50 protein-coding genes, 1 other RNA gene and 1 pseudogene (1 of these 52 cut by a window edge) are annotated in these 57,105 nt (G+C 71.4%); 43 read left to right on the plus strand and 9 right to left on the minus strand.

The genetic code is table 11. The features are described from left to right. The first annotated feature begins 309 nt into the window (after window positions 1-309). Window positions 310-1,134, plus strand: a complete 825-nt coding sequence (locus H299_RS0100195; protein WP_027746763.1) for an LPXTG cell wall anchor domain-containing protein — start codon at window positions 310-312, stop codon at window positions 1,132-1,134. Between the two features lie 129 nt (window positions 1,135-1,263). Here the strand turns inward: H299_RS0100195 and H299_RS0100200 are convergent, their stop codons facing one another. After that, a complete protein-coding gene (locus H299_RS0100200) occupies window positions 1,264-1,461 on the minus strand; it encodes a hypothetical protein (RefSeq protein ID WP_027746764.1) in 198 nt (65 codons plus the stop codon). Window positions 1,462-1,769: 308 nt separating this feature from the next. Here H299_RS0100200 and ftsE point away from each other — a divergent pair, with 308 nt between their 5' ends. The 9 genes from ftsE (at window position 1,770) to H299_RS0100245 (ending at window position 12,943) form a co-directional block, all read left to right on the plus strand. After that, window positions 1,770-2,459: a cell division ATP-binding protein FtsE gene (ftsE, locus tag H299_RS0100205; RefSeq protein ID WP_027746765.1), complete on the plus strand. Its 690-nt coding sequence runs from the start codon at window positions 1,770-1,772 to the stop codon at window positions 2,457-2,459. Between the two features lie 33 nt (window positions 2,460-2,492). Next, window positions 2,493-3,401, plus strand: a complete 909-nt coding sequence (gene ftsX, locus H299_RS0100210) for a permease-like cell division protein FtsX (protein WP_027746766.1) — start codon at window positions 2,493-2,495, stop codon at window positions 3,399-3,401. Between the two features lie 67 nt (window positions 3,402-3,468). After that, window positions 3,469-4,767 carry a S41 family peptidase gene (locus H299_RS0100215; RefSeq protein ID WP_027746767.1) on the plus strand — a complete coding sequence of 433 codons (1,299 nt, stop codon included), beginning with the start codon at window positions 3,469-3,471 and terminating at the stop codon, window positions 4,765-4,767. A 17-nt stretch (window positions 4,768-4,784) separates the two neighbouring features. After that, window positions 4,785-5,264, plus strand: a complete 480-nt coding sequence (gene smpB, locus H299_RS0100220) for an SsrA-binding protein SmpB (RefSeq protein ID WP_027746768.1) — start codon at window positions 4,785-4,787, stop codon at window positions 5,262-5,264. Between the two features lie 116 nt (window positions 5,265-5,380). Beyond that, window positions 5,381-5,752: a transfer-messenger RNA gene (ssrA, locus tag H299_RS37850) on the plus strand. A 349-nt stretch (window positions 5,753-6,101) separates the two neighbouring features. After that, window positions 6,102-6,962: a glycoside hydrolase family 19 protein gene (locus H299_RS0100230; protein ID WP_051262054.1), complete on the plus strand. Its 861-nt coding sequence runs from the start codon at window positions 6,102-6,104 to the stop codon at window positions 6,960-6,962. 511 nt (window positions 6,963-7,473) lie between these two features. Further along, window positions 7,474-8,886, plus strand: a complete 1,413-nt coding sequence (locus H299_RS31340; protein ID WP_078512348.1) for an MFS transporter — start codon at window positions 7,474-7,476, stop codon at window positions 8,884-8,886. A gap of 69 nt (window positions 8,887-8,955) precedes the next feature. Continuing rightward, a complete protein-coding gene (locus H299_RS31345) occupies window positions 8,956-10,158 on the plus strand; it encodes a uroporphyrinogen-III synthase (protein ID WP_037757310.1) in 1,203 nt (400 codons plus the stop codon). 346 nt (window positions 10,159-10,504) lie between these two features. Further along, the gene (locus H299_RS0100245; protein WP_027746770.1) at window positions 10,505-12,943 is read left to right on the plus strand and encodes a UvrD-helicase domain-containing protein; all 2,439 of its coding nucleotides are present in this window, start codon (window positions 10,505-10,507) and stop codon (window positions 12,941-12,943) included. Between the two features lie 257 nt (window positions 12,944-13,200). On the opposite strand, the gene H299_RS0100250 is transcribed toward H299_RS0100245, so the two are convergent. After that, on the minus strand, window positions 13,201-13,407 hold the full coding sequence (locus H299_RS0100250; protein ID WP_027746771.1) for a cold shock domain-containing protein: 207 nt from the start codon (window positions 13,405-13,407) through the stop codon (window positions 13,201-13,203). Between the two features lie 259 nt (window positions 13,408-13,666). Here H299_RS0100250 and H299_RS31350 point away from each other — a divergent pair, with 259 nt between their 5' ends. Together H299_RS31350 and H299_RS0100260 are read left to right on the plus strand one after the other, a co-directional pair. Next, window positions 13,667-15,118 carry an NAD-dependent malic enzyme gene (locus tag H299_RS31350; protein WP_037757171.1) on the plus strand — a complete coding sequence of 484 codons (1,452 nt, stop codon included), beginning with the start codon at window positions 13,667-13,669 and terminating at the stop codon, window positions 15,116-15,118. A gap of 385 nt (window positions 15,119-15,503) precedes the next feature. Further along, entirely contained in the window at window positions 15,504-15,785 is a 282-nt protein-coding gene (locus H299_RS0100260; protein ID WP_027746772.1) for an HU family DNA-binding protein, read from the plus strand. A 125-nt stretch (window positions 15,786-15,910) separates the two neighbouring features. On the opposite strand, the gene murA is transcribed toward H299_RS0100260, so the two are convergent. Further along, on the minus strand, window positions 15,911-17,236 hold the full coding sequence (murA, locus tag H299_RS0100265; RefSeq protein WP_027746773.1) for a UDP-N-acetylglucosamine 1-carboxyvinyltransferase: 1,326 nt from the start codon (window positions 17,234-17,236) through the stop codon (window positions 15,911-15,913). Window positions 17,237-17,435: 199 nt separating this feature from the next. On the opposite strand from murA, the gene H299_RS0100270 reads away from it, so the two are divergent. The 16 genes and pseudogenes from H299_RS0100270 to H299_RS38815 all read left to right on the plus strand — a co-directional run. Beyond that, window positions 17,436-18,011: a YqgE/AlgH family protein gene (locus tag H299_RS0100270; protein ID WP_027746774.1), complete on the plus strand. Its 576-nt coding sequence runs from the start codon at window positions 17,436-17,438 to the stop codon at window positions 18,009-18,011. A 97-nt stretch (window positions 18,012-18,108) separates the two neighbouring features. Next, on the plus strand, window positions 18,109-18,414 hold the full coding sequence (locus H299_RS0100275) for a DUF3039 domain-containing protein (RefSeq protein ID WP_027746775.1): 306 nt from the start codon (window positions 18,109-18,111) through the stop codon (window positions 18,412-18,414). 408 nt (window positions 18,415-18,822) lie between these two features. After that, window positions 18,823-20,121, plus strand: coding sequence for an extracellular solute-binding protein (locus tag H299_RS0100280; protein ID WP_027746776.1), 1,299 nt, complete (start codon window positions 18,823-18,825; stop codon window positions 20,119-20,121). Next, window positions 20,118-21,020: an ABC transporter permease subunit gene (locus H299_RS0100285; protein WP_037757174.1), complete on the plus strand. Its 903-nt coding sequence runs from the start codon at window positions 20,118-20,120 to the stop codon at window positions 21,018-21,020. Before H299_RS0100280 ends, H299_RS0100285 begins: the two co-directional genes overlap by 4 nt. After that, window positions 21,020-21,853: a carbohydrate ABC transporter permease gene (locus tag H299_RS0100290; RefSeq protein WP_037757175.1), complete on the plus strand. Its 834-nt coding sequence runs from the start codon at window positions 21,020-21,022 to the stop codon at window positions 21,851-21,853. Before H299_RS0100285 ends, H299_RS0100290 begins: the two co-directional genes overlap by 1 nt. 94 nt (window positions 21,854-21,947) lie before the next feature. Next, window positions 21,948-23,675 (plus strand): beta-N-acetylhexosaminidase, encoded by a 1,728-nt coding sequence (locus H299_RS0100295; RefSeq protein ID WP_037757177.1) that lies wholly within the window; start codon window positions 21,948-21,950, stop codon window positions 23,673-23,675. Window positions 23,676-23,947: 272 nt separating this feature from the next. Then, complete coding sequence (locus tag H299_RS0100300) at window positions 23,948-24,865, plus strand: FAD binding domain-containing protein (protein ID WP_027746780.1); 918 nt, start codon at window positions 23,948-23,950, stop codon at window positions 24,863-24,865. After that, window positions 24,862-27,033: a 2Fe-2S iron-sulfur cluster-binding protein gene (locus H299_RS0100305; RefSeq protein WP_051261977.1), complete on the plus strand. Its 2,172-nt coding sequence runs from the start codon at window positions 24,862-24,864 to the stop codon at window positions 27,031-27,033. The genes H299_RS0100300 and H299_RS0100305 overlap by 4 nt, the downstream gene beginning before the upstream one ends. 118 nt (window positions 27,034-27,151) lie before the next feature. Further along, window positions 27,152-29,497, plus strand: a complete 2,346-nt coding sequence (locus H299_RS0100310; protein WP_027746782.1) for a molybdopterin cofactor-binding domain-containing protein — start codon at window positions 27,152-27,154, stop codon at window positions 29,495-29,497. 298 nt (window positions 29,498-29,795) lie between these two features. Then, on the plus strand, window positions 29,796-30,326 hold the full coding sequence (locus tag H299_RS31355) for a hypothetical protein (RefSeq protein ID WP_051261978.1): 531 nt from the start codon (window positions 29,796-29,798) through the stop codon (window positions 30,324-30,326). 36 nt (window positions 30,327-30,362) lie between these two features. Further along, window positions 30,363-31,919, plus strand: coding sequence for a hypothetical protein (locus H299_RS0100320; protein WP_027746783.1), 1,557 nt, complete (start codon window positions 30,363-30,365; stop codon window positions 31,917-31,919). Beyond that, the gene (gene mycP / locus H299_RS31360) at window positions 31,916-33,256 is read left to right on the plus strand and encodes a type VII secretion-associated serine protease mycosin (protein WP_486587096.1); all 1,341 of its coding nucleotides are present in this window, start codon (window positions 31,916-31,918) and stop codon (window positions 33,254-33,256) included. Before H299_RS0100320 ends, mycP begins: the two co-directional genes overlap by 4 nt. 18 nt (window positions 33,257-33,274) lie before the next feature. After that, window positions 33,275-33,703, plus strand: coding sequence for a type VII secretion target (locus H299_RS31365; protein WP_158692238.1), 429 nt, complete (start codon window positions 33,275-33,277; stop codon window positions 33,701-33,703). Window positions 33,704-33,715: 12 nt separating this feature from the next. Continuing rightward, window positions 33,716-35,959, plus strand: a complete 2,244-nt coding sequence (locus tag H299_RS39410; protein WP_158692239.1) for a hypothetical protein — start codon at window positions 33,716-33,718, stop codon at window positions 35,957-35,959. A 2-nt stretch (window positions 35,960-35,961) separates the two neighbouring features. After that, window positions 35,962-36,627 carry a hypothetical protein gene (locus H299_RS39415; RefSeq protein ID WP_158692240.1) on the plus strand — a complete coding sequence of 222 codons (666 nt, stop codon included), beginning with the start codon at window positions 35,962-35,964 and terminating at the stop codon, window positions 36,625-36,627. Window positions 36,628-36,689: 62 nt separating this feature from the next. Continuing rightward, window positions 36,690-36,896: pseudogene (locus H299_RS38815) on the plus strand (TIGR02677 family protein); the annotation flags it as partial. Window positions 36,897-37,001: 105 nt separating this feature from the next. Here H299_RS38815 and H299_RS39800 read toward each other — a convergent pair. Together H299_RS39800 and H299_RS37235 are read right to left on the minus strand one after the other, a co-directional pair. Further along, on the minus strand, window positions 37,002-37,772 hold the full coding sequence (locus H299_RS39800) for a hypothetical protein (RefSeq protein WP_051261980.1): 771 nt from the start codon (window positions 37,770-37,772) through the stop codon (window positions 37,002-37,004). 37 nt (window positions 37,773-37,809) lie between these two features. After that, entirely contained in the window at window positions 37,810-39,096 is a 1,287-nt protein-coding gene (locus H299_RS37235) for a hypothetical protein (protein ID WP_051261981.1), read from the minus strand. Window positions 39,097-39,290: 194 nt separating this feature from the next. Between H299_RS37235 and H299_RS31380 the strand changes: the two genes are divergently transcribed. The 9 genes from H299_RS31380 (at window position 39,291) to H299_RS0100385 (ending at window position 48,394) form a co-directional block, all read left to right on the plus strand. Then, the gene (locus tag H299_RS31380) at window positions 39,291-40,853 is read left to right on the plus strand and encodes an MFS transporter (protein ID WP_078512350.1); all 1,563 of its coding nucleotides are present in this window, start codon (window positions 39,291-39,293) and stop codon (window positions 40,851-40,853) included. A 38-nt stretch (window positions 40,854-40,891) separates the two neighbouring features. Next, window positions 40,892-41,095: an Arc family DNA-binding protein gene (locus H299_RS0100350; RefSeq protein ID WP_486587097.1), complete on the plus strand. Its 204-nt coding sequence runs from the start codon at window positions 40,892-40,894 to the stop codon at window positions 41,093-41,095. Between the two features lie 5 nt (window positions 41,096-41,100). Further along, entirely contained in the window at window positions 41,101-41,484 is a 384-nt protein-coding gene (locus tag H299_RS0100355) for a type II toxin-antitoxin system death-on-curing family toxin (protein ID WP_027746785.1), read from the plus strand. An 85-nt stretch (window positions 41,485-41,569) separates the two neighbouring features. Then, on the plus strand, window positions 41,570-42,475 hold the full coding sequence (locus H299_RS0100360) for a LysR family transcriptional regulator (RefSeq protein ID WP_027746786.1): 906 nt from the start codon (window positions 41,570-41,572) through the stop codon (window positions 42,473-42,475). Window positions 42,476-42,629: 154 nt separating this feature from the next. After that, on the plus strand, window positions 42,630-43,223 hold the full coding sequence (locus H299_RS0100365) for a cysteine dioxygenase (protein WP_027746787.1): 594 nt from the start codon (window positions 42,630-42,632) through the stop codon (window positions 43,221-43,223). Next, entirely contained in the window at window positions 43,223-44,377 is a 1,155-nt protein-coding gene (locus tag H299_RS31385; protein ID WP_078512351.1) for a putative sulfate exporter family transporter, read from the plus strand. The genes H299_RS0100365 and H299_RS31385 overlap by 1 nt, the downstream gene beginning before the upstream one ends. A gap of 229 nt (window positions 44,378-44,606) precedes the next feature. Beyond that, a complete protein-coding gene (locus H299_RS0100375) occupies window positions 44,607-46,388 on the plus strand; it encodes a DEAD/DEAH box helicase (RefSeq protein ID WP_027746788.1) in 1,782 nt (593 codons plus the stop codon). 370 nt (window positions 46,389-46,758) lie between these two features. After that, window positions 46,759-47,403 carry a helix-turn-helix domain-containing protein gene (locus H299_RS0100380; RefSeq protein WP_027746789.1) on the plus strand — a complete coding sequence of 215 codons (645 nt, stop codon included), beginning with the start codon at window positions 46,759-46,761 and terminating at the stop codon, window positions 47,401-47,403. 22 nt (window positions 47,404-47,425) lie between these two features. Then, window positions 47,426-48,394, plus strand: a complete 969-nt coding sequence (locus H299_RS0100385; protein ID WP_078512352.1) for a S16 family serine protease — start codon at window positions 47,426-47,428, stop codon at window positions 48,392-48,394. A gap of 36 nt (window positions 48,395-48,430) precedes the next feature. Here the strand turns inward: H299_RS0100385 and H299_RS0100390 are convergent, their stop codons facing one another. After that, a complete protein-coding gene (locus H299_RS0100390) occupies window positions 48,431-49,399 on the minus strand; it encodes a helix-turn-helix domain-containing protein (RefSeq protein WP_027746791.1) in 969 nt (322 codons plus the stop codon). A 71-nt stretch (window positions 49,400-49,470) separates the two neighbouring features. Here H299_RS0100390 and H299_RS0100395 point away from each other — a divergent pair, with 71 nt between their 5' ends. Next, on the plus strand, window positions 49,471-50,109 hold the full coding sequence (locus tag H299_RS0100395; protein ID WP_027746792.1) for an HD domain-containing protein: 639 nt from the start codon (window positions 49,471-49,473) through the stop codon (window positions 50,107-50,109). A gap of 48 nt (window positions 50,110-50,157) precedes the next feature. Here the strand turns inward: H299_RS0100395 and H299_RS0100400 are convergent, their stop codons facing one another. Beyond that, on the minus strand, window positions 50,158-51,525 hold the full coding sequence (locus H299_RS0100400; protein WP_027746793.1) for an FAD-linked oxidase C-terminal domain-containing protein: 1,368 nt from the start codon (window positions 51,523-51,525) through the stop codon (window positions 50,158-50,160). A 97-nt stretch (window positions 51,526-51,622) separates the two neighbouring features. Continuing rightward, window positions 51,623-52,378, minus strand: a complete 756-nt coding sequence (locus tag H299_RS0100405) for a TetR/AcrR family transcriptional regulator C-terminal domain-containing protein (protein ID WP_037757183.1) — start codon at window positions 52,376-52,378, stop codon at window positions 51,623-51,625. Between the two features lie 138 nt (window positions 52,379-52,516). Here H299_RS0100405 and H299_RS0100410 point away from each other — a divergent pair, with 138 nt between their 5' ends. Beyond that, the gene (locus H299_RS0100410) at window positions 52,517-53,497 is read left to right on the plus strand and encodes a daunorubicin resistance protein DrrA family ABC transporter ATP-binding protein (RefSeq protein WP_037757184.1); all 981 of its coding nucleotides are present in this window, start codon (window positions 52,517-52,519) and stop codon (window positions 53,495-53,497) included. A gap of 82 nt (window positions 53,498-53,579) precedes the next feature. Next, the gene (locus H299_RS0100415) at window positions 53,580-54,305 is read left to right on the plus strand and encodes an ABC transporter permease (RefSeq protein WP_051262056.1); all 726 of its coding nucleotides are present in this window, start codon (window positions 53,580-53,582) and stop codon (window positions 54,303-54,305) included. Window positions 54,306-54,412: 107 nt separating this feature from the next. On the opposite strand, the gene hppD is transcribed toward H299_RS0100415, so the two are convergent. Beyond that, the gene (hppD, locus tag H299_RS0100420; protein ID WP_027746797.1) at window positions 54,413-55,558 is read right to left on the minus strand and encodes a 4-hydroxyphenylpyruvate dioxygenase; all 1,146 of its coding nucleotides are present in this window, start codon (window positions 55,556-55,558) and stop codon (window positions 54,413-54,415) included. A gap of 157 nt (window positions 55,559-55,715) precedes the next feature. On the opposite strand from hppD, the gene H299_RS0100425 reads away from it, so the two are divergent. The 3 genes in view from H299_RS0100425 to H299_RS0100435 are tightly spaced (at most 36 nt apart) and all read left to right on the plus strand, a layout consistent with a single transcriptional unit that may run on beyond the window. Beyond that, window positions 55,716-56,216, plus strand: a complete 501-nt coding sequence (locus tag H299_RS0100425; protein WP_027746798.1) for an Lrp/AsnC family transcriptional regulator — start codon at window positions 55,716-55,718, stop codon at window positions 56,214-56,216. A gap of 36 nt (window positions 56,217-56,252) precedes the next feature. Continuing rightward, window positions 56,253-56,900, plus strand: coding sequence for an ABC transporter permease (locus tag H299_RS0100430; RefSeq protein ID WP_027746799.1), 648 nt, complete (start codon window positions 56,253-56,255; stop codon window positions 56,898-56,900). Continuing rightward, window positions 56,893-57,105, plus strand: partial view of a betaine/proline/choline family ABC transporter ATP-binding protein gene (locus H299_RS0100435; protein ID WP_027746800.1) — the beginning only. It continues 1,101 nt past the right edge of the window; only the first 213 of its 1,314 coding nucleotides appear in the window; it begins with the start codon at window positions 56,893-56,895; its stop codon lies off the right edge, out of view. Before H299_RS0100430 ends, H299_RS0100435 begins: the two co-directional genes overlap by 8 nt.

Consider the following 57,105-nt stretch of genomic DNA (forward strand, 5'->3'; position numbering starts at 1 on the left):
ACCCCTGCTGGCAAAGCTGTTTCATGGGCCACGTAGTAGCCTGCGAGAGCACTGGAGAGGCCAGGTTTCCTTCGGTAGCGGGGTGTCGTAAGAGACACACTCCCTTCACCGGGGGCGCTTGGTGCTCGCTTGACGATGGTGTGAAAACTGGGAAAGCTGTTTGCTCGGCAGGCGTGTGACTGGGAGTACGTGCGGGCCGGAGTGAGCGTGGTAGCCGACCTAGCGGCGGCTCGCAGCTCAAAAGCCCGGCGTGTGATGGCCATTCACACAGCTGCCCCACTGACGATAGCTACTGGGGGTAGTTGGCAGATGACCAATTCCAAGACGCGGCTGCGCGTTGCGCGGATCGCGGCCGGCGCGGTGTTCGCGGCGGGCGCTTCGCTCACCGCCGCGGGGGTGGCCCAGGCGGTCAGCCCGAGCGAGTCGGCGGGCGACCAGGTGTCGACGAAGTCCGGCGACTCCGTCGGCCTCACCGAGGGCACCCTGGGTATCAACGAGGGCGCCACTGAGGGTGACTCCATCGGCGTCATCCAGGGCGGCGACGGCGGTGCTGATGACGGTGGCGCGGTCGAGGGTTCGGACGACGGCGGTGCGGTCGAAGGTTCCGACGACGGCGGTGCGGTCGAGGGTTCCGACGACGGGGGCGCGGTCGAGGGTTCGGACGACGGCGGTGCGGTCGAGGGTTCGGACGACGGCGGTGCGGTCGAAGGTTCCGACGACGGCGGTGCCAGTGGCAACGGCGGGAACGGCGGCAACGGCGGGAACGGCAACGCCGGTGGCAACAGCGGCGGCGGCGACAACGGCGGCAGCGGGAACAACGGCGGCAGCGGCAACAGCGGTGGTGGCGGCGAGGAGCCGGCCACCATCGGTGGTGGCAGCGGCGGGGGTGGCGGCGACGACACCCCGACCTGCGAGCTGAGCGAGTCCGAGGTGGACTGCGCCGAGGCCGGTGGCACGAAGCCCGAGCAGGGCGGCACCCAGCCCGTCGGCGATCAGAAGCCGAAGGAGGAGCTGGCCGAGACCGGTTCCGCCGAGACGACCTTCCTGCTCGTCGGCGCGGCGACCATGATCGCGGGCGGCGTCGGCTTCCGGGTCATGCCGCGGATGCTCAACCGCCGCGCAGCCGCCGCCTGAGGCGTGCGCACAGCGCGATAGCAGCTGAGAAGCAACGGCCGAGGGGCCCGGGACACGCGAAGTGTCCCGGGCCCCTCGCCCTGTCTTGCCCTGTCCCGGCCCGTCTCGTCGCGCTGGGTGACGCCGCCGCTACGCTGTCGCGACCCGCTGGGCCAGCACGGCCACCGCTATCAAGGTCAGCAGGAGGGCGACCAGGGCACCGGGCGTGAGCGCGGCGAGCGGCCCGCTCTCCTGGTGCAGTCGCGCCCGGTGCGCACGGCAGACGGAGCAGCGCCCCTCACTCACGGGACCCGCGCAGTTGGCACACACCAGTCGGTCGCATGTCATGCGATCTCCTCCTCAGCCCGCCAACGCCTTCGGTGGGTGAATTCGTTCCCCGCCGGTCATCCGCCGCCGGTCTCCACTTCCACTGTGCCAGGTGCCGATACGGAGTGCAGAGGCGCGGTACGGACCCGGCGGCCGGCGGACCCCGGGAGCCTCTCGCCGGGATTGTACGAAACGCACCGCGCAGAAACCCCCGCACACCGGACGCCGACTGCGCAGCACGCAGCCCGTCGCGTAGGGTCGCCCCACCGAGGGGAGCCGTCGGCGGCTTCCCATCTTGTCCCTACCCAGGCCGACGTGGTGCAAAAACCGTGATCCGATTCGACAACGTCTCCAAGTCCTACCCCAAGCAGAACCGCCCCGCGCTCCGCGATGTCTCGCTGGAGGTCGAGCGCGGCGAGTTCGTCTTCCTGGTGGGTTCTTCCGGTTCCGGCAAGTCCACCTTCCTGCGGCTGCTGCTCCGCGAAGAGCGCGCCACGCATGGCCAGGTGCACGTGCTCGGCAAGGATCTGGCCCGGCTGTCGAACTGGAAGGTGCCGCAGATGCGCCGTCAGTTGGGCACCGTCTTCCAGGACTTCCGGCTCCTGCCGAACAAGACGGTCGCCGAGAACGTCGCGTTCGCGCTCGAGGTGATCGGCAAGTCCCGCGGGCAGACCCGCAAGACCGTCCCCGAGGTGCTCGATCTGGTCGGGCTCGGCGGCAAGGAAGGCCGGATGCCCGGCGAGCTGTCCGGTGGTGAGCAGCAGCGCGTGGCCATCGCCCGTGCGTTCGTGAACCGTCCGATGCTGCTGATCGCCGACGAACCGACGGGCAACCTCGACCCGCAGACGTCCGTCGGCATCATGAAGCTGCTCGACCGGATCAACCGCACCGGAACCACCGTGGTGATGGCCACGCACGACCAGCAGATCGTCGACCAGATGCGCAAGCGCGTCATCGAGCTCGAACAGGGCCGTCTCGTACGCGACCAGTCGCGCGGTGTCTACGGCTATCAGCACTGAGCTCACGCAAGCAGGAACGCAGGAAAGGACGCCATGCGCGCCCAGTTCGTACTGTCGGAGATCGGTGTCGGTCTCCGCCGCAATCTCACGATGACCTTCGCGGTGATCGTCTCGGTCGCCCTCTCGCTGGCCCTGCTGGGCGGCTCGCTGCTCGCCCGCGACCAGGTGAGCACGATGAAGGGGTACTGGTACGACAAGGTCCAGGTGTCGATCTTCCTCTGCAACAAGAACGACGCCAAGACCGAGGCCTGCGCCGGAGGGGCCGTCACCGAGGCGCAGAAGAAGAAGATCAAGTCGGATCTGGACGACCTCGACATCGTCGAGAAGGTGTACCACGAGTCGGCCGACGAGGCGTACAAGCACTACAAGGAGCAGTTCAAGGACTCTCCTTTGGTCGATTCGCTCACCCCGGACCAGATGCAGGAGTCGTACCGGATCAAGCTCTCCGATCCGACGAAGTTCAAGGTGATCAGTTCCGCCTTCTCGGACCGCGAGGGGGTACAGAAGGTCCAGGACCAGAAGGACCTGCTCGAAAACCTCTTCAACCTCCTCAACGGCATGAACATCGCCGCGCTTTGCGTCATGACGCTGATGCTCGTCGTCGCGCTGCTGCTGATCATCAACACCGTCCGCGTCTCCGCGTTCAGCAGACGGCGGGAGACCGGGATCATGCGCCTGGTGGGCGCGTCCGGCTTCTACATCCAGCTGCCGTTCATCCTGGAGGCGGCGATCGCGGGGCTCATCGGGGCGGGCTTCGCCTGCACGCTGCTGCTCGGCGGCAAGTACTTCCTGATCGACAACTGGCTCCAGGACAAGATCCCGCTGATCAACTTCATCGGCTGGGACGCGGTCGCCCAGGTGCTGCCGCTGATCCTCGCGGTCGGCATGCTGATGCCCGCCGTGGCAGCTTTCTTCGCACTCCGCAAGTACCTCAAAGTGTGACGCAGGACGCGGGTGCCGTGCGCGCAACTGCCGTTGCGGCACCCATGTCTGGCCTAGACTCCGCAACATGTCGGGCACGTGGAAATTTGTGCGCCCCCGCCAAGCCTGTCGCGGGGCCGCCCTGACACTGGTCTTCGCCGGCGTGCTGGCGACCGGTGCGGCCACCAATTCCTGGGGCGGCGAGACGCACCGCGACGCGGCCGACCCGGCCGGCCACCGCGCCCCCGTAGGCGGCGGCGACTTTGCGGGCGAGCCGTCCCCGGCGGCGGACGCCCCTCCGGTGGGCGGCGGCGAGCAGGCCGACCCCCGGGCCGTCGGCCCGGACGGCGCGCCCGACGCCGCGGACGAACTGGTGAGCCGCAGCGGAGACCGCTGGTCGGCCGCGTACAGCGCCCGCGAGTACGAGAGCTTCGAGCGGACGCTCAGCGGCGAGTACGTCGGCACCGGCATCTCCGTGCGGCGCGGCAGCGACCCGGCGGGCCGCCGGGTGATCGAGGTCTCCCGGGTCCAGCCCGGCAGCCCGGCCGAGGAGGCAGGCGTCCGTACGGGTGACCGGCTGCTCGCGGTGGACGGCCGGGAAGTGGTGGGCCTGCCGGTCACCGAGGTGGTCGCACTGCTGCGCGGCGCCGCAGCCGCGGAGCCCGGCGAATCCGCGAAGACCGCCGAGTCCACGGAGCCCGCCGAGGACGCCCGCCCCGCGCCCGCCTCACGCCTGGGCAGCACCGTCGAGGTGCAGCTGGAGCGCGCCGGCGGGTACCGTACCGAGACACTGCGCCGCGCGCTGCTGAGGACCTCGGACGTCACCTCCGAGCAGCTCTCCCCCGAGGTGACCCGGATTCGGGTCGCCCGCTTCACGGAGGACTCCGGCGCCCGGGTGCGCCGCGCCGTCCGCGCCGTACCGGACGGCAGCGGCATCCTGCTGGACCTGCGCGGCAACTCCGGCGGCCTGGTCGACGAGGCCGCCGACGCCGCCTCCGCGCTGCTGGACGGCGGCCTGGTGGCCACGTACGACGTGCGCGGCCACCAGCGCGCCCTGTACGCGGACCGGGGCGGCGACACCGAATCACCGGTCGTCGTGCTCGTGGACGGCGGCACGATGAGCGCCGCCGAACTGCTCACCGGGGCGCTCCAGGACCGGGGCCGGGCCGTGGTGGTCGGCTCCCACACCTTCGGCAAGGGGTCCGTCCAGGTACCGCACCGGATGGAGGACGGCTCGGTCGCCGAGCTGACCGTGGGGCGCTACGCGACGCCCGCGGGCCGCTCCGTGCACCGCGAGGGGCTGGCCCCCGACCTGGTCGTACGCTCCGGCGGGGAGGCGGAGTCGCGGGCGCGGCGGGTATTGGGTGGCCTTGCGGCGGGCTCGTAGTGGAACATGGCCTGGTTATGGCTAAAGAGACGGGTCGCAAGTTCATCGCGCAGAACAAGAAGGCGCGGCACGACTACCTCATCCTGGACACGTACGAGTGCGGTCTCGTGCTGACCGGGACGGAAGTCAAGTCGCTACGGCAGGGGAGGGCCTCGCTGGTCGACGGCTTCGCCCAGCTGGACGGTGCCGAGGTGTGGCTGCACAACGTGCACATCTCGGAGTACTCGCAGGGCACCTGGACGAACCACAGCGCCCGGCGCAAGCGGAAGCTGCTGATGCACCGGGCCGAGATCGACAAGCTGATCGGCAAGACGCAGGAGACCGGCTTCACGCTGGTGCCGCTGTCCCTGTACTTCAAGAACGGGCGCGTCAAGGTCGAGCTGGCGCTCGCGAAGGGCAAGAAGGAGTACGACAAGCGGCACACCCTGCGGGAGAAGCAGGACCGCCGGGAGGCGGAGCGGGTGATGTCGGCCGTCAAGCGGAAGGAGCGCTCCTGAGCGCCTGCCCGCCCGGCGGACGCCGAGCCGCCCGGGAATGCGCTGGCACTCCCGGGCGTTGGTCACGTAGGATGGTGCCAGCACCTCCCGAGGTGCGGTGTTTGTCAACTCAACATGGGGATGATCGGTTTCGACAGCGGATGTCGAAGCAGGGGAAGCGAGCCGAGGAACGCGGCAATGATCTCGTTAACCATCTGCCGCAAAAAAATAATCGCCAATCAAAAGCGCGATTCCTTCACCCTCGCTGCCTGAGCAGCGACCTGTGAAGTGCTGGCCCGGGGATGTTCCCGCCCCGGTGTCCGGTATCATTTAGGGGACTCACCGCGTAAGCCCGGTCACGGGGTTTACCGGGACATTTCACAGTGACTGAGCCCGTCGGAAACTTGTCCGTGTGATTTCCGGGGCTGAGAAAATCGTAGCGGACTGCGCTCGGAGAAGCCCTCCTTCCGCTCCGTTGGACGCGGGTTCGATTCCCGCCATCTCCACCATGTATGAAGAGGCCCCTGGTCTGCGTTTCGGCGCGGACCAGGGGCCTCTTTTTTGCGTCTGTATTTGCGCCTGCACAAGGGTCGGGGAGGGGGAGCCGTGTGCTCCGGCCGAGCCTGGCGCTTTGTGTCACCCCGTGCCAGTCCGGCCGGCGCAGCGAATCGGCGGCCTCCGAGGAAAAATATTGGTCTATACCTTGACTGGTTTAGACCAAGCGCGTTGACTGCGGCCTGTCAACATCCCCACCTGTGGCCCACGCCGCATACGAGGAGCGACCAAGTGTTGAGAAACCCCAGGCAGCCAGGAACACTCAGACGACGTATCAAGGCGTTCTTCGCCGTGGCGGGGCTGATGGCCGCGCTGGCAGTGATCCTCCCCGCGTCCTCCGCGAACGCCGCGGCTGTCGCCTGCGAGAGCCCCTGGAGCTCCAGCTCCGTCTACACCAAGGACCAGACCGTTTCCCACGGCGGGCGCAACTGGGCCGCGAAGTGGTGGACGACCGGCGAGACCCCCGGGACCACCGGGCAGTGGGGAGTCTGGGTCGACAAGGGCGCGTGCGGTGACGGCGGTGGCAACCCCGACCCCGATCCCTCGGACTTCGAGGTGAGCGAGGCGCAGTTCAACCAGATGTTCCCGAACAGGAACCCGTTCTACACCTACAAGGGCCTGGTCGACGCGCTGAAGGCGTACCCCGGGTTCACCAACACCGGTGACGCGACGACGCAGAAGCGGGAGGCCGCCGCGTTCCTGGCCAACATCAGCCACGAGACGGCCGGTCTCTTCTACATCGTCGAGCAGAACCAGAACAACTACCCGCACTACTGCGACAAGACGCAGCCCTACGGCTGCCCCGCTGGTCAGGCGGCCTACTACGGGCGCGGTCCGATCCAGCTGAGCTGGAACTTCAACTACAAGGCCGCGGGTGACGCGCTGGGCATCGACCTGCTCAACAACCCGTACCTGGTGGAGCAGGACCCGTCCATCGCGATGCAGACCGCCATCTGGTACTGGAACACCCAGAAGGGCCCGGGCACGATGACCGCGCACGACGCGATGGTCAAGGGCCACGGCTTCGGTCAGACGATCTGGGCCATCAACGGCGCTCTGGAGTGCAACGGCGGCAACCCCGCCCAGGTCGAGAGCCGGATCAACAAGTACAAGCAGTACACCTCGATCCTCGGCGTGACGCCGGGCGACAACCTCAGCTGCTGATACCCGGCTGAGGGCCTGCCGGCGAACCGGCAGGCTCGGAGAGTGCCGGAATCCCGCCGCGGCGGTGGCGGCGGCCAGCGCCGCGGCGGTGACCGGCACCGCGTATCCGAGCGACCCGGCACCCGGGCCTTCCCCCAGGTGCTGGGCCGCCCAGCCGCCGGACGCCGATCCGGCGGCGAGCCCGCGGCGAGCGCTGCTGAGCGGCGTGGTGACCGCGAGGGCCACCTCCCCCCTTGAGCCGCCCGCAGGTCTGGCACCGGATGTCCTGGCCGGGCTGTGCAACTGCGTCCCCGCGTCGTGGTGCCGCCGCGGCCCGGCGGCTACGCTGCTGCGGCAGCGGGGAGGGGCCGGGTGCGGCGCCGACGGGGGGCGTGCTCACGCGGTCGCGCGCCGCCGGGTGAGTCAGCGGTTTCGCGGGTGACACCTGGCGGCACGGCGTGGAGACCTCGGCTCCCCAGCGTCTGCGCGTGCCATACACCGGCCGGCACCGGCCGCTCTCCGGGAGGCGTCCATGTCCGCTGCGACCACCCCCGTACACCGACGCGGCTCCCGCTGGATCGAGCACTGGGACCCGGAGGACGAGGCCTTCTGGGAGGGCGGGGGGCAGCGGATCGCCCGCCGGAACCTGGTGTATTCGGTGCTGGCCGAGCACATCGGCTTCTCGGTCTGGAGCATGTTCTCCGTGCTGGCGCTCTTCATGGGCCCGGAGTACGGGATCGACGCCGCCGGGAAGTTCTTCCTGGTGGCCGTCGCCTCGCTGGTCGGCGCGGTGCTGCGGGTGCCGTACGGCTTCGCGGTGGCCCGCTTCGGCGGGCGGAACTGGACGGTGTTCAGCGCCGCCATGCTGTTCCTGCCCGTCACCGCGCTGCTCGTCGTCTTCGAGCCGGGCACCTCGTACGGGGTGTTCGTGGCCATGGCGGTGCTCACCGGCGTCGGCGGTGCCAACTTCGCCTCGGCCATGACCAACATCAACAGCTTCTACCCGCTGCGCCTCAAGGGCCGGGCCCTGGGGCTGAACGCCGGCGGCGGCAACATCGGCGTCGCCGTGGTGCAGCTCGTCGCGCTGCTGGTCATCGGCGTCGCCGGGGCGGACCGGCCGCGCCTGCTGCTCGTGATCTACCTGCCGCTGATCGTCGTGGCCACGCTGTGCGCCCTGCGCTTCATGGACAACCTGGGCCCGGTGGCCAACGACACGGGTGCGGCGCGGGAGGCCGCGGCGGACCGGCACACCTGGATCATGTCCGTGCTCTACATCGGCACCTTCGGCTCGTTCATCGGCTACAGCTTCGCCTTCGGGCTCGTCCTCCAGGGCCAGTTCGACCGCACGCCGCTCCAGGCCGCCGCGCTGACCTTCATCGGGCCGCTGCTCGGCTCGCTCATCCGGCCGGTCGGCGGCTACCTGGCGGACCGACGGGGCGGGGCGCGGGTGACGCTGTGGACCTTCGCGGCGATGACCGGCGCCTCCGCCGTGGTGATCACCGCGTCCGTACGGGAGTCGCTGGGGCTCTTCGTCACCGGCTTCGTACTGCTGTTCATCCTGACCGGCGTCGGCAACGGGTCGTCGTACAAGATGATCCCGGCCATCCACGAGGCCGGGGCCCGCTCGCGCGGTCTGACCGGCGAGGCCGCCTCCGCGCACGCGCGGCGGCTGTCCGGGGCCGCGATGTCGTTGATCGGCGCGGTGGGCGCGGTCGGCGGGCTGGGTATCAACCTCGCGCTGCGGCAGTCCTTCGTCAGCTCCGGGGGCGGTACGGGCGCGTTCGTCGCGTTCGCCTGCTACTACGTGGTGTGCGCTCTGCTCACCTGGGCGGTATACCTGCGGGTGCGGACACGGCCGCTGGGCAAAGAGGCCCGCGACGCCGGGGAGACGTCCGCGAACCGGGACCGTCACGGGCCGTTGACCGGCTCGGCACCGGGTCGCTGACCGCAGGGGCGGCGGCGCCGGGCCGGCCGGCGGCCCGGGGCGCAGGGAAGCACCGTGGACGAGGAGCGCATGGACGAGGTCACACCGCACGAGGCCGCACCGCAGGACGAGGCCGCACCCCCGCGCGAGGTCAGGCCGCTGGCGGGCTTCACCGTAGGGGTCACCGCCGCGCGCCGCGCCGAGGAACTGGGCGCGCTGCTGGAGCGGCGCGGCGCCGAGGTCATGCACGCGCCCGCCCTGCGCATCGTCCCGCTGGCCGACGACGCCGAGCTGCGGTCGGCCACCACCAGGCTGATCGAGACCGCGCCCGACGTCGTCGTCACCACCACCGCCATCGGCTTCCGCGGCTGGCTGGAGGCGGCGGACGGCTGGGGCGCCGGGGACGCGCTGCGGGAGCGGATGGCGTCCGCCGAACTGCTGGCGCGCGGCCCGAAGGTGCGCGGCGCGGTCCGTGCGGCCGGGCTGCGGGAGAGCTGGTCGCCCGCCTCGGAGTCGATGGCGGAGGTCCTCGCGCGGCTGCTGGAGGAGGGCGTACGAGGGCGGCGGATCGCCGTCCAGCTGCACGGCGATCCGCTGTCCGGCTTCGTCGCGACGCTGCGCGAAGCGGGCGCCGACGTGGTGGGGGTGCCGGTGTACCGCTGGCTGCCCCCCGAGGACATCGCGCCGGTGGACCGGCTGATCGACGCGGTGCTCGCCCGCTCCGTGCACGCGGTCACCTTCACCAGCGCGCCCGCCGCCTCCTCCCTGCTGGCGCGGGCCGCCGAACGCGCCCTGCGGGACGCGCTGGTGGACGCGCTGCGGGAAGACGTGCTGGTGGCCTGCGTGGGCCCGGTGACGGCGGCGCCGCTGGAGGCGTACGGCCTGCCCGCCCGGCAGCCGGAGCGCTTCCGGCTCGGCCCGCTGGTGCAACTGCTGTGCGCGCGGCTGCCGGAGCGCGGGCCGGTGCTGGAGATCTCCGGGCACCAGGTCGCGGTCCGCGGCCACGCGGTGGTCGTGGACGGCGAGCTGCGCGCGGTGCCGCCGGACGGCATGGCGCTGCTGCGGGTCCTGGCCGAGCGGCCCGGCCGGGTGGTCCCGCGCGCGGACCTGCTGCGTGCGCTGGGTGATGCGCCGCCCGGCCCGGGCGGCGGCGAGCACGCGGTGGAGACGGCGCTGGAGACGGCGGCGGCCCGGCTGCGGGCGGCGCTGGGGACGCCGGACCTCATCCTGACGGTGGACGGGCGCGGCTACCGCATCGCCGCCGAGCCGCTCGGGCCGCCCCGTACGCCGTGACGCGCGGGGGCGCGGCACCCCGGTGCGGCGCCTCCGGCCTGCGACACCGGCCTGCGACACAGCGGCTCGCGGCACCGCGCGCGTGGGTGCGCACCGCCCCGTCGGTCGCGTACGGTTGACGGCTGCCCCGCGAGCCTGTCGGGCGGCTTCCGATCGGGGCGGACCCTGACCGGGCCGCCACCGCCCGGCCCGGCTTCCGGGGCACTCAAGGAGAGCTGAGACGGAGCGAGCGACGGGGTCTCCCCAGGCCCGGCGGGGCCGGGGAGCGGTGCGGTGCACCAGGCCGCGTCCGCCGTCCGGCCGAAGCCACCCGACAGGCTCTGAGGACGGAAGAATGGGGACCGCGTTGGGAGCGCAGGACACAGCCGGGCACGCCGTACGGGACGACGGTGGCCGGGACCGCGAGATCCGCGCGGAGCAGGACCATCTCGACCAGGTGTACCGCCGCCTGGAGGAGAAGATCGACGAGGCGGAGTTCCTCATGAAGGACGCGGCGGAGCGCTCCAGGGTCGGCACCCCGGGAGCGCTCGCCGAGCGCGACGCGCAGGTCTTCCGCGCGGGCATCCACCTCAACCGGCTCAACAGCGAGTTCGAGGACTTCCTCTTCGGCCGCGTCGACCTGCTGTCCGGCAAGGACAGCGTGCGCGGCGCCGACGGGGCGTTCCTGTCGGTGGAGCCCGAGGAGTCGGCGGTCCGGGCCGACGGCAGCGCCGACATCGCCGAGACGCTGCACATCGGCCGCCTCGGCGTGCTCGACGCCGACTACTCGCCCCTGGTGATCGACTGGCGGGCGCCCGCCGCCGCGCCCTTCTACCGCGCCACCCCGGTCGAGCCCGGACGGGTCGTACGGCGCCGGGTCATCCGGAGCAAGGGGCGCCGCGTCCTCTCGGTGGAGGACGACCTGCTGCGCCCGGAGGTGCGCGCCTTCCTGGACGGCGCCGAGCTGGCCGTCGTCGGGGACGGCGCGCTGATGGCCGCGCTGGGGCGGGCCCGCGGCCACGCCATGCGCGACATCGTCGCCTCCATCCAGGCGGAACAGGACCTGGTCATCCGGGCGCCCGCCGCCTCCGTCACCGAGGTCGAGGGCGGACCCGGCACCGGCAAGACGGCGGTCGCCCTGCACCGGGCCGCCTACCTGCTCTACCAGGACCGGCGGCGCTACGCGGGCGGCATCCTGATCGTGAGCCCGACGCCGCTGCTGGTGTCCTACACCGAGGGCGTACTGCCGTCGCTGGGTGAGGAGGGGCAGGTCGCCATCCGGGCGCTGGGCTCGCTGGGCGAGGGGGCCGAGCAGGGGCGCGACGCGCGCACGGCGTACGACCCGCCGCCCGTCGCGCGGATCAAGGGGTCGGGGCGCATGGTGCGGGTGCTGCGCAACGCCGCGCGCGGTGCGCTGGACACCCCGCCGGCCCGGACCGGCGGCACCCCGGGCGCGGCGGGCGGTTCCGGCGGCCCCGACGGCTCCGGCGACGGCGCCGCGCCCCGTACGCCCACCCGGCTGCGGGTGGTGGCGTTCGGCGCGCGGATCGAGCTGGGCCCCGAGGAGCTGCGCCGGGCCAGGGCGCAGGTGCTCGGCGGCACCGCCCCGGTGAACCTGATGCGCCCCCGCGCCCGCCGGTTCGTGCTGGACGCGCTGTGGGCCGAGTCCGGCGGGGACCGTCGGCACCCCGGCGATCCGGAGCTGGCCGCCGAGGCTCGGGCGGCCTTCGACGAGGACGTCTCGACGGAGCCGGAGTTCCTCGACTTCCTGGACGCCTGGTGGCCCGAGCTGACCCCGCGCCGGGTGCTCGCCGCGATGGCGGACGAGCGGCGGCTGGAGCGCTGGTCGCGCCGCGTGCTGCGCGGGGCCGAGGTACGGCGGCTGGCGCGCTCGCTGCGCAGGCTGGACGCGGCGGGGCAGGGTCCGCTCTCCGTGCACGACGTCGCCCTGCTGGACGAGTTGCAGGTGCTGCTGGGCACGCCCGCGCGCCCTCGGCAGCCGAGCGAGGCCGACCTGTTGGCCGAGTTGGGCGTACAGGAGCTGACGACCGCCGCGGACCGCAACCCGGGCCGCCGGGAGCGGTCGGAGCGCCTCGCCGAGGAGCGCACGGAGTACGCGCACGTGATCGTGGACGAGGCGCAGGATCTGACGCCGATGCAGTGGCGGATGGTCGGCCGCCGGGGCAGGCACGCGACGTGGACGGTGGTGGGCGATCCGGCGCAGAGCTCCTGGACCGATCCGGAGGAGGCCGCCGCCGCCCGTGACGAGGCGCTCGGCACCCGGCCCCGGCGCCGCTTCGAACTGACCGTCAACTACCGCAACCCGGCCGAGGTCGCCGTGCTCGCCGACCGGGTGCTGGCGCTGGCGGTGCCCGCGGCGGTGCCGCCGAGGGCGGTGCGCTCCACGGGGCTGGAGCCGCGGTTCGCCGTCGCGCAGGGGGACTTGGGCGCGTCCGTGCGGGAGGAGACGCAGCGGCTGCTGGACGAGGTGGACGGCACGGTCGGTGTCGTCGTCGCCATGGAGCGGCGCGCGGAGGCACGGGAATGGCTGGCCGGGCTGGGGGAGCGGGCGGTGGCGCTGGGCAGCCTGGAGGCCAAGGGGCTGGAGTACGACGCGACGCTCGTCGTCTCCCCGGCCCAGATCGCGGGGATCGCCGCGCGCGCGGAGGCCGCCGCCGGGGAGCGCCCGGCCGGGCTGCGGGTGCTGTACGTGGCGCTGACGCGGGCCACGCAGCGGCTGACGATCCTCTCGGGCGAGGGGGATCTGCCGGACGCGGAGGGCGTGCCCGACCTGCTGCGGGAGTGAAGCGGCCCGGAGGGCGGGCCCGGCCCGGGGGCGGCGGCGGAATCGGCCCCGTGAGAGGGGAATCGCCTTGTGGGACTCTTTGTTAGCCTGGTGAGTGGCACCGGCCCGATCCATGCCCCCGGGCCCAACCATAGTCGCTACGAGCGACCACTTGCCGCGAGGCGAGCTGGCGGGTCGGTGCCACCTCCTGCGTTCTCCGTTGCGTTCCCCGTCCGCCGGGGCGGCTGCCGCGTCGCCTGCCGCGTTCTCCGTCCCGGTTACGCGATGACGCGGACGCCCTCTGCCTGCGGGCCCTTGAGCCCCTGGCCGATCTCGAACTCCACCCGCTGGGTGTCCTCGAGGCTGCGGTAGCCGTCGCCGTTGATCGAGCTGTAGTGGACGAAGAGGTCCGGCCCGCCGCCCTCCTGGGCGATGAAGCCGTACCCCTTCTCCGCGTTGAACCACTTGACCGTGCCCTGAGCCATGTCCTTGGTCTCCCGTGAGTGCAGAGGTTTGCGGGCCAGATCCTAGGGCGCCTTGGGATGATTTCTGGTGATTGAGGGCGCATTTCCCTTGATCATCCGTATCCGCGCGGAGGTTCCGTGCGGCCGTGGCACTCTCGTATGGTGGAAGTGAGATTCCGGCAGCGGAGGGTGATTACCGCGCATCCCCAGGTAGGTGGGATTATCTCGGGGTGTGCCGCGCACGGCGCACCGCGCCAAGGGAAAGCAGAGGAAGTCGGTCATGGCAACGGCGCCAAGCGTCTCGTACTCGATGACGGTCCGTCTTGAGGTCCCCGCCGGCGGGTCCGCGGTCAGTCAGCTCACCACGGCCGTGGAGTCCTCGGGCGGTTCGGTCACCGGTCTCGACGTCACCGCGTCCGGTCACGAGCGGCTCCGGATCGACGTCACGATCGCCGCGACCTCCACGGCGCACGCCGACGAGATCGTCGGCAAGCTGCACGGCATCGAGGGCGTCACGCTGGGCAAGGTCTCCGACCGTACGTTCCTGATGCACCTCGGCGGCAAGATCGAGATGTCGTCGAAACACCCCATTCGCAACCGTGACGACCTGTCGATGGTGTACACCCCCGGCGTCGCCCGGGTGTGCATGCAGATCGCCGAGCACCCCGAGGACGCGCGCCGGCTGACCATCAAGCGCAACAGCGTCGCCGTGGTCACCGACGGCTCGGCCGTGCTCGGCCTGGGCAACATCGGCCCGCAGGCCGCGCTGCCGGTGATGGAGGGCAAGGCGGCCCTCTTCAAGCGGTTCGCCGGCATCGACGCCTGGCCGCTGTGCCTGGACACCCAGGACACCGACATGATCGTGGAGACGGTCAAGGCCATCGCCCCCGGCTTCGCCGGGATCAACCTCGAGGACATCTCCGCACCCCGCTGCTTCGAGATCGAGGCGCGGCTGCGCGAGGCGCTGGACATCCCCGTCTTCCACGACGACCAGCACGGCACCGCCATCGTCGTGCTCGCCTCGCTGCACAACGCGCTGCGCGTGGTCGAGAAGCGGATCGAGGACGTACGGGTCGTCATGTCCGGGGCCGGCGCCGCCGGGACGGCGATCCTGCGGCTGCTGCTGGCGGCCGGCGTGAAGCACGCCGTCGTCGCGGACATCCACGGGGTGGTGCACGCGGGCCGCACCGACCTGGTGAACGCCGAGGCCGACTCCCCGCTGCGCTGGATCGCGGCGAACACCAACCCCGAGGGGGTCACCGGCACCCTCAAAGAGGCCGTCGCCGGTGCCGACGTCTTCATCGGCGTCTCCGCGCCCAACGTGCTCGGCGCGTCCGACGTGGCGACGATGGCGCCGGGCGCCATCGTGTTCGCGCTCGCCAACCCCGACCCGGAGGTGGACCCGGCCGAGGCGCGCCGTACGGCGGCCGTCGTCGCCACCGGGCGCTCCGACTTCCCCAACCAGATCAACAACGTGCTGGTCTTCCCGGGTGTCTTCCGCGGCCTGCTGGACGCGCAGTCGCGCACGGTGGACGACGAGATGATGCTGGCGGCGGCGCGGGCGCTGGCCGACGTGGTGCACGAGGACGAGCTGAACGCGAACTACATCATCCCCAGCGTCTTCAACGAGAAGGTCTCCGGCGCCGTCGCCGGAGCGGTGCGCAACGCCGCCAGGCCGCCGCGTGGCGCCGACGAGAGCGGGCCGGGTGAGCCGTCCGAGCTGACGGACTGAAGCCCGCCGCAGCCCGCCGCGACGCGCCCGGAGCGGGCCGCGTGGAGCCGTCCTCCTGGTGAGAGGTCGGTCACCACGAGCCTCCGCCTGCCCGGGACCGGCGCGTCGCGGGATGCGGCACCCGTACGGCCCCCTTAGTGTTGCGGGAGCCGCACGGACAGAGCCTACGGAGCGTCAGCCGCGAACCAATGGCACTTTTCGGGTGACTCCGCCGGGTGCCGGTTTGCGCGCCGGATTGGATTTCCCGCCGCAGGTGGGGGCAGGATGCGTCACTGGGCGCGGGGGTCTGAACGGAGACCCGGGTCCGGGGAGTGTCCGAGGCCCCTGGCAGCATCGGCTTCGAACTCACGCCTCATCGGCAAGAAGAACACGGGAGTAACAGACTATGAACCGCAGTGAGCTGGTGGCCGCTCTGTCCGAGCGTGCCGAGGTGACCCGTAAGGACGCCGACGCCGTTCTGGCCGCGCTCGCCGAGACAGTCGGCGAGATTGTCTCCAAGGGGGACGAGAAGGTCACCATCCCCGGCTTTCTCACCTTCGAGCGCACCCACCGTGCCGCTCGTACGGCGCGCAACCCGCAGACCGGCGACCCGATCGAGATCCCGGCCGGGTACAGCGTGAAGGTCTCGGCGGGCTCCAAGCTGAAGGAAGCCGCCAAGGGCAAGTGATCCGCTGACTTCTGGCGGACTGTAAGGCAGTGAGAGGGGCGGCCACCCGGCACGGGTGGCCGCCCCTCTCGGCGTGCGCGCGGAGCCCGGCGTACGCCGCCTGCGCCGCGCCTGCGGGCTACGGGCTACGGGCGCTCGATCTTGGCGCCCAGCTGGACCAGCTTCTCCATGAAGTTCTCGTAGCCGCGGTTGATCAGGTCGATGCCGTGCACCCGCGAGGTGCCCTGCGCGGCCAGCGCGGCGATCAGGTACGAGAACCCGCCGCGCAGGTCCGGGATCACCAGATCGGCGCCCTGGAGCTTGGTGGGGCCCGAAACGACCGCCGAGTGGAGGAAGTTGCGCTGCCCGAAACGGCACGGGGTGCCGCCAAGGCATTCGCGGTAGACCTGGATGTGCGCGCCCATCTGGTTGAGCGCGGAGGTGAAGCCGAGCCGCGACTCGTAGACCGTCTCGTGCACGATGGACAGGCCGGACGCCTGCGTCAGCGCCACCACCAGCGGCTGCTGCCAGTCGGTCTGGAAGCCGGGGTGCACGTCGGTCTCCAGCGCGATGGCGTTCAGCGGGCCGCCGGGGTGCCAGAAGCGGATGCCCTCGTCGCCGATCTCGAACGCGCCGCCGACCCGCCGGAAGGTGTTCAGGAAGGTCATCATCTCGCGCTGTCGGGCGCCGTGGACGTAGACGCTGCCCCCGGTCGCCAGCGCCGCGCTCGCCCACGAGGCCGCCTCCAGGCGGTCCGGGAGGGCACGGTGGGTGTAGCCGCCGAGGCGGTCCACGCCGGTGATGCGGATGGTGCGGTCCGTGTCCACCGAGATGATCGCGCCCATCTTCTGGAGCACGCAGATCAGGTCCTCGATCTCCGGTTCGACGGCCGCGTTGGAGAGTTCGGTCACACCCTCCGCCAGCACGGCGGTCAGCAGCACCTGCTCGGTGGAGCCGACCGAGGGGTACGGCAGCTGGATCTTGCAGCCGCGCAGCCGCTGCGGCGCCTCCAGGTACTGGCCGTCGGCGCGCTTCTCGATCGTCGCGCCGAAGCGGCGCAGGACGTCGAAGTGGAAGTCGACGGGCCGGCCGCCGATGTCGCAGCCGCCCAGCCCGGGGATGAAGGCGTGCCCCAGGCGGTGCAGCAGCGGGCCGCAGAAGAGGATGGGGATGCGCGAGGAGCCCGCGTGCGCGTCGATGTCGGCGACGTTCGCGCTCTCCACGTGCGAGGGGTCGAGCACCAGCTCACCGGGCTCGTCCCCGGCGCGTACGGTCACGCCGTGCAGTTGCAGCAGGCCGCGTACGACCCGGACGTCGCGGATGTCGGGCACATTGCGCAGCCGACTCGGCTCACTGCCGAGCAGCGCGGTCACCATGGCCTTGGGCACGAGGTTCTTCGCGCCACGGACCCGGATCTCGCCCTCGAGTGGGGTACCACCGTGGACTAGCAGGACATCATCGGTGCCGGTCATGGATCTCCGCGTTCCTGGAGACGGGCTGGGGACGTCAGCAAGCGTAATGGCCATGGGCCGGGTTTCTGTACGGGTGCGTCCGCGCCAGGTCCGCCCGGGACCCGCCGCGCGGTCCCGGGTGCCCGCGCCGCACGCCTTCGGGCCGCACGGTTGAGGCGTTGACCTCCCGCGAACGGCCCGGGTGCGGGATCATTGCCGCATGACCGAGGTGTCCTCGCTCACCGGGCGGCTGCTGGTCGCCTCCCCGGTGCTGTCCGACCCGAACTTCGACCGCGCCGTCGTCCTCGTCCTCGACCACGACGAGGAGGGCTCGCTGGGCGTCGTGCTCAACCGCCCGACGCCCGTCGGGGTGGGCGACATCCTGGAGCCGTGGGCCGAGCTGGCGGGCGAGCCGGGCGTCGTCTTCCAGGGCGGCCCGGTCTCGCTGGACGCGGCGCTGGGCGTGGCCGTCGTGCCGTCCGCCCGGGACCGCACCGGCAGCGGACCGCTGGGCTGGCGCCGGGTGCACGGCGCGATCGGCCTGGTGGACCTGGAGGAGCCGCCCGAGCTGCTCGCCGGGGAGCTGGGGTCGCTGCGCATCTTCGCGGGGTACGCGGGCTGGGGCGCCGGGCAGCTGGACGCCGAGCTGGCCGAGGGTGCGTGGTACGTGGTGGATTCGGAGCCGGGGGACGTCTCCTCGCCCGATCCGGAGCGGCTGTGGCGGGCGGTGCTGCGCCGGCAGCGCAGCGAGCTGGCCATGGTGGCGACCTATCCGGACGATCCCTCGCTGAACTGAGCTGAGCTGAACCGAGCTGAGCTGAGCTGAACCGAGCTGTCGCGCGCTCGCCGGGAGTCCTCCTGCTGTCGCGGGGGAGCCCGTAAGCTTGGGACACATGAGCACACTCGAGCCCGAGCGCGGGGCGGGCACCGGCACGCTCGTCGAGCCGACCCCGCAGACATCGCACGGCGACGGCGACCACGAGCGCTTCGCCCACTATGTCCAGAAGGACAAGATCATGGCGAGCGCGCTCGACGGTACGCCCGTCGTCGCGCTCTGCGGCAAGGTCTGGGTACCGGGGCGCGACCCCAAGAAGTATCCGGTCTGCCCCATGTGCAAGGAGATCTTCGAAACCATGGGTGCCGGCGGCGACAAGGGGGGCAAGGGAGGCAAGGACGGCAAGGGCGCCGGCAAGAAGTAGCCACCCGCCCCGTCCCGTTCCTACCCTCTTCGCCCGCCCGCCGCCCGCGGGGCCGTGACCCGGCCCCTTCCTGGTTCTGCCCCGGCACCGCCGCCGCCCGTGTCCCGTACGCGGGCGGTGCGGCACCGCACAGCGCGCCCCGGCCCGCCTCTTTCGATCAGAGGCGGGCCGGGGCGCGCTGCGTCGCGTGCCGTCACGGTCGGTGATCACGGCGCTGTGCGCTGCGGGGCGGTGACTTCCGCGCGACCTCGACGCGGCGGGGGCATTGCACGGAACGCTTTGGCGGGTCACGGATTGGTCGAGACCTCTTGTGGGGCGGGTGCGCGCGCCCATAACCTCCTGCGAAGTTGTGCAGTACGAAACAGGCGTTGCGAATGTTGCAACACTATCCCGCTGGGGGTTCCGCTCATGAGAGTTTCCGCCCGGGTGGCCGCGTCGATAGCGGCTCTCACGCTGGCCGGCCTGACGGCGACGGCGTGCGCGCCGTCCTCGTCCGACGGTGGCGACAAGAAGGACGACAAGAGCGGCACCCTGCGGGTGTGGCTTTTCCAGGAGGTCAACAACAAGCCGAAGCAGGAGATCGTCAACGACGTCGTCGCCGACTTCGAGAAGGCCAACGACGGCGCCAAGGTGGACATCCAGTACATCCCCGTGGACAGCCGCGCCGAGAAGATCAAGGGCGCGCTGAACGACCCGGACTCCGCCCCCGACGTGATCGAGTTCGGCAACACGGACACCGCCGGGTACGTCGCGGACGGCGGCCTCCTGGACGTCTCCAAGGAGTTCGCGGCCTGGGACGAGGCCAAGGACCAGGACCCGACCGCCACGGAGTCCGTCACCGTCGACGACAAGGTCTACGGGGCGCCTCTCTTCGTGGGTGTACGCGCGCTGTACTACCGCACCGATGTATTCAAGGACCTGGACCTCACGGTACCCAAGACGCTCGCCGAGGTCTCGTCCACGGCCAAGAAGATCAAGAAGGAACGGCCCGAGATGTACGGGCTGATGGTCGGCGGCGCCTACACCTACGGCGCGATGCCCTTCATCTGGGCACACGGCGGCGACATCGCCGAGAAGAAGGGCGACTCCTACACTTCGACGATCGACAGCCCGGAGGCCAAGAAGGGCATCAAGGCCTACACCGACCTGTTCGGCAAGGAGAACTGCCCGCCCGCCAACTGCGCCCAGATGACCGGCAACGACAACGTCGAGGCCTTCACCAGCGGCAAGGCCGGGATGGTCCTGGGCGGCGACTTCAACCGCCAGGCCATGGAGGACGGCAAGGTCAAGGGCAAGTACAAGGTCGTGCCGCTGCCGGGCGTCAAGGCGGGCGAGAACGCACCCGGCTTCGCGGGCGGCAACAACGTCGGTGTCATGAAGAGCACTTCGCACCGCACCCTGGCCGTCGACCTGATGAAGCGCCTGGCCGGCAAGGAGACGCAGGAGCGCCTCTTCAAGGCCATGGGCTTCCTGCCGACCTTCGCCGACACCCGCAAGAAGATCGCCGCCGAGGAGCCGTGGGTCGCGCCGTTCGTGCAGACGCTGGAGGACGGCGCCAAGTTCGTGCCGGCCAGCCCCGCGTGGGGCGAGATCGACGCCGGCATGGTCCTGCCGACCATGTTCCAGCAGATCGTCAGCGGCAAGCAGGACGTCGACGCCGCGGCCGGTGACGCGGCGAAGAAGATGGATGAGGCATTCGCCAAGTGAAGGTCACCGCACCCGTCTCGCGGCGCGGGGGCAGGTGGACGCCCTGGCTCTACCTCGCCCCCGCGCTGCTGGTACTCGCCGCCCTGCTGGCCTACCCGATCTACCAGCTGGGCCTGATCTCACTCCTCGAATACACCCAGGCCCAGGTCAGCGGCGGGGAGACGGCCACCTTCCAGGGGCTCGCGAACTACACCGAGCTGTTCGGCGACAAGCAGTTCTGGGACGTGCTGCTGGCCACGGTCGTCTTCGCCGCCCTGTGCGTGACCGGCACCCTGACGGTGGGGTGCAGCCTCGCCGTCCTGCTCACGCGCATCCGGGCGCTGCCGCGGCTGGTCCTGATGCTGGCCGCGCTCGGCGCCTGGGCCACGCCCGCGATCACCGGCTCCACCGTCTGGATGTTCCTCTTCGACGCCGACTTCGGCCCGGTCAACAAACTGCTCGGGCTGGGTGACCACTCCTGGACCTACGGGCGCTACAGCGCGTTCTTCCTGGTGTTCCTGGAAATCGTCTGGTGCTCGTTCCCGTTCGTGATGGTGACGATGTACGCCGGTATCCGGGCCATCCCCAGCGAGGTGCTGGAGGCGGCCTCGCTGGACGGCGCCTCGGCGCTGCGCATCTGGCGCAGCATCATGGCGCCGATGCTGCGGCCCATTCTCATCGTGGTGACGATCCAGTCCATCATCTGGGACTTCAAGATCTTCACCCAGATCTATGTCATGACGGACGGCGGCGGTATCGCCGGACAGAATCTCGTACTGAATGTCTACGCGTATCAGAAGGCGTTCTCCTCCTCGCAGTACAGCCTCGGTGCGGCAATCGGTGTCGTCATGCTGGTGATCCTGCTGGGCGTCACGCTCGTTTATCTGCGACTGCTGCGCCGGAAGGGTGAGGAACTGTGATGATGCGGGTCAAGAAACCCTGGCGGCTCGCCGCGGAGTCGGTGGCGGTGCTCATCGCCGTCGTCGTCGCCTTCCCCATCTACTGGATGATGCTGTCCGCCTTCAAACCGGCTGGTGAGGTGCAGTCGGACGAGCCGCGGCCGTGGACGCTGAGCCCCTCGCTGGACTCCTTCCGGCGCGTCTTCGAGCAGCAGGACTTCGGGCGGTACTTCCTCAACAGCCTGCTGGTCGCGGGCGCCGTCGTCATCGCCTCGGCGCTCATCGCGTTCCTCGCGGCGACCGCCGTGACGCGGTTCCGCTTCAAATTCCGCACCACGCTGCTCATCATGTTCCTGACCGCGCAGATGGTGCCGATCGAGGCGCTGACGATCCCGATGTTCTTCCTCATGCGGGATTTCAACGCGCTCAACACCCTGGCCTCGCTGATCATTCCGCATATCGCCTTCTCACTGCCGTTCGCCATCTGGATGCTGCGCGGATTCGTGAAAGCGGTACCCGAGGCCCTGGAGGAACAGGCGTTCATCGACGGGGCCAGCCGTACCAGATTCCTGTGGCAGATCCTCTTCCCGCTGGTGTTCCCCGGCCTGGTGGCGACGAGCGTCTTCTCGTTCATCACCACCTGGAACGACTTCCTGTTCGCCAAGTCGTTCATCATCAGCGCCACCGAGAACTCCACGCTCCCGATGGCCCTGCTGGTCTTCTTCGACACCGAGACCCCCGACTGGGGCGGCGTCATGGCGGCGTCGACGATCATGACCATCCCGGTCCTGATCTTCTTCATCGCCGTGCAGCGGCACCTTGTCTCCGGACTCGGCGGAGCGATGAAGGACTGAGAGCCCGCGGGACCGAGAACCGCGGGACCGAGAACCCGCGGGGCAACCCGTCAGCCCACGTTCGGAAACCCACACCCTGAGCAGGAGCGACGACATGTCGGACGACCTGATTCCCGCCCCCCGCACCCGCACCGCAGGCGACGGGGCCCCCTTCACCCTCACCTCCGCCACCGTGCTGGACGCCGGCCCCGGCACGGAGGGCGTCGCGCGGTGGCTGCGCAGCGAGCTGGGCGCGGCGACCGGCCTGCCGCTGGCACCGGCCGCCCCCGCCGCGACCCCTTCCCCGGCCGCGCCCGCAGCCGCGCCCGAGGCCGTCCGGCTGGACATCGACGCGGAGGTGACCGCCGAACTCGGCCCGGAGGGCTACCGGTTGGACGTCGCCCGCGACGGCGTCCGCATCTCCGGCGGCGCGGCCGAGGGCGTCTTCTGGGGCGCCCAGACGCTGCGCCAGCTGCTCGGCCCCGGCGCCTACCGGCGCTCCCGCACGGACGCCGACCGCCAGTGGCAGATCGCGCCCCAGCGCATCGAGGACGCGCCCCGCTTCGGCTGGCGCGGGCTGATGCTGGACGTGTCGCGGCACTTCCTGCCCAAGGACAGCGTGCTGCGCTACCTCGACCTGCTGGCCGCGCACAAGCTGAACGTCCTCCACTTCCACCTCACCGACGACCAGGGCTGGCGCATCGAGATCGAGCGCTACCCGGAGCTGACCAACACCGGCGCCTGGCGCCCGCGTACGAAACTGGGCCACCGCGCCTCCGAACTGTGGGACGACCGCCCGCACGGCGGCTTCTACACCCAGGAGGACATCCGGGAGATCGTCGCGTACGCCGCCGAGCGGCACATCACCGTCGTGCCCGAGATCGAGGTCCCCGGCCACTCCCAGGCGGCCATCGCCGCGTACCCGGAGCTGGGCAACACCGACGTGGCCGACACCTCCGCGCTCGGCGTCTGGGACACCTGGGGCGTCAACCCCAACGTGCTGGCTCCCACCGACGACACCCTCGAGTTCTACGAGAACGTGCTCGAGGAGGTGCTGGAACTCTTCCCCTCCACCTTCGTGCACCTGGGCGGCGACGAGTGCCCCAAGGACCAGTGGCGCGAGTCGGAGGCCGCGCAGGCGCGGATGCGCAAGGAGGGGCTCGAGGACGAGGACCAGCTCCAGTCGTGGTTCCTGCGGCACTTCGCGTACTGGCTGGCCGCCCGCGGGCGCCGCCTCATCGGCTGGGACGAGATCCTCGAGGGCGGCAGCGCCGAGGTACCCGGCGGCGCCACCGGTGCGGCCGAAGCGGTCACGGACACCGGGCTGCCCCAGGGCGCCGCCATCTCCTCGTGGCGCGGCTACGCGGGCGGAATCGCCGCCGCGAAGGCCGGACACGACGTCGTGATGTGTCCCGAGCAGCAGGTCTACCTCGACCACCGGCAGCACGGCGGCGCCGACGAGCCGGTGCCCATCGGCTTCGTCCGCACCCTCAGCGACGTCTACCACTTCGAGCCCGTACCGCCGCAGTTGGCGGGCACGGAGGAGGCCGCGCGGGTGCTGGGCACCCAGGCGAACATGTGGTCCGAGGTCACCGAGAACCGGCAGCGGGTCGACTACCAGGTCTTCCCGCGCCTCGTCGCGCTCGCCGAGGTCGCCTGGTCGCGCCTGCCCGCCCCGCAGGAGCGCGACTTCGCCGGCTTCGAGGAGCGGATGCGCCGTACGCACTTCGCCCGGCTGGACGCGATGGGCGTCGACTACCGCCCGTCGTCCGGCCCGCGTCCGTGGCAGCGTCGCCCCGGTGTTGTCGGACGTCCGATCGAGGGGCTGCCCCCGATCGTGTGAGCCGGGGCTGCGGAGGAAGCGCCACGCCGGTCCGGACTGGGAGCGTGGGGGACCACAACGGAAACTCGTACAAGGTTCCTCAAGCGCGGCAATCGTCACTCAGCGGTGACAGTTCCCGATTCCGGACCGGCACCCCGATCAACGGATGAATCATCCCTTCGCGGACCCTCGGGTCGACAGCCGGGGGAGATGTGCCAGAGTTGCCACGTCCGGGTTGTGAGCACGTACCGTACGGCAGTGCGGCCGGGACAACCGGGGAAGGGGCAGCTGGATTGAGCACGCACGCACCGCACGCGACACAGGCGGCGCAGTCCGCTGCGCAGCCGGTCACGCTGCCGGCCACGCTCGACGAGGCCGTGGCGGCCCTGACCGCCATGCCCGCCGCGGTGCCGGTGGCGGGCGGCACCGATCTGATGGCAAGTGTGAACGCCGGGCAGTTGCGCCCCACCGCCCTGGTCAGCCTGGGCCGCATCAGCGAGATCCGCGGCTGGGAGTACCTGGACGGGCACGCCCTGCTCGGCGCCGGCCTCACCCTCGCGCGCATGGGGCGGCCCGACTTCGCCGCGCTCATCCCCGCGCTCGCCGCCGCCGCCCGCGGCGCCGGACCGCCGCAGATCCGGAACGCCGGGACGCTCGGCGGCAACATCGTCAGCGCGGCGCCGACCGGCGACACGCTCCCGGTGCTCGCGGCGCTGGAGGCGACCCTGATCGTCGCGGGCGCCGACGGCGCCCGGCGCGAGATGCCGGTGAGCCACCTGCTGACCGGCATGGAGATGCTGCGCGCGGGCGAGATCGTGGGCTACGTGCGGGTGCCGCTGCTGCACGCGCCGCAGACCTTCCTGAAGGCCACCGGCCGCACCGGACCGGGCCGTGCGCTCGCCTCCGCCGCCGTCGTGCTGGACCCGGCGCGGCGCAACGTGCGGTGCGCGATCGGCGCGGTGGCGCCGATGCCGCTGCGCCCGCTCGAAGCGGAGCGCTGGGTCGCCTCGCTCATCGACTGGGACGGCCGACGCACGCTGGCGCCCGAGGCGTTGACCGCTTTCGGGGAGTATGTCGCCATGGCGTGCATTCCGGACCCGCCGCCTCCGGAGGAGGGCGGGGAGGCTCCCGCACTTCCCCCCGCGGCGCTGCATCTGCGGCGTACCGTGGCCGCATTGTCCCGTCGCGGACTCGGGAGGGCACTCGCATGAGCAACGAACAGAACGTCCCTCACGGCTCGCGCGTCCCGCACGTCCCGAGCGATCCGCACGCGCCGCCACTCCCGCACGATCCGGCGGGCCCGGCTCCGGTGCCGGGCCAGGGGCAGGGCCAGCAGCCGTACGCCACCCCGGAGGGCTGGGGCGGCGAGTACGACGCGGACGCCACCGCCTTCGTCCAGATGCCGAGCGAACTGCTCGCCGGCGGCCCGGCCGCGCCGTTCACCGGCGAGAGCCCGCTCGCGGCCCCGGGCACCGGGCAGGGCGGCTACACGCCGCCGCCGATGGAACCGGGCGGCCCGCTCGGTCCGGGCGCGCCGGGCGCCGACCTGGCAGGCGGGGGCGGGCCGATGACGCCCGCCGCCACCACCGACCCCTCGGCGACGGGCCAGTGGACCCTGCCCTTCGCCGTACCGACCACGGACCCGGGAGGCTTCGGGGCACCTGGCGCGCCCGGCGCGCCGGAGCCCTCCGCCGGGCAGCCGCCGAACCAGGCCGCCGCCATGGGCCAGGGAGCCGCCGCCGCGCTGGCCGGCTCGCACGAGGCCCGCGTCCGCCGTCCGCTCGGCACGGGCGCCGGTACGCCCGCCGGGGCGGAGGCACCCGCCGACGCGTACACGCCGTACGACCCGCACGGCGCGCCCACGCCCCCGGCGGAGGCGCTCGCCGACGCGCTGGCGCGGCGGCAGGTGCCGTTCACCAACGGCCAGGGCACGGGCGCCGGGCCGGGCACCGGCGCCGACCAGGGCGTGCCGGGTGCGGGCGGCCCCTGGCAGGAGCCGGTCCCCGGCGGGCCGGCCCAGCCGCACCCGCACGACCCGCACGATCCGTACCACGGGCAGGGCCCGCACCCGTCGCCCGGCGGCGGCCCGGCTCCGGCGCACCCCGTCACCTCGGGCGGCACCTGGGGCGAACCGCCGTCGGAGGTCCCGGTCACCCACCCGGGCGCCGACCTTCAGGCCACCGACCTTCAGGCCACCGACCTCCAGGCCACCGAACTCCGGTCCACCGACCCGGGCCTGCCTGCCGACGGCCCCGTCGCGTACGGCCGCACCGCGCCCGCGCCGGACGCCCTCGCGCCGGACGCCCCCGCGCCCGACGGCCTCCCGCCCGGGGCCGCCGCACCCGCGGACACCGCGGCCCCGCTGCCCCCGCACGACCCGCATGCGGTGGCAGCCGACCCCGGCGCGCGCTGGGACAGTTCGCTCGGCGGCCGCACCAGGCCCGACGACTCCGGCGAGTACGACGTGTCCGTACCGGCCCTGGACGGCCCGGACCCGGCGGCGTACGCCCCGTCCGTATCCGAGGACCACGGCTACTCCGAGGACCACGGCTACGACGAAGGGGCGGACCAGGGACCGGCCAAGGAGCCCGCCGACGCCCCCGCGGACCTCGCGGACCCGGCGCCCGCCGACCCCGCGCACCCCGGCGTGCCCGAACTGGCCGACGTCCCGGCCCCAGGACCCGAGTTCGCCCTCGACGCGTCGGCGGCCCCGTCCGCGCCGACCTCCAGCGAACACCCGCACACCTCCTACGTCCTGCACGTCAACGGCGCCGACCGCCCCGTGACCGACGCCTGGATCGGCGAGTCGCTCCTGTACGTCCTGCGGGAGCGCCTCGGCCTGGCGGGCGCCAAGGACGGCTGCTCGCAGGGCGAGTGCGGCGCCTGCTCCGTCCAGGTCGACGGGCGCCTCGTCGCCTCCTGCCTGGTGCCCGCGGCGACGGCGGCGGGCAGCGACGTCCGTACGGTCGAGGGCCTCGCCGTCGGCGGCTCCCCCTCGGACGTGCAGCGCGCGCTCACCGAGTGCGGCGCGGTCCAGTGCGGCTTCTGCGTACCCGGTATGGCGATGGCCGTGCACGACCTGCTGGCCGGGAACCACGCGCCGACCGAGTTGCAGACCCGGCAGGCTCTGTGCGGCAACCTCTGCCGCTGCTCCGGCTATCGCGGTGTGCTCGACGCCGTCCGCACCGTCGCGCAGGAGCGTGCCGCGAAGGCGGCGGCCGAGCAGGCCGAGCAGACGGAAGGGCCCGCGCAGTCCGAGCACGGCGGCGGCCCGGGCGGTGCGCCCGAGCCCGGAGCCGCGGCGGCCCCGGCCCGCATCCCGCACCAGGCCCCGCCGGGCGCCGGCGGTGCACAGCCCTCCGGGGGCGGCGGCGTATGAACTGCCCCCCGCGCGCCGCGCGTACCCAGCCCCCGTCGTGCCCGCGGTACGCGCCGTGCCCGCCGCACCGCGCGCGCGTCGCCGGAGCCCCCCTCGAACAGCGCGGAAAGGCAGCGGCATGACCGGTACCGCCGACGGACCCGGCGCCGTCACCACAGGCACCCCGGCCGCGGGCGTGTCCACCGCCGGCCCGCCGGCCGAGGCGGAGCCCGCGGCGTACGGGCTCGGCGCCTCCCTCACGCCCGTCGACGCGCCCGCGAAGGCCGAGGGCGCCTTCGCGTACGCCGCCGACCTGTGGGCGGAGGGCCTGCTGTGGGCCGCGATCCTCCGCTCGCCGCACCCGCACGCCCGTATCGCCTCGATCGACACCGCCCAGGCGTCCGCGATGCCCGGCGTCCGGGCGGTCATCACCCACGAGGACGTGCCCGGCGACGCCGCGCACGGCAGACACGTCGCCGACCGGCCCGCCTTCGCCCGCGACCTCGTGCGCTACCACGGCGAGCCCATCGCCGCCGTGGCCGCCGACCACCCGGACACCGCGCGGCTCGCGGCGGCGGCCATCGCCGTCGAGTTCGAGATCTTGGAGCCCCTCACCGATCCCGAGGAGTCCTTCGAGGCCGAACCGCTGCACCCCGACGGCAACCTGATCCGCCACATCCCGCTGCGCTACGGCGACCCGGAGGTCACCGGCGAGGTCGTCGTCGAGGGCCTCTACCGCATCGGCCGCCAGGACCCGGCGCCGATCGGCGCGGAGGCCGGGCTCGCGGTGCCCCGCCAGGACGGCGGCGTCGAGATCTACACCGCCTCCACCGACCCGCACAACGACCGCGACCTGGCCGCCGCCTGCTTCGGACTGCCGCCCGAGCAGGTCAAGGTGGTCGTCACCGGCGTGCCCGGCGCCCTCGGCGACCGTGAGGACACCGGCATGCAGGTGCCGCTGGGCCTGCTCGCGATGAAGACCGGCTGCCCGGTCAAACTCGCCGCGACCCGCGAGGAGTCCTTCCTCGGCCACGCTCACCGGCACCCCACCCTGCTGCGCTACCGCCACCACGCGGACCGTGCCGGACGGCTGCTCAAGGTCGAGGCTCAGATCCTGCTCGACGCGGGCGCCTACGCCGACACCTCCTCCGACGCCCTCGCCGCCGCCGTCTCCTTCGCGGCCGGCCCCTACGTCGTGCCGCACGCGGTCATCGACGGCTGGGCCGTCCGTACGAACAACCCGCCCTCGGGCCACGTCCGGGGCGAGGGCGCCATGCAGGTGTGCGCCGCGTACGAGGGCCAGATGGACAAGCTCGCCGCCGAACTCGGCCTGGAACCAGCTGAGTTGCGGCTGCGCAACGCGATGTCCACCGGCGACCTGCTGCCCACCGGCCAGACGGTGACCTGTCCGGCCCCGGTGGCCGAGCTGCTGCGCGCCGTGCGCGAGGCGCCGCTGCCCGCGCTCCCCAAGGAGAGCCCGGAGGCCGACTGGCTGCTGCCCGGCGGACCGGACGGCGCGGGGGACCCGGGAGCCGTACGGCGCGGCGTCGGCTACGCGCTGGGCATGGTGCACATGCTCGGCACCGAGGGCGCCGACGAGGTGTCGACGGCCACCGTCAAGGTCAACGGCCCCGTCGCCACCGTGCTGTGCGCCGCCGTCGAGACCGGCCAGGGCTTCGCCACCCTCGCCCGGCAGATCGTGCAGGAGACCCTCGGCATCGAGGAGGTGCACGTCGCCTCGGTCGACACCGACCAGCCCCCGGCGGGCGCGGGCGCGCGGGGGCGGCACACCTGGGTCTCGGGCGGTGCGGTGGAGCGGGCGGCGAAGATGGTCCGTACGCAGCTGCTCCAGCCGCTGGCCGCGAAGTTCGGCATGTCCACGGAGCTGCTGACGATCGCGGACGGGAAGATCACCTCGTACGACGGCGTGCTCTCCACGACCGTCGCCGAGACGCTGGAGGGCAAGGAGCTGTGGGCCACCGCCCAGTGCCGCCCGCACCCCACCGAGCCGCTGGACGCCACGGGCCAGGGTGACGCCTTCGTCGGGCTGGCCTTCGCCGCCGTACGGGCCGTCGTCGACGTGGACATCGAGCTGGGCTCGATCCGCGTCGTGGAGATGGCCGTCGCCCAGGACGTGGGCCGGGTGCTCAACCCGCGCCAGCTGAAGGCCCGTATCGAGGCCGGAGTGACCCAGGGCGTCGGGGCCGCGCTGAGCGAACACCTCCGCGTCGCCAAGGGCGTCGTCCGCCGGCCGGACCTCACCGGCTACGCGCTGCCGACGGCGCTGGACGCCCCGGACATCCGGATCGTCAAACTGATCGAGGAGCGGGACGTCGTCGCGCCGTTCGGCGCGAAGGCCGCCTCCTCGATTCCCGTGGTCGTCTCCCCGGCGGCCGTCGCCTCGGCCGTCCGCAACGCCACCGGCCGCCCGGTGATCCGCCTGCCCATCCGGCCGCAGGCGGCGGTGGGTCAGCCGCAGCAGTAGGGCTGCGGGCGGCGAGGGGGCAAGGCGCGCCCGCGCTGCGACGCGGTGTGCGCGGCTCCATGCCGTCGTGGGGTCGGGGCACCCGATCGAGGCCGCCCCGGCCCCGTCATCTGAGTATCCGTACTCATGCCCTGCGTGACCATTCAGCTACAGAATGCATCCGGGTGGCGACGTGCTGCCTTGAGTGGCGGATCGTGCGCTCAAAACTCCGGACTGTAGTGCGAACTCTGAGCGTTGTTACTATCGTGATGCCAGGGGGCACGGAGAGTAGCGGAATGCTGAATCAGGGCGGGGAATCATGGCAGGTCAGCGCACGGGGGACGACGAATCGTTACGGCTCGCCGGAGCCGCGCCGCTGGGACCGGGGCTGCCACCCCCGTCCCCCGGCGAACTGCTCGCCGGGCTGGAGTCGATGCGCGGCTTCAAGCAACGGGTGGACGGACTCCTTGACGAACTCGGCGGCTCCGACGCGAAGCCGGACCGCATAGCGGAGGACCGCATCACCCAGGCCGGCCTGGGCACCGGCTTCACCGAGGCCACCGGCCTGCACCACTCGTACACGCTCATCCACGAGCAGCTCACCGAACTGTCCCGCATCCTCTCGGGCCAGATCTCTGCCCTGAGCGCCGCGATCACCGGCGTCCGCTCGGGCTACGAGTACGTGGACCTCGACACCCGCGACCAGATGTGGGCGATCCAGGCGGAGTCGGAGCGTCACTACGAGCCGAAGCACGACCCGTACGCGAAGGAGAACGACGCGGGCGGGGGCGGCAAGGACAAGAGCGAGCACAAGAGTGAGGACGAGGGCGACTCGAAGGTGGGCCTGTGAGGCGCCGGGCACCCCGGACGGAGGGTTTGCGAACCGATGAGTAAGTCGCATGACGAGGGCGGACAGTCCTGGTTCGACGTGGAGCGGCTGGTCCAGAGCCTGTTCGTGGCCACGGATTTCGAGTCCAAGTCCCATCCCGAGATGGAGCGGATGATCGAGGCCGCTGACCCGGGGCAGACGGAGCAGCTGGGCGAGAAGCTGATCCGGGCTGCGACGACGATCGACAAGATCGGGGAGGACATCAAGCGGTCGCGGGTGGCCTGGGAGGGTGACGCGGCGGATTCGTTCGAATCCTGGAGCAGCCGTATGTCGAGTGCGACGCTGCGGCTGGGGGCGATGAGCAAGGGCGCGGGCGAGGCGATGAAGAACGCCGCACAGACCCTGCGCGAGGTGAAGCGGGACATGCCGAAACACTCGTCGTCGGCGAAGTCGACCTTGAGCACTTTCGAGATGCTCAACCCTGGTGGACTGGACCGGCTGGACTTATCCCCGCCGGGCAAGTCCGAGGGCGGCGACCTGGCGGGGCCCTCCCGCGAGGAGGCGGTCAAGGCGCAGGCGAAGCTGACGGAGGACCACGGCGAGGCGGTCCGCCAGATGCGGAAGCTGGCTACGTCGTACACGCTGACGGCCTCGGCCATCCACCAGCCGGAGAAGGCCACGTTCCCCCCGATGCCGGGCGACCTCATGCCGCCGAGGCGGGAGGCGCTCAGAGGTCGACAGCCTTCGCAACCATCAGAACGTGGGGGCGTGCCACACGGGTCTGCTGCGGCTCAGGCCGCCGCCTCCGGCACCGCGGGGCCAGGCAGCCAACTCTCGGCTCCGCTCTCTTCTCCGCCCGCTTCGCTGGTCGCGACTGATCTGTCGGGTGGAGTGGCTATGCCTGACGCCTCACCTGCCGCTCCTGTGACCACGCCTGCGTTGCCGGGTCAGGGAAGTCAGGGAGGCCCGCAGGCCAGTGTCGCCATGGTTCCTACTGCCGTGTCTCCGGACACCTTGCAGCGAACGGGCAGGGGGCCTGCAGAGCCGCTCTCCGACACCAAGGGGCCTGGTTCTCAGCCGTCGGCCCCGCTGCCTGTGGCCGGGCCGCCTCCCGTGGGCCGTCCGATTTCGCTGCCGATCGGCCCGGGTGTGCCAAGGGCCAGCGCACGTCTTCCCGGTGATCACGGGAACGGCATCTACGGAGGGCAGCCGGTGCCCCCGGCAGGGCAGCCGGGGCGAGGCATTCCCCGTGGCTCCGTCGTCGGTGCCGAGCCCGTGCAGGGGCAGCAGAGCAGACCCCCGATGGGGTATCGACCAGGCGGTGCCCTCGGCGGCATGGGGCCGGTCGGTGGTACGCGGGCGCCGTACGCGGCGCCCATGGGCCGCCCGTTCACGGCGGGCGGCAGCGGCTTGCCTACGGGCACGGGCACCGCGCGCGCTGGAAACGGCGCATCCCGAGGGGCTCCGCATGCCGGGCGAGGGCTTGCGGGCGGCACCGGCGGTCGGCGGCCCTCTGCGGGGGAACGCCGCCAGCCGCGTCCCAACTACCTGGTGGAGGACGACGACACGTGGGCCAGCGGCAGGCAGCGCACGGTGCCACCCGTCGTGGAATGAACAGCCGACAGAGTTCGAGGAAGCAGATGCGAGGCAAGAGTCCTGTCCGTCACCACCTGAAGAACGTCATGCTCGTGGCAGTAAGCGGAATGCTTGTCGGTGTCATGGCGACGCCCGCTCAAGCAGAGGACGTCCGTTCCCAGCAGTGGCACTTGGACGCCATGCACGCCGAGGAGATGTGGCAGGTCAGCAAAGGTGAAGGCATCACCGTCGCCGTCATCGACTCTGGTGTGGACAGCTCTGTGACAGACCTCCAAGGTCAAGTACTCAAAGGGAAAGACTTCACCGACCGGCCGGGTGACGCACACGACGACTACAGCGGACACGGCACGGGGATGGCTGCGTTGATCGCCGCAACGGGGAAGGCCGGGCCCGGCAAGGGCTCGTACGGCCTCGCTCCCGGAGCCAAAATCCTCCCGCTGCGCGTGGAGGGCAGTGCCCGCAGTAATAACCAGGCAGAGGCTGAAGAGTCTTTCGGCAAGAGGATGGGGCCTGCGATTCGCTATGCGGCTGACTCGGAAGCCAAGATCATCAATATCTCAAATGGGTCAATGAACGAGGCGCCCGAGATTAAATCGGCGGTAAAGTACGCCCTGGCAAAGGGGAAGCTTATTTTCGCAGCAGTGGGAAACGACGGTGAACTCGATAATCCCGTCATGTATCCCGCTGGGACACCCGGAGTGGTGGGAGTCGCGGCACTCGATAAGCAGGCCAGTGCGACGGCCGAGTCCGAACGCGGTCGGCAAGTTGACTTGGCCGCGCCTGGTGACGACATGGTGGCTGCCTGCGACAACAACACCCAACTGTGTAAGAGCCATGGCACCAGCGACGCCGCCGCACTCGCCTCGGCCTCTGCCGCTCTCATCTGGGCTGAACATCCGGACTGGACGGCGAACCAGGTCATCCGCGTTCTGGTGAACACCGCCGGTGGGCCCAAGAGCGGCAAGGAGCGTACCGACTCTGTCGGCTACGGGGGCATCCGCCCCCGTATCGCCCTCAAGGACCCCGGCGACCCGGGCGACCCGAAGACCAACCCCCTCCCGGGCCCGTACTCCGAAAAGAACACCTCGGCATCCCCTGAACCCCCGAAGAAACCCGCAGACGTCCCGAAGCAGGATGCAACAGCTGCCGCCCCCAGCGAGGCTGGCGCCTCCACCACCGAGTGGATCATCTACGGTCTGGCCACCACCGGCGTCATCGCCGCAGCGGCCAGCTTCCTGCTCCTGCGCAGCCGACGACGCGCTGCCCAGCCTGGACTGAACGGAGCGACGGGTTTGTACACCCAGCACTCCACCCCTGCTCGGCCGGCCACGCCGCCGAGCTGGCATCACGAATAACTGCGAATGGAGAGGGATATGTCCTTCGACGATGAGTGGGGCCGGTTGGTTGCTGATGCCGAGGCACGCCACTCCACCAGCATGCAGCTGAATCAGACCCCTGATGGCGAGTATCACCCAGGCAGGCAGGGCCAGACATTGCATGTCACTGGCGCTGTCCTGCGTGAACGGGCGGGGAAGATTGACATCGTGATGGGGGACTTCGCGGATGCCGATGACAAGGTGATGAAGGAAACCGAAGAAGTCCCCGGAAGCATGAAGGGTTTCGCGTCAGACGAGGCGATCATCAACTTCCAGAAGCGTTGGCGTGGGCAGATGAGGCACATGGACGGCATGTTCCGGCGTGCATCCAAGGCGCTGATGACGGCTGCAACGGACTTCAAGTCCGAGGACAAGCGGCACGCGGACGCCTTGTCGGGGTCAGGACCTGAAGCAGGAAAAGACTGAGGTGACGAGCGAGTGCAGCTGAGTTATCACACCGTAAAGAACGTCAACCTCACACCTCTCGATGAAGCGGTGAGCAAGTGGGGCAGGCTTCCGGATCAGTTCATGCAAATAGGGTTGAATTTTCGAACCACAGTGACCACTGGTTTAAGAAACTCCGACTGGGAAGGTGAGGCTTGTGACGCCGCACTGAAGAAACTGGGGGGAATTGAGCGGGAAATTGATGCGGCTGCTGCCGAAGCGGGTGCAGTCCGAAACATTCTCGATGATGCGTTGGCGCATTTTCGCTCTGCGAAAGAGGCCCTGGAGGCTATCGAGAAAGAGGTAAATGCGACCGACTACTACAGACTCAACAACGCGAATGGCAAAGTCTACATCAACCCGGAGCATGAAGATGTCAATGCACTGGTGAAGGCGACGGTTGAAGCCCGGGCCGCGTATGAGCGACGCACTGAGCAGGCGATCGAATTAGCCACAACAGCTGATCAGAATCTCAGGATCGCTCTCCTTGCTGACTACAATGGTGATGCCAAAGGGTTTAACTCCGGTACCTACTCCAGCCTGGAAGACGCCCGTGCGGGCGCGGACAGGGATGCCAAGGCTGCTATTGAAATTGCTGCACTCGGCCCGGATATGTCTTATTCGAAACTCAAGGAGCTCAATACCTATCTGGCGCGCCACGGCGAGGATCCGTACTTCGGGCAGAAATTCGCCAGGGGAATGGGAGCCCAAGGCACGCTTGAGTTCTGGGCCATGATGGCTGACGCCGACAGGGGTCAGGGTTCGACCGACCCCGCACCCAGCCGAACCGAAGCGCGCCTGAAGCAGTTGGCTAAATTGCAGGACAACCTGGGCACCACGCTGGCGTCTGCCACCCGCTACGACTCGCCTGCCATGGACCGCTGGGAGGCAAAGGTTATCGAGCTTGGCCCCACCAAGGTCGGTGGACCCTACGCTTTCCAGATCATGAGCAACCTGATGCGAGAGGGAAAGTACGACACAGACTTCCTCAAGAAGTACGGTGCTGCCCTGCGAGATGCAGAAAAGGACTCCGGTGACCCGGAGGGTAGGTGGATTCATGGTACGGGCGACTATGAACTCAACTTCGGCAACGGTGATCTGACCGACCGCATGGGAGCGGGAAACGACAAGGGTCTGGACCCCATGACCGGCTTCATGGAAGCACTTGGTCACAATCCTGAGGCTTCCACCGACTTCTTCAAGTCCAAGGAGAATTTCGAATACTTCATGAGTGAGCGTGACTGGCCCGCGGACGGAGTTGGCAATGGAACTCCGGACACCCTGGCGGGTCATAAATCACTGATGAACGCGCTCAGTTCCGCCACCACCGGCCACCCCCCGGACGAACCCCCGACGACCACGCAGCCCGCGCACAGCGAAGCCCAGGCTAAAATCATGGAACGCATTGTGGTGGGCGTGTCAGACCCCGGAGATGACATTGAGTTGAAGAACGGCATGCACGGCCGTCTTGCGAAGATGACAGCCGAGTTCATGCCAGACATCCACCAGTCGCTGGCGGGCGGTGATGACGGAGGCGATTCAGTATCGCGACTCTTTCCAGCACAGGGCGCCGTTATGAATCTCGAGGAAAGAGACACGACGCGATTCCTGTACGAACTCTCACAGAATCCACAGGGTTATGCGGCGCTCAACTACGGTCAACATCAGTACACCAACGACATGATCACCTATCATTTTGCTAATCCTGATGCAGTGCAAGACTCGGCGCGCGAGAATTTGGAGAAAGTGGTCAGAAAGGGGGCGGAGATCGAAGCAATCATTGGTCAAGGACGCATGAATTCAGATCTTCAGGCCTCAGCCGAGGGAGATGAGGCTTTCAACAAAGAACTGGTTGCCACTGGTGAATGGGCCAAGACGATAGCCAGTGTCAGTGTAGGGACCGCTGTCGGTACGGCTACCTCGCCCCTTGGAGGAGCCCTGGCTGCCGCGGCTACGGATGATCTCAGTGGTCAGGTGATCGACAAGATAATTGGGCATAATTCCAGGGACAGCTCAGAAGTCGCCTACTACGATGCCGCAGAGGGAATCGAAGGTCACAAGGACTCTACTCTTGTCACGTCGCTGGCAGCGGCTATGGGAGCCGACAAAATAAGCTCCAGTGGGTTGACCGCGGATCAAATCGAGGGGGCTGTCGAAAGTGCTGTAAGAGCAGGCAACGGACAAGGCTTGGATCTTTTGGAGGAATATGTAAACATTCAGAATGAAGGTGGCTCTTAGTCATGGGATTTTCTTTTATGGAATCTAAGAAAACTCTGCTGCTTGCGGCCTCTGTTGTCAGCTTCATATTGGGTGCAGGAGTGATATTCGCTATCGGTGGCCCGAAGGGGTCAGCTGATGTGCGTGATGATCTCACGGTCGGAAACGTTTGCAGCCCGGGCCTGTTCGGGGATGATCTCGGCCCGTTGAGGCGGTCCTTGCCCTCGGCCGAGACGTTCTCTTCCCGATGGATGGAGAAATCTGAAGATGACGGCAGGTCCACCTCGCTGGCCTGCCGTATGTCTGCTGGCGAAAACGGATTAATCGTCATGGAAGCCAGAAGTTCGCAAGGTTCCATCGAGTCGTGGATGTCACAGCTGGAGCGCAAGGGGAAGCCATCCGGCCGGGATGGCGTATCGAAATTTTCCTACGGTGAGAGGGGAGTGGCATGGAAGGATAGTGCGGCGATTTACGTAGAATGCAACAAGGGGCGGTGGAAGGATGACGGGAATAATCATATTTCTGTGTTGGTGTCTTCTTTTTGGATTGATAAACCCGATAATTATGACAGGCGCCGGGATCTTGCCGCACTCGCCATTCGGATGACGCATGAAGCGCGACAGGTCATGGATTGCGCAGGTCTCTCGCTGAATCCATCGGAGGAGCTTCCGAGCATGTCGGACGCATGACCAGATTTGACCTTGGGGAAACGTGGTTCTGTCGCTGGTGAGGCGGGCGGTGGCCCCCGGCCGTGGCGAGGGCTGCGACCAGCAGGAGACCACGGTCAGCGCACCTTCCCGCGGGGCTGCCGCCGAGCGTCGGCCCACCGAGGCGGACGAGCTCATACGCGCGCTGGAACGGCTGGTCGGCTGGGGGAATCTGCCGGGCCGACCCGGACACGGGGCGGATCACGGCAGTCGAGAACTTCTACCGGCGCTGCTACGTCTACCAGCTCACCCATACCGGCGAGGCGGCGGAGGAGGCGTTCTCCGCCTATGACGAGGCGTTGGCGCGGCGCATTGCAGGCCGTCGGCCCTGGAGGAGCCCTCAGGCGGGGAGGACGTCAACTTCTGCCGCTCTTGTGGATCAGGGTGGCCAGGGTGAAGCGGCAGTGGAAGGTCTGCATCGCGCCCTCGACCACCAGCAGGAAGCCGTCGGTGTGTTCGTACAGCACGCGGTTGCGGGGGGAGGCCGGGTGCATGGGGGAGTAGCGGCGGGCGTGGTCGAGCAGGGCGGCCATCGCGTCCTCGCGGGTGCCCTCCATGTGGGCGAGCACGTGGGGCTTCCAGACGCGACGTTCTCCGCTGAAGCCTTCGTTCTCCTCGACGAGCAGCCCCCACTCGCGGTACGCACCCCCCTGGGGAGTCCGGGGCGCGGTGGCGGGCTGCGCCTCGGGTGCCGGTGCGGGCGCGGGGGAGTCGTCGCGGCGGAGCCAGGAAGGTACGGCGGGGACGTCTGCGTCCCAGGCGTCCGGGTCGGCCGGGGCGGCAGCGCCGGGAGGGGCGGCAGGGGGACCCGCGTGGTGCTCCGGAGGGTCCGTCGGGCGATCGGGTGAGGGCGCGCTGCTGTCGTGGACCAGGGCGGAGAGGGTGAAGCGGCAGTGGAAGTCCTCGGTCGCGCCTTCCAGCAGCATCAGGAACCCGTGGTCCTCCTGGAACAGTCTGCGGCGGCGCACCGACTTGGGGTGTTCGGGTGTGAACCGCAGGGCCTGGTCGCGCAGTACGGCCATGGCCTGCTCGCGGGTGCCCTCGACCTGGCCGAGGACCCGGGAGGTCCAGAACCGCTCGCGGTAGCCGTGGTTCTCCTCCACCAACAGGGCCCACGTGGTGTTCATCTGCTTCCCCCTCGGGAGGTCTGGGTCCGGGCCTGGGTCAGGACGCGGGCGGTGGGAGGGTCCAGGTGTGGCCGGAGCCGCCGACGCGGGCGGTGATCTCCAGGCTGCCGCCGAGCGCCTCGAAGTAGGCGGCGAGGGTGAAGATGTCGCTGTTCCCCGGATTCCTGCGCTCGATCAGGGCCACCTCCTCCTCCTGAAGCTGGAGCTGGCGGGCGACCTGGTGCTGGGTGAGCCCGGACCGGCGCCGCAGCGCGGGCAGGTCCCAGCCGTGGTTGGCCTGGGCCAGCCGGGCGGCCTCGACGCGGATCACCGAAGCGTTGCCCGGGAAGAACTCGGCGAGCAGCGCCTCCGTGCCGTAGACCCGGCGCTGGGGCCGGGCCGCCTCCGCGTCCGGGCCGGAGAGGTGGCCGCGGGCCCGGGGGAGCGCCCGCCAGTACCAGGCGCCCCAGTCCTCCTCGCCCGCTCCGGCGGCGAGCAGCGCGAGGGTGTCGTCCGCCTCGACGGTGAAGAGAATCCGCCCCGAACCGTGCCCCCGCAGCCGCAGCTCGCGGAACGGGCCCTCCTCCTGCCGTTCGCAGGCGGGCGGTGACGGCGGTGACGGCGGTGACGGATGCGGTGGCGGCGGCGCCCAGGCCAGCAGGGTGCGCGCCTCGCCCTCCAGTTCGGCGACGTAGCGGTCCAGTTCCGCCTCCTCCCACTGCGCCTCGCCGAGTGCCGCCTCGGCCGCGGCCGTGCCGGCTCCCGGCGTCTCCGGGAGGCCCAGCTCGGCCAGCGCGTCGTTGACGCCGCGGAGGCCGTCCGCGATGTTACGGGTGGCCCCGCTGACCACCGTCCGCGACGACAGCTCGTCCAGCCGGGCCGTCACCCGCTGGATGACCCGCCGCAGGTCTTCCTCCTGCTCCCGCGTACGGGACAGGCGCACGCCCACCCGCACCGACTGCTGCTCGGCGGCGCGCGCCTCCTCCCGCTCCCGGAACGCGATGTCCGACCGGTCCTTCGCGAGCGCCTGGCCTATCCGCGACTCGCGCTGCCGCTTCGCCTCCCCCAGGCGCTCGATCTCCTCCTCCAGTAGGCGGCAGGCCACGATCACGTCGGAGTGCGCCCGGCGCATCTGCTGGAGCAGTTCGAGTTGGCGCTGGTGCGCGTGGGCGCCGGCCTCCGCCGAGGCGGACAGCGCGAGGGCGGGCGGCAGCGCCGCGACCAGCGGCGGGCCCATGGACGGGCCCCGCTCGAGCAGTGCGACGACGGCTCCGCCCGCGTGCCGGGCGAGCGGCGACTCGGCGTGGATCAACGCCCGCAGCCAGTCCCGCACTTCACCGGTCATCCACACCTGACGAGCCATACTGCTCAACCCCCCGTTGCTCAGCCTTCTCTCGTTCAACTGTGCCATGGCCTGCTGACAGCGCTCCGTCGATCCCCCTCATGAACCCCTCACGAACGCGGACTAGGCCCAACGGCCCAGGTCGGCCGGTCCCAGGGACAGGTGCAGCGGTGGGTTCCGGGCCGTACCTTGGCCGGATGGCGGTGACAGGTGAGGCAGGCGGCGGGGCGCAAGGCGCGTCGCCCGGTGGGGTGGGTGACGTGGCGGAAGCTGCCGCGACAGCGGCGGCGGGGAAGACGGCGGCAGCGCCGCAGCCGGCGGGCGGCCGGGGCGCGGGCGGCGACGGCCCGCCGCCGGCCGGCGGTGTGCTCGGTCCGGCGCACCGGGCGCTCACCCTGGGCATCGTCTCGGTGGTGCTGCTCATCGCCTTCGAGGCCACCGCCGTCGGCACCGCGATGCCCGTCGCGGCGGACGAGCTGGACGGCGTGTCCCTCTACGCCTTCGTCTTCTCCGCGTACTTCACCACCAGCCTCCTGGGCATCACCGTCTCCGGCCAGTGGTCCGACCGCCGGGGCCCGCTGCCGCCGCTGGCCACCGGCATCGGCGCCTTCGCCGTCGGGTTGGCGCTCTCCGGCACGGCGGTCTCCATGTGGGTCTTCATCCTGGGCCGTGCGGTGCAGGGCATAGGCGGTGGCCTGGTGATCGTGGCGCTCTACGTCACGGTCAGTCGCGCCTATCCCGAACGGCTGCGGCCCACCGTGATGGCCGCCTTCGCCACGTCCTGGGTGGTGCCCGCCGTCGTCGGCCCGCTGATCGCGGGCACCGTCACCGAGGCGCTGGGCTGGCGCTGGGTCTTCCTCGGCATCCCGGCGCTGGTGGCGCTGCCGCTGGTGGCGATGCTGCCGCCGCTGCGCCGGCGCGCGTCCGGTCCGCCGGAGGGGGCGGACGCGGGGCAGCCCCCCGACCGGCGGCGGCTGCGGCTGGCGCTCGCGGTGGCCGTGGGCGCGGGACTGCTGCAGTACGCGGGGCAGGATCTGCGCCCCCTCTCGGCGATTCCGGCGGTCGCGGGCGCGGCGCTGCTGGTGCCCGCCGCGCTGCGGCTGCTGCCGCGCGGCACCTACCGCGCGGCGCGCGGGCTGCCCGCCGTGGTGCTGCTGCGGGGGGTGGCGGCCGGGTCGTTCATCGTCGCGGAGAGCTTCGTGCCGCTGATGCTGGTCACCCAGCGCGGGCTGTCGGTGACGATGGCCGGGCTCACCCTCGCGGCGGGCGGGGCGACGTGGGCGCTGGGCTCCTTCACCCAGTCCCGGCCGCGGGTACGGCCGCACCGGCTGGGCTTCGTGCGGCTGGGCATGGTGCTGGTGACGATCTCGATCGCGTACGTGCCGGTGGTGCTGGTGGAGAGCGTGCCGGTGTGGACGCTGGCCGTGCTGATGGCGCTGGGCTGCTACGGGATGGGGCTCGTGCTCTCGTCCACCAGTGTGCTGCTGCTCGAACTCTCCGCGCCCGAGGAGGCCGGTGCGAACTCGGCGGCCCTCCAGACCTCGGACGGGCTCTCCAACATCGTGCTGCTCGCGGTCACGGGTGCGGCGTTCGCGGCGCTGGGCGGGGGCTCGGTGAGCGTGGGGCACGGCGCGGGCGACGCGGCGGAGGCGGTGGGCGGCAGCGCGCAGCCGGGGGCTTTCGTGGCGGTCTACGCGATATCGGCGGCCGTCGCGGCGGTGGGCTTGCTGGTGGCGGGGCGGCTGCGGACGCGGGATTAATGGTATCGCTATGGGGTCATGAATGGTACCGTTGTGGTATGGCTATGAATTTGAGACTGCCGGATGAGATCCAGGAGTCGCTGAAGCAGCGGGCGGAGAGCGAAGGGCGCAGCATGCACGCGGTGGCTGTGAGGGCGATAGAGCGCTATCTGGCCGATGAGGCGGACCGGGAGACGGTCCGCAAGCTCGGCGCCAAGTACGCGGTGAAGCACGCCGATCTGCTGCGGAAGCTGGGGGAGTAGCGCACGTGAAGTACCTGACGGTCCAGGAGGCCCTGGACCTGGCCGAGTTCGCCTGTGCGGGTCAGGAGGTCGCGCTTCGTGATCTCGGTCTGCTGGGTTCGGCACTGCACCGGCCGCAGTCGCAGATGTTCGGGGTGGAGGCGTATCCGGACCTCTGGGAGAAGGCGGCGGCCCTGCTGCAATCCCTCACTGCCAACCATCCGTTCGTGGACGGGAACAAGCGCACGGCGTGGATGTGCACGGTGGTGTTCCTCGACGTCAACGGCGCGGAGATGGTCGACGTCGACCAGGATCAGGCGTACGGCGTGGTGATCGACATCGCGGCGGGCAAGGAGGAGGACGTGCCCCGGATTGCGGGCGTGCTGCGGAAGCTGCACGCCGAGAGCTGAGACGCAGGCAGGGTCGGGACGGGCGATCCCCAAACTCCCCTCAGGGGATTGCCTCCGGCCCTCAAAATCTGCTTATGGTGCCCCCATGTTCGACTCGCGGCACATCAGGACGTTCGACGAGGTCGTGCGGTCCGGTTCGTACTCGGCGGCGGCCCGGGCGCTCGGGTACACGCAGCCCGCGATCACCCAGCAGATGAAGGCCCTGGAGCGGGCCGTGGGTACGCCGCTGTTCATCCGGGCCGGGCGGCGGATGCGGCTGACCGAGGCGGGCGAGGCGCTCTCCCGGCACGCCGGGGTGATCCTGGCGAGCATCGAGGCCGCCCAGCAGCAGATGTCGGCGATCACCGGCCTGCGCTCGGGGCGGGTGCGGGTCTGCGCGTTCCCCAGCGCCGGGGCCACGCTGGTGCCGGAGGCGCTGGCGCGGCTGGCCGTCGAGCACCCGGGGATACGGGTGGAGTTGCAGGAGAGCGAGCCGCCTGACTCGCTGGAGCGGCTCGTGCGGGGCGAGTGCGACATCAGCCTCGCCTTCACCTATCCCGGCCTGCGCGAGCAGGTGCCGCCGGAGCTGGTGGAGATCCCGCTCATGGAGGACCAGCTGACCGTGCTGCTGCCCGTGGGGCACGCGATGGCCCGGCGGCGGGCCGTCAAGCTGGACGAGCTGGCCCGCGAGCGGTGGATCGCCGGGTGCCTGCGCTGCCGGAGCAACTTCCTGCACGAGTGCGCCGAGCTGGGCTTCGCCCCGGACGTCGTCTTCACCACGGACGACAACCTCGTCATCCAGAGCCTGGTCGCCGAGGGGCTGGGGATCGCGATGGTCCCCGGGCTGGTGCTGTCCTTCCTGGCGCACGAGCGGGTGACCGGGCGCCCGCTGGACCCGGCGTCGCGCAGGCAGGTCTCCGCGTACGTGCTGCGGGAGCACCTGGAGATCCCGGCCACCGCGCGGGTGACGGACAGCCTCAAGGTGGTCGCCGCGAACCGGGTCGGCTGCTGAGCGGGGCCCGGTCCGCAGTGGGGGCAGTCGGGGCGGTGAGGGCAGTCAGGGCGGTGAGGGGCGTCAGGGCCGAGGCTCAGGTATAAGCACTGCTTGGGAAAAGGCGAAGAAACCGTCGTTGGACGTGATGGAATGATCACGTCACGCTGCGAACATGGCTGCTTCCACCGACACCCGCACCCCCGGCACCGCGCCCGCCGGTGCCCGTCCCGCCACCGAGCGCCTCGGTGCCCTGGTCGCCGAGGTGCGCGAGGTCGTGGGGCGCGGCCTGGCGCCCGACGTGACCGCGTATCTGGTCGGTGAGAAGCTCGCCCCCCACCTGGGCGCGGCCGACCTGCTCGCGGCCGAGCACCACGAGGCCGACGCGGCGGCCTACCGCCAGCACCTGCTGCACGCCGAGCCGGGCGGCGGCTTCTCCCTCGTCGCGCTCGTCTGGCTGCCGGGGCAGCGGACGCCCGTACACGACCATGTCTCCTGGTGCGTCACGGGCGTCCACCAGGGCGAGGAGCACGAGCGCCGCTACCGGCTGATACCGGCGGCGGCCGACGGCGCGCCCGCGCGGCTCGTCGCGACCGAGGACGTGGTCAACCCGCAGGGCTCCGTCTGCGGCTTCGCACCGCCCGGCGACATCCACCGGGTGTGGAACGGCTGCCAGGAGAAGGCCGTCTCCCTCCACCTCTACGGCGCCGACATCTCCCGGCTGGGCACCAGCGTCCGGCGGGTGTACGACCTGCCCGCAGACAGCTGATGTCGCTGCTCTCGGACCGTACGGCCGCCGCGCGCCCGGCCGCACCGGCCCGTACGTCCCGAGCGCTCCCCTCCGTCCGCGCGCCCCGCCCCGCCCCGGGCGCTCCCCGCCCGCGCCGCCCGAGCGCCCTGCCCGGACTCGCGCTCGCGCTGGCCGGGGTCGCGGTGGCCGTGGCGGTGCATCTGCTGCTGCCCGCGGTGCCGATGCTGACGGCGGCCGTGGTGCTGGGCATCGTGGCCGCGCACGTGCCCGGGGTGTGCGGGTGGGTACGCGGCCCGGCGCGCCCCGGGCTGTCGCTGGCCGGGAAGCGGCTGATGCGCGTCGGGGTCGTGCTGCTCGGGCTGGAGCTGAGCATGGGGGACGTGCTGGCTGTCGGCTGGGCCACCGTGGCGATGGTGTGCGTGGTGGTGGCCGCGACCTTCGGCGGCACCCTGTGGCTCGGGCGCCGGATGGGCCTCGACGGCGACCAGCCGCTGCTGATCGCCACCGGCTACTCGATCTGTGGCGCCTCCGCGATCGGCGCGGTCAGCGAGGTGCGGGAGAGCGACGAGCGCGATGTGGCCACCTCCGTCGCGCTGGTGACGCTGTGCGGGACGCTCGCCATCGCCGTACTGCCGCTGCTGCACCACCCGCTGGGCCTGACCGACGCCGAGTTCGGGCGCTGGGTGGGGGCGGGGGTGCACGACGTGGGACAGGTGGTGGCGACGGCGGGCACCGCGGGCGGCGGGGCGCTGGGTGAGGCGGTGCTGGTCAAGCTGATGCGGGTGCTGCTGCTCGCTCCGCTGGTCGCCGCAGTCGTCCTGTCCGTACGGCGTCGGGCCGCCGCGCACGCCGCCGCGGCCTCCGCCTCCACCGCGGCCTCCGCCTCCACCGCGGCCCCCGCGGCCGCGCAGCGCCCCCCGCTCGTCCCGCTGTTCGTGGCGGGCTTCGTCGCCTTCGTCGGCCTGCGGACCACCGGGCTGCTGCCGTCCGCCGCCCTGGAGACCGCCGGCGAGGCGCGCGAACTGCTGCTGGCCGCCGCGCTCTTCGGCCTGGGCAGCGCGGTCCATCTGCCGACCCTGGCCCGTACGGGCAAGAAGGTCGCCGCGCTGGGCCTGTGCTCGTGGATCGTGGTCGCCGGAGTGTCGTACGCCGGGGTGCTCGCCACCGCCTGAGCCGCCCCCGGCCACCACTGGGCGCCCCCCGGTGTGAGCTGTCTCGCACCCGCCGCCCGTCCTCCGGCTCCGCCGGAGCGGCACGGCCCGGCGCGGGTAGGCTGACGCGGTTGCCCCGTACGGACCGACGGCCGCCGCCCGGCGGTGCCCGAATGCCGCACGGAGCAGCCGTACGAAGCAGCGCCCGTGCGCGCTGCGCCAGCGCGAACCCGCGACCGCGACGGAGACCGTGACTACCACCACCCATCTCTCCCCGGCCTTTCCCGGCCGTGCTCCCTGGGGCACGGCGAGCAAGCTGCGTGCCTGGCAGCAGGGCGCCATGGAGGAGTATCTCCAGCACCAGCCCCGGGACTTCCTCGCCGTCGCGACACCCGGCGCGGGCAAGACCACCTTCGCGCTGACCCTGGCCTCCTGGCTGCTGCACCACCACGTCGTCCAGCAGGTGACGGTGGTCGCGCCGACCGAGCACCTGAAGTCGCAGTGGGCGGAGGCCGCGGCCCGCGTCGGCATCCGGCTCGACCCCGAGTACAGCGCGGGGCCGGTCGGCCGGGACTACCACGGCGTGGCGGTGACATACGCGGGGGTGGGCGTGCGGCCCATGCTGCACCGCAACCGCTGCGAGCAGCGCAAGACGCTCGTGATCCTGGACGAGATCCACCACGCCGGGGACAGCCGCTCCTGGGGCGAGGCGTGCCTGGAGGCGTTCGAGCCCGCGACCCGGCGGCTGTCGCTGACCGGCACCCCCTTCCGGTCCGACACGAACCCGATCCCGTTCGTGGCGTACGCGGAGGGGAACGACGGAGTGCGGCGCTCGGTCGCCGACTACACCTACGGCTACGGCACCGCGCTGAGCGACGGCGTCGTGCGGCCCGTCATCTTCCTCTCCTACAGCGGCAACATGCGCTGGCGCACCAAGGCGGGCGACGAGATCGAGGCCCGGCTCGGCGAGCCGATGACCAAGGACGCCGTCTCCCAGGCGTGGCGGACCGCCCTGGACGCGCGCGGCGAGTGGATGCCCGCGGTGCTGCGCGCCGCCGACCGGCGGCTGGCCGAGGTCCGCAAGGCCGTCCCGGACGCGGGCGGGCTGGTGATCGCCAGCGACCAGGACGCGGCGCGTGCGTACGCGAAGCTGCTGCGCGAGATCACCGGGCACGGCCCCACCGTCGTGCTCTCCGACGACGGCGGCGCCTCGCAGCGCATCGAGGACTTCCGGCACTCCGAGGACCGGTGGATGGTCGCGGTGCGGATGGTCTCGGAGGGCGTGGACGTGCCTCGGCTCTCCGTCGGCGTCTACGCGACCACGATCTCCACGCCGCTCTTCTTCGCGCAGGCCGTGGGCCGTTTCGTACGGTCGCGGCGGCGCGGCGAGACGGCGTCCGTCTTCCTGCCGACCATCCCCACGCTGCTCACCTTCGCGCACGAGATGGAGGTGGAGCGGGACCACGTCCTGGACAAGCCGAAGAAGGACGACCCCGAGGACCCGTACGCCGAGGAGGACCGGCTGCTGGCCGAGGCCGAGCGCGAGCAGGACGAGAACACCGGCGACGGCGAGGACCAACTGCCCTTCGAGGCCCTGGAGTCCGACGCGGTCTTCGACCGGGTCATGTACGACGGCGCCGAGTTCGGCATGCAGGCGCACCCGGGCAGCGAGGAGGAGCAGGACTACCTCGGCATCCCCGGACTGCTGGAGCCCGACCAGGTGCAGATGCTGCTCCAGAAGCGGCAGGCCCGGCAGATCTCGCACAGCCGCAAGAAGCCGGACGAGGAGGCGGACCTGCTGGAGCTGCCCGCGGACCGGCGGCCGGTGGTGAGCCACAAGGAGCTGATGGAGCTGCGCAAGGAGCTGCACGGCCTCGTCGGCGCGTACGTCCACCAGAGCGGCAAGCCGCACGGGGTGATCCACACGGAGCTGCGCCGCAGCTGCGGCGGCCCGCCCGCGGCCGAGGCGACGGCCGGGCAGCTGCGGCAGCGCATCGGCAAGGTGCGGGAGTGGGCCACCCGGATGCGGTGATCCCGCCGGGGTGGTACGCCGGGGTGACCCGCCGCGCGGGGAAGGGGCGCGTGGCTGGTTCACACGGGTCGCGGGGGCGCGTGCGAGGGGGTGAACGTCCGACTTTCGGGCTCTCATTTGCGGCAAATCGGTCCAGCATTGACCGGATTCTGGACGGACTCTTCCGGTGAGCGGTATCGATCGCTAAGTTTCCGCACACGCACACGCCCCGTGGCAGCGCCGCCTCGGAGCGCAGCCGGTGACGTATGGACGTACTGCCAGTGCCACTTCGGCCGGCGGCTCTCTGCGTGGAGGAGCGACGCTGCCCAAGGACGGCAGCGCCGCATATCCCGCGCCGGGGCCGCCGCCACTCACCCGAGGAGGGGGCGTCGTGACCGCGGAGACTTCTCAGACGCTCGACCGGGGACTTCGGGTCCTCAAACTGCTCGCCGACACCGACCACGGCCTCACGGTCACCGAGCTGTCCAACCGGCTCGGCGTCAACCGTACGGTCGTCTACCGGCTGCTCGCCACGCTGGAACAGCACTCGCTGGTACGCCGGGACCTCGGCGGCCGTGCCCGGGTCGGTCTCGGCGTGCTGCGCCTGGGCCGCCAGGTGCACCCGCTGGTACGGGAGGCGGCACTGCCCGCGCTGCGCGCCCTCGCCGAGGAGGTCGGTGCCACCGCGCATCTCACCCTCGCGGACGGGGCCGACGCGCTGGCCGTCGCCGTCGTCGAACCGAGCTGGACGGACTACCACGTGGCCTATCGCACCGGGTTCCGCCATCCCCTGGACCGCGGCGCGGCGGGCCGGGCGATCCTCTCGGGCCGCGACCCGGAGCACGAGCTGGGGCCCGGCTACGTGCTCACTCACAGCGAGCTGGAGGCCGGGGCCAGCGGCGCGGCGGCGCCGATGCTGGGGGTGCTCGGCGTGGAGGGCAGCGTCGGGGTCGTGATGCTGGCCGACTCGGTGCCGCCGAAGGTCGGCGACCGCGTCGTCTGCGCGGCGAAGGAGGTCGCCGACGCACTGCGGTGAGCCGGTGAATTAGATTCTTCCCATGCCGCCCAAGCCGCCCAAGTCATCCCGGCAGTCCGCACCCGATAAGCGGTCGCAGCCGTCCCGGCCGGACTCGGCCTCGCCGGCTTCCGCGCCTCAGCCCGCGCGGAAGCCGGCGGACGCGCCGAAGTCGGAGCCTGCGCCGAGGCCGGAGCCCGCGCCGTCCCTCTCCGCCCGCCTCTCGCTGCGCAGCCGCCCCCGCGTGCTCGCCGTCTGCGCGCTGCCCGTCGTTGCGCTGTTCGCGGTGGCCGCGCTGGTCCCGCTGCCGTTCTCGGTCGCGCAGCCCGGTCTCACCGCGGACGTGCTCGGCGAGCACGAGGGCGAGCAGGTGATCACCATCTCCGGCGAGGAGCCGCGTAAGACCGAGGGCGAGCTGCTGATGACCACCATCGCGGCGACCCAGCCCGACGAGTCGGTACGGCTGCCCCAGCTGGTCCGGGACTGGTTCTCGACGGACCGGGCGGTGATGCCGCGCGATTCGGTCTATCCGGTCGGCGACACCCCCGAGGAGGTCTCCGAGCACAACGCGGCGGAGATGCGGAAGTCGCAGAACGTCGCCGTCCAGGCCGCGCTGCGCGAGCTGAAGCTCTCCCCGGACGAGGTGCGGGTGGACCTGAAGCTGGCTGATGTGGGCGGGCCCAGCGCCGGTCTCCTCTTCACGCTCGGCATCATCGACAAGCTCGACGGCGACGGACGCGGCGGCGACCTCACCGGCGGCCGTACGGTCGCCGGGACGGGCACCATCACGGCGGGCGGCGAGGTGGGGCCGGTCGGCGGCGTGGCCCTCAAGACGCAGTCGGCCCGGCGGGACGGGGCGTCCGTCTTCCTCGTCCCCAAGGACGAGTGCGCGGACGCGCAGAGCGAACTGCCCGAGGGGCTGCGGCTCGTGCCGGTGACGACGCTGGACGGGGCGCTGGACGCGCTGAAGGCGCTCAAGGACGGCGACGGCGGCAAGGTCCCGTCGTGCTGAGCGGCGCCCCGTCCCGCTGAGCGCGTCCGCACCCGCTCACGGTGTCGCCGCGGCGTCCGGGCAGCGGGCCCGGAAGGTGGCCCGGTAGCCCGCGGGCGAGGTGCCGACGTGGCGGTGGAAGGCCGCCCGGAAGGCGGCGGGGCTGCCCAGGCCGCTGAGGCGGGCGACCCGTTCGACGGGTGCGGCGGTGCTCTCCAGCAGTTCGCGCGCCCAGTCCACGCGGGCGGCGGTCAGCCAGGCCATCGGTGAGCTGTCCGTCTCCTGCTGGAAGCGCCGGTTGAAGGTCCGGCGGGACATGTGCGCGCGGTGCGCCAGCTCGTCCACGGTCTGGGGGCGGGCGAGGTTGTCGAGCATCCAGGTGCGGACGGCCGCGAGGTCCGTACCGCGGGCGGACGGGCGGAAGCGGTCGATGAACTGCGCCTGCCCGCCGGAGCGCTGGGGCGGGGCGACGAGCAGCCGTGCGCGGGCGTTGGCGGCCGCGGTGCCGTGGTCCCGCCGGACGAGGTGCAGGCACAGGTCGACGCCCGCGGTCACGCCGGCGGAGGTGAGGATGTCGCCGTCGTCGACGTAGAGCTGGTTCGGCCGGACGTCGATCCGGGGGTACCGGCGTTGCAGCAGGGCGGCCTGCTGCCAGTGGGTCGTCGCGGGGCGGCCGTCGAGCAGCCCGGTGGCCGCGAGGGCGAACGCCCCCGTGCAGATCGACACCAGCCGCGCCCCGCGCGCGTGTGCCGCGCGCAGCGCACGCAGGGTGCTCCCGGGGAGCGGGGCGTCGGGGGGCCGGTAGCCGGGGACGACGACGGTCCCGGCCCTGCGCAGCGCCTCCAGCCCGGCGGGCGCGGCCACGGTGAACCCGTCGCTGCGGACCGGACCGGCCGACGGGTCGGCGCAGACGGTGACTTGGTAGAGCGGGTCGATCCCGAGGGTCTGCACCGGTATGCCGAGGTCGAGCGGCAGGACGCCGGGAAGCGCCAACACCGCGACCGGGTGGCCCTGTTGGGTCGTCATGGCCCGATCCTAGCGAGGTGGGGCACACGGGCCACTGTCGAGGGTACGCGCCCGCTTCGTAGCGTGCGGACATGGACTTCTCACTCGACTTGCCCACGGGCCCCCTGGCCGAGGCCATCCTGTCCACCGTGCGTACCAGCGAGACCCCCGCGCTGGCCAACCACAGCGTGCGCAGCTTCTTCTTCGCCCAGCTCCTCGCCGCCGACGAGGGCGCTCTCGCGGACGCCGACTACGACCGGGAGCTGCTCTTCGCCGCGACGCTCCTGCACGATCTGGGCACCGGCGACCTCGCCAAGGGCGCGGCCCGCTTCGAGGTGGAGGGCGCCGACCTGGCGGCGGAGTTGCTGCGCGAGCACGGCGTGCCCGAGGCGGACGCCGACCGCGTGTGGGAGGCGATCGCCCTGCACACCTCGGCCGGCATCGCCGAGCGCCGCGGGCTGCTGGCCTACCTGACCCGCGGCGGCGTGGCCATCGACTTCGGGTACGGCGCGGAGGTCGTCTCCGCGTGGGAGCAGCGGATTCACGCCGCCTATCCCCGGCTCTCCATGGTGCGTTCGCTGGTGGACGCCATCGTGGAGCGGGCCGCCCGGTCGGACGCGGCGGGCTCCCGCTACACGGTCGGCGGCGAACTGCTGCGGGAGCGCCAGGCGGAGGGCATCAGCAGCTTCGAACTCATCGCTGCCGCTGCCGCCCACCCCTGGGCCGAGTGACGGCCTGCCCGCCGCCACCGGCCCCGGTGCGGCGGGCGCGCCGCGGTCTCAGAACAGCTTGCCGGGGTTGAGCAGGCCGAGCGGGTCGAAGACCTGCTTGATCCCGCGCTGCATCTCCAGCCCCACCGGCCCCAGTTCGCGGGCGAGCCACTCCTTCTTCAGCACGCCGACGCCGTGTTCGCCGGTGATCGTGCCGCCCAGCTCCAGGCCGAGGGCCATGATGGCGTCGAAGGACTCGCGGGCGCGGCGGGCCTCGTCCTCGTCCTTCGGGTCGAAGCAGACGACGGGGTGGGTGTTGCCGTCGCCCGCGTGCGCGCAGACGCCGATGGTCAGCCCGTACTTCTCGCCGACGGCCGCGGCGCCGTCGAGCATCGCGGCCAGCTGCCTGCGGGGCACGCAGACGTCGTCGATGAGCATCGTGCCGGTCACCTTCTCCAGCGCGACCAGCGCCATCCGCCGCGCCTGGAGCAGCAGTTCGGCCTCGGCGGCGTCCTCGGCGGGCACCACCTCGGTGGCCCCGGCCGCGGTGCACAGCTCGCCGACGGCGGCCAGGTCGGAGCCGGGGTCGGGGGTGTCGAACGCGGCGAGCACCAGCGCCGCGGTGGACTCCGGCAGGCCCATGCGGGTCAGCTTGTTGACCGCGCGCAGGGCGGTGCGGTCCATGATCTCCAGCAGCGACGGGGTGTGCCCGTGCTCCATGATGCGGCAGACCGCGTCACCGGCCGCCGCCATCGAGGGGAACTCTGCGGCGAGCACGAGCTGCGCGGGCGGCCGGGGGCGCAGCGCGAGCGTCGCCCGTACGACGATGCCCAGGCTGCCCTCGGAGCCGACCAGCAGCCGGGTCAGGTCGTAGCCCGCGACGCCCTTGGCGGTGCGGCGGCCGGTGGACATCAGCCGCCCGTCGGCCAGGACGACGTCCAGGCCGAGCACGTACTCGGCGGTGACGCCGTACTTCACGCAGCACAGACCGCCCGAGGCGGTGCCGATGTTGCCGCCGATGGTGCACTCCTCCCAACTGGAGGGGTCCGGCGGGTAGAAGAGGCCGTGCTCGCCCGCCGCGCGGGAGAGGCGGGCGTTGACCACGCCCGGCTCGACCACCGCGATCCGCTCCACCGGGTCGATCTCCAGAATCCGGTCCATCCGCAGCAGCGACAGCACGATGCAGCCGTCGCTCGCGTTCGCCCCGCCGGACAGGCCCGTACGGGCGCCCTGCGGCACGACGGGCACCCGCAGCGCGGTGGCGGTGCGCATAACGTGCTGGACCTCCTCGACGGTGCGCGGCAGCACCACCGCCGCCGAGCTGCCGGCCGGGCAGAAGCCGGCCATGTCGTGGGCGTACGACGCCGTGATGTCGGGGTCGGTGATGACCGCGTCGGCGGGCAGCACCTCCCGCAGCTGATCGAGGAGCGCGCTCATGGCAGCAGCGTCGCACCGACCCGTGGGCAGGGCAACAGAGCCCACGGCCCGGCCCCTCCCGACCGGCTCAGTCCGGGTCAGTCTTGTTCAGTCCTGTTCAGTCCGGCTCCCGGGACGCGATCAGGACGGCGACGCCGTCGAGCACCCGCTCCAGCCCGAAGCGGAAGTCGTCGTCCGCGCCCCCCGGTTCGGCCAGGGCGGCGGAGCGCAGGAGGGAGGTGATCTCCGGGAAGCGGTCGGCGTCGGTGAGCGTGGCCAGCAGCCGGCCGTAGGCCGCCATGGCGGTCGCGCTGTCGGCGCCGGCGGCGCGGAGGGCCGCGTCGATGTCCGCGGTCAGGCGGGCCTCCTGCCGGACGAAGCCGCCGACCAGGTTGATCACGCCGAGCTTCTCGTACGGGGCCAGGGCGGTGGCCCGCATGCAGGCCATCCCCCGCTCCATCCAGGCGACGGAGTGCGGGGTCGCGGGCGGCGCGGTGATCGGGACCCGCAGGGCCCACAGGTGGCGGTGGAGCACGTCGCGCTGCGCCGTCGCCCAGAAGGCGAGCGCGGGCCGCCAGCCGTCCTCGGGCGGCGGGCCCGGCGGCGGGGTGCCGGCGGCGCTGTCGACCATGAGGACCAGCAGGTCGTCCTTGGAGCCGACGTAGCGGTACAGCGACATGGTGGAGACGCCCAGTTCGGCGGCGATGCGGCTCATCGAGACGCCCGCCAGCCCCTCTGCGGCGGCCACGGAGATCGCCGCGTCGACGATACGGCCGGTGCTGAGCCCGGGGCGGGGTCCCCGGCCGGGGCGCGGGTCGAGGCCCCACGCCCGGGCGAGGCCGGGCGGCAGCCCGGTGTCCGAGTGGTCGTCCATGCCACTGCCCTTCCGCGTTACGGCGATTGACCTCGCGATCAGATTTGTGTATAGCTTACACAGTAAAGTGTATGCGATACGCAGTAGCGCGTATGGGCTACGCAGTAGTCGCGGAACGGCGAGTGAGAGGCGGAGGCGATGGGCGCACGGGACGGACGAAGTACGGCCCCGGTGGCCGGGTGCGCGATCGACGTACGAGGGCTGCGCAAGTCCTTCGGCGCGGTGAACGTGCTCGGCGGCATCGATCTGCGGGTGGCCGAGGGCGAGGTCTTCGCACTGCTCGGCCCGAACGGCGCGGGCAAGACCACGGCCGTACGCATCCTGGCCACCCTGGACCGGGCCGACGCGGGCCGCGCCTGGGTGGCGGGCCACGACGTGCTGGCCGAACGGGCCCTGGTGCGCCGCCGGATCAGCCTCACCGGCCAGTACGCCTCGCTGGACGAGGAGCAGACGGGCGAGGAGAACCTCCGCATGCTCGGGCGGCTGACCGGCCTCACCCGCGCCGGCGCGCGGGAGCGGGCGGCGGACCTGCTGGAGCGGTTCGCGCTGGCCGGCGCGGGCGGGCGCCGCGTGCGCACGTACTCGGGCGGCATGCGGCGGCGGCTGGACATCGCGGCCGGGCTGGTGGGCCGCCCCGAGGTGCTCTTCCTGGACGAGCCGACCACCGGGCTCGACCCGCGCAGCAGGCAGGTCATGTGGGAGGTGGTCGAGGCGCTGGCCGGGTCGGGGGTGACGGTGTTCCTGACCACCCAGTACCTGGAGGAGGCCGACCGGCTCGCGGACCGGGTCGCCGTCCTGGACTCCGGGCGCCTCATCGCCGAGGGCACGCCCGCCGAGCTGAAGAGCGGCTTCGCGGACCACCGGCTGGATCTCACGCTCGCCGACGAGCCGTCCCTGCGGCGGGTCCGCGGCCTGCTGGGCGCCCGGGTGGTGCGCGACGAACCGGAGCGGCTGGCCCTCGGCGTCGCCACCGACGGGAGCGCGGCCCACGTACGGGCCCTGCTGGACGAGATCGACCCGGACCGCAGTGCCGTGGCCCGCTTCGCGCTGCACGGGGCCACGCTCGACGAGGTGTTCCTGACGCTGACCGGCCGCACGAAGGAGGCTCCCGGTGACTGAGACCGTGCTCGCCCGCGGCACCGCCGCCCGCAAGAGCCGCCGCGACGCCCCGGCGGCCCGCACCGCCCGCGACGCGCTGACCATGACGGGCCGGTGCGTACGGCTGAGCACCCGCAAGGTGGACGCCGTCATCACCTCGCTGGTGCTCCCGGTGCTGCTGATGCTCGTCTTCGTCTACTTCTTCGGCGGCGCCATCGACACCGGCGGCGAATACGTCACCTACGTGGTCCCCGGCGTGCTCGTCCTGTGCGCCGGGTTCGGCGCCTCCACGACGGCCGTCAGCGTCAGCGAGGACATGAAGGACGGCATCGTCGACCGGCTGCGCTCCCTGGACGTCGGCGGCACGGCCCTGCTGACCGGCCACGTGCTGGCCAGCGCCGTGCGCAACAGCTTCGCCACGGCCGTGGTCTTCGGCGTCGCGTTCGCCATCGGCTTCCGGCCGGGCGCGGGGGCGGGCGGCTGGCTGGCCGCCGTGGCGGTGCTCCTCGCGTACATCCTGGCGCTGTCCTGGCTCTCCGCCGCGATCGGCCTGCTGGTGCGCTCACCGGAGGCGGCGGGCGGGTTCACCTTCTTCGTGATGTTCCTGCCGTACCCGAGCAGCGCGTTCGTGCGGATCGACACCATGCCCGGCTGGCTGCACGGCTTCGCCGAGAACCAGCCGGTCACCCCGGTCATCGAGGCACTGCGGGGGCTGCTGCTGGCGCAGCCGACCGGGGGCGCCCCGTGGCAGGCGCTGGCCTGGTGCGGCGGCATGCTCGCCGTGGCGGTGCTCGCGGCGCGCGTCCTCTTCCGGTGGCGTACGCGCTGACGTGCTGACGCGCCGCCGCCCGCCCCGGTGCGCGGGGCGGGCGGCGGCGTGGGCACGGGCACGGGCACGGGGCGGCGGCCGGGGAGGGGGCCGTCGGCCCGCCGCCGTCAGAGGTTGCCGCGCTTGTCCTGCTCGCGCTCGATCGCCTCGAACAGCGCCTTGAAGTTGCCCTTGCCGAAGCCCATCGAGCCGTGCCGTTCGATCATCTCGAAGAAGACGGTGGGCTTGTCCTGGACCGGCTTGGTGAAGATCTGGAGCAGGTAGCCGTCCTCGTCGCGGTCGGCCAGGATGCGGTTCTCGCGCAGCTCGTCGATCGGGACGCGGGTGTCGCCGACCCACTCGCCGAGCGTGTCGTAGTAGGAGTCGGGCACGGCCAGGAACTGGACGCCCGCCGCCCGCATGGCCTTCACGGAGGCGACGATGTCGTTGGTGGCCAGCGCGATGTGCTGCACGCCCGGCCCGCCGTAGAACTCCAGGTACTCGTCGATCTGCGACTTCTTCTTCGCGATCGCGGGCTCGTTGATCGGGAACTTCACCTTCTTGGTGCCGTCCGCGACGACCTTCGACATGAGGGCGGAGTACTCCGTGGCGATGTCGTCGCCCACGAACTCCTTCATGTTGGTGAAGCCCATGACCTTGTTGTAGAAGGCCACCCAGTCGTTCATCCGGCCCAGCTCGACGTTGCCGACGCAGTGGTCGACGGCCTGGAAGGTGCGCCGCTGGGGCGGGGCGACCATCGGGGCGGCCTCGCTGAAGCCGGGCAGGTACGCGCCCTTGTAGCCGCCGCGCTCGACCAGCGTGTGGCGGGTCTCGCCGTACGTGGCGATGGCGGCCAGGACGACCGAGCCGTGCTCGTCCTCCAGCACGTACGGCTCCGCCAGGCTGGTGGCGCCGTGCTCCACCGCGTAGGCGTGCGCGGCGCGGGCGTCCGGCACCTCGATGGCGAGATCGACCACGCCGTCGCCGTGCGCGGCCACGTGGTCGGCGAGGAACCGGCCGTGCTCGCTCGCGGGCTTGATGACGGAGGTGAAGACGAAGCGGGCGGAGCCGGACTCCAGGACGTAACTGGCGGTCTCCCGGCTGCCGTTCTCCGGTCCGGAGTAGGCGACGAGCCGCATGCCGAAGGCGGTCGAGTAGTAGTGCGCCGCCTGCTTGGCGTTGCCGACGGCGAAGACGACCGCGTCCATCCCGTGCACCGGGAAGGGGTCGGCCTGCCGGGCGGTGTCGGGGGCTGTGTGCGTGGTCTCAGTCATGTGCGAAGGCTCCCGCCGAACCACAAGGTGCGCAACAGTTCGCGTTCGGGCTGGACAACCTGTGCAATGGAAGCCGAGTGATATCGGACGATCTGCACAGGATGACCAGTCGGCCGGTGCCCTGTGCGGGCGCGAGTACGGAGACGAGAGGTGCGCCATGGCGATCGATCAGCTGGACGGGCGGCTGCTGGAGCTGCTGGCCGAAGAACCGCGCATCGGCGTGCTGGAGGCGTCCCGGCGCCTCGGGGTCGCGCGCGGCACCGCGCAGGCGCGGCTGGACCGGCTTCAGTCGACCGGCGTAATCCGGGGCTTCGGTCCGGACGTGGACACCGGGGCCCTCGGCTACCCGGTGACCGCCTTCGCGACGCTGGAGATCAAACAGGGCCAGGGGGCGGACGTACGGGCGCATTTGGCCACCGTCCCCGAGGTGCTGGAACTGCACACCACCACGGGCCACGGGGACATGCTCTGCCGCCTGGTCGCCCGCTCGAACGCCGATCTCCAGCGGGTGATCGACCGGGTTGTGGGCTTTGATGGCATTGTGCGCGCGTCGACGGCGATCGTGATGGAGAACCCCGTACCGCTGCGCGTGGTGCCGCTGGTGCGGCAGGCGGCCCGCGAGAGCGCGGCTGCGGACCGGCGTGATCACAGCAGGTGAACACGCGGTCGGCTGCGGCCGGTGAGGAGGCGCAGGGTGAACTTCTGGGAATACCTCGGCACTCAGCACACCCAGCTGCTGGCCGACGCCTGGCAGCACGCGAGCGCCGTCTTCCAGTGCATGGTCGCGGCGACCGTGCTCGGCGTGCTCCTCGGCGTGCTCACCTACCGCAGCGACTGGGCGGGCAACCTCGCCACCACCGTGACCGCCACCATCCTCACCGTCCCCTCGCTCGCCATGATCGGCCTGCTCATCCCGATCGTCGGGCTGGGGGTGGCCCCCACCGTCATCTCCCTGACGCTGTACGGCCTGCTGCCCATCGTCCGCAACGCCATCGTCGGGCTGCGCGGCGTCGATCCGGCACTGGTGGACGCGGCCAAGGGCATCGGGATGTCGCGCGCGGCCCGCCTGCTGCGGGTCGAACTGCCGCTGGCCTGGCCGCCGATCCTCACCGGCATCCGGGTCGCCACCCAGATGCTGATGGGCATCGCGGCCATCGCCGCCTTCGCCTCCGGCCCCGGCCTGGGCAACCTGATCTTCCGCGGCATCGCCTCGCTGGGCAGCGCCAACGCGCTCAACCAGGTGCTCGCCGGGACGCTCGGCATCGTCGTCCTCGCCCTGCTGTTCGACGCCGCCTACGTCCTGCTGGGACGTCTGACCATTTCGCGAGGAATTCGTGTCTGAAACGCCGCCCGGGAAGCCCGGCACTCCGGCGGACACCGCCGCCGCGACCACCTCCACCGCGGGCGGCGCGTCGGCCGCGTCGGCCGCGTCCGGCGCCGCCACGGGCGCGGCCATCCGGCTGGAGGGCCTGACCAAGCGCTACCCCGGCGGCCAGGCTCCGGCCGTGGAGAACGTGACGATGGAGATCGGCGCGGGCGAGACGGTG

This window comes from Streptomyces sp. CNH287, from assembly GCF_000424825.1.

Excerpts from the sequence above, each read along its gene's own strand:
- H299_RS0100410 (WP_037757184.1), top strand. The coding sequence starts at position 52,517 with ATGGGCGCACGGGACGGACGAAGTACGGCCCCGGTGGCCGGGTGCGCG.
- H299_RS0100250 (WP_027746771.1), bottom strand. The coding sequence starts at position 13,407 with ATGGCTCAGGGCACGGTCAAGTGGTTCAACGCGGAGAAGGGGTACGGC.
- murA (WP_027746773.1), bottom strand. The coding sequence starts at position 17,236 with ATGACCGGCACCGATGATGTCCTGCTAGTCCACGGTGGTACCCCACTC.
- H299_RS0100385 (WP_078512352.1), top strand. The coding sequence starts at position 47,426 with ATGCCGCCCAAGCCGCCCAAGTCATCCCGGCAGTCCGCACCCGATAAG.
- H299_RS0100305 (WP_051261977.1), top strand. The coding sequence starts at position 24,862 with ATGAGCAACGAACAGAACGTCCCTCACGGCTCGCGCGTCCCGCACGTC.
- H299_RS0100425 (WP_027746798.1), top strand. The coding sequence starts at position 55,716 with ATGGCGATCGATCAGCTGGACGGGCGGCTGCTGGAGCTGCTGGCCGAA.
- H299_RS0100295 (WP_037757177.1), top strand. The coding sequence starts at position 21,948 with ATGTCGGACGACCTGATTCCCGCCCCCCGCACCCGCACCGCAGGCGAC.
- H299_RS0100365 (WP_027746787.1), top strand. The coding sequence starts at position 42,630 with ATGGCTGCTTCCACCGACACCCGCACCCCCGGCACCGCGCCCGCCGGT.
- H299_RS31380 (WP_078512350.1), top strand. The coding sequence starts at position 39,291 with ATGGCGGTGACAGGTGAGGCAGGCGGCGGGGCGCAAGGCGCGTCGCCC.
- H299_RS39800 (WP_051261980.1), bottom strand. The coding sequence starts at position 37,772 with ATGAACACCACGTGGGCCCTGTTGGTGGAGGAGAACCACGGCTACCGC.
- H299_RS31345 (WP_037757310.1), top strand. The coding sequence starts at position 8,956 with ATGGACGAGGTCACACCGCACGAGGCCGCACCGCAGGACGAGGCCGCA.
- H299_RS0100195 (WP_027746763.1), top strand. The coding sequence starts at position 310 with ATGACCAATTCCAAGACGCGGCTGCGCGTTGCGCGGATCGCGGCCGGC.
- H299_RS31350 (WP_037757171.1), top strand. The coding sequence starts at position 13,667 with ATGGCAACGGCGCCAAGCGTCTCGTACTCGATGACGGTCCGTCTTGAG.
- H299_RS0100215 (WP_027746767.1), top strand. The coding sequence starts at position 3,469 with ATGTCGGGCACGTGGAAATTTGTGCGCCCCCGCCAAGCCTGTCGCGGG.
- H299_RS0100310 (WP_027746782.1), top strand. The coding sequence starts at position 27,152 with ATGACCGGTACCGCCGACGGACCCGGCGCCGTCACCACAGGCACCCCG.
- H299_RS0100405 (WP_037757183.1), bottom strand. The coding sequence starts at position 52,378 with ATGGACGACCACTCGGACACCGGGCTGCCGCCCGGCCTCGCCCGGGCG.
- H299_RS0100275 (WP_027746775.1), top strand. The coding sequence starts at position 18,109 with ATGAGCACACTCGAGCCCGAGCGCGGGGCGGGCACCGGCACGCTCGTC.
- smpB (WP_027746768.1), top strand. The coding sequence starts at position 4,785 with ATGGCTAAAGAGACGGGTCGCAAGTTCATCGCGCAGAACAAGAAGGCG.
- H299_RS0100230 (WP_051262054.1), top strand. The coding sequence starts at position 6,102 with ATGGCCGCGCTGGCAGTGATCCTCCCCGCGTCCTCCGCGAACGCCGCG.
- H299_RS0100390 (WP_027746791.1), bottom strand. The coding sequence starts at position 49,399 with ATGACGACCCAACAGGGCCACCCGGTCGCGGTGTTGGCGCTTCCCGGC.
- hppD (WP_027746797.1), bottom strand. The coding sequence starts at position 55,558 with ATGACTGAGACCACGCACACAGCCCCCGACACCGCCCGGCAGGCCGAC.
- H299_RS0100280 (WP_027746776.1), top strand. The coding sequence starts at position 18,823 with ATGAGAGTTTCCGCCCGGGTGGCCGCGTCGATAGCGGCTCTCACGCTG.
- H299_RS31365 (WP_158692238.1), top strand. The coding sequence starts at position 33,275 with ATGTCCTTCGACGATGAGTGGGGCCGGTTGGTTGCTGATGCCGAGGCA.
- H299_RS39415 (WP_158692240.1), top strand. The coding sequence starts at position 35,962 with ATGGGATTTTCTTTTATGGAATCTAAGAAAACTCTGCTGCTTGCGGCC.
- H299_RS0100270 (WP_027746774.1), top strand. The coding sequence starts at position 17,436 with ATGACCGAGGTGTCCTCGCTCACCGGGCGGCTGCTGGTCGCCTCCCCG.
- H299_RS37235 (WP_051261981.1), bottom strand. The coding sequence starts at position 39,096 with ATGACCGGTGAAGTGCGGGACTGGCTGCGGGCGTTGATCCACGCCGAG.
- H299_RS0100200 (WP_027746764.1), bottom strand. The coding sequence starts at position 1,461 with ATGACATGCGACCGACTGGTGTGTGCCAACTGCGCGGGTCCCGTGAGT.
- H299_RS0100400 (WP_027746793.1), bottom strand. The coding sequence starts at position 51,525 with ATGAGCGCGCTCCTCGATCAGCTGCGGGAGGTGCTGCCCGCCGACGCG.
- H299_RS31385 (WP_078512351.1), top strand. The coding sequence starts at position 43,223 with ATGTCGCTGCTCTCGGACCGTACGGCCGCCGCGCGCCCGGCCGCACCG.
- H299_RS0100290 (WP_037757175.1), top strand. The coding sequence starts at position 21,020 with ATGATGCGGGTCAAGAAACCCTGGCGGCTCGCCGCGGAGTCGGTGGCG.
- H299_RS0100395 (WP_027746792.1), top strand. The coding sequence starts at position 49,471 with ATGGACTTCTCACTCGACTTGCCCACGGGCCCCCTGGCCGAGGCCATC.
- H299_RS31355 (WP_051261978.1), top strand. The coding sequence starts at position 29,796 with ATGGCAGGTCAGCGCACGGGGGACGACGAATCGTTACGGCTCGCCGGA.
- H299_RS0100260 (WP_027746772.1), top strand. The coding sequence starts at position 15,504 with ATGAACCGCAGTGAGCTGGTGGCCGCTCTGTCCGAGCGTGCCGAGGTG.
- ftsX (WP_027746766.1), top strand. The coding sequence starts at position 2,493 with ATGCGCGCCCAGTTCGTACTGTCGGAGATCGGTGTCGGTCTCCGCCGC.
- H299_RS31340 (WP_078512348.1), top strand. The coding sequence starts at position 7,474 with ATGTCCGCTGCGACCACCCCCGTACACCGACGCGGCTCCCGCTGGATC.
- H299_RS0100320 (WP_027746783.1), top strand. The coding sequence starts at position 30,363 with ATGAGTAAGTCGCATGACGAGGGCGGACAGTCCTGGTTCGACGTGGAG.
- H299_RS0100415 (WP_051262056.1), top strand. The coding sequence starts at position 53,580 with ATGACGGGCCGGTGCGTACGGCTGAGCACCCGCAAGGTGGACGCCGTC.
- mycP (WP_486587096.1), top strand. The coding sequence starts at position 31,916 with ATGAACAGCCGACAGAGTTCGAGGAAGCAGATGCGAGGCAAGAGTCCT.
- H299_RS0100350 (WP_486587097.1), top strand. The coding sequence starts at position 40,892 with ATGGCTATGAATTTGAGACTGCCGGATGAGATCCAGGAGTCGCTGAAG.
- H299_RS0100360 (WP_027746786.1), top strand. The coding sequence starts at position 41,570 with ATGTTCGACTCGCGGCACATCAGGACGTTCGACGAGGTCGTGCGGTCC.